Here is a 54,930-nt window from a genome sequence, read left to right on the forward strand (position 1 = left end):
GTGGCATAGGTGGCGATCCCCAACACCACCACGATCAGGATCGAGCGGATGTCCCCGTCGCCCGCACGCACAAGGGCGCCAAAGCCGCAATTCCCCGCCATCGCCATGCCGTAGCCGAACACCAGCCCGCCCGCGATGCTGGCCACAGGATTCCAGGCGATGCTGTGATACAGGCTGCGGCCGATGTCGATCAGGTCCCAGGCATCCGCCAGGGCGACGGACAGGACGGCGACGCCCAACGCCAGGCTCCAGATATGGATGCGGCGGAAATCGCCCTCGATCAGCGCCGTTTCAAGCGCGCCCAGCGTGCAGAAATCGCCCAGCCGCGCGCACAGGCCCAGAAGAACGCCGACGCCCAGTCCGACGCCTCCGGCCAGCAACCCCGCTGCGATGTCCGCTGTCATGGCCGCGCCCGTCAGGAACCCGGTCGATCGTCGTTGCCGAAGATCCGCGCATAGCAGATCAGCAATTCGCCGATGCGCGGATCCCTGAGCGAATAGAAGATCGTCTTGCCGTCCCGGCGCGCGGTGACCAGTCCCTCGATCCGCAGGCGCGCAAGCTGCTGGCTGACCGCCGACTGCCGGGCGTCCAGCATCCCTTCCAGTTCGCCGACGCTTCTGGGGCCTTGGGCCAGGTGGCACAGGATCAGCAGCCGCCCCTCGTGGCCAAGGGTTTTGAACGTGTTGGCGGCCTCCTCGATCGCGGCCGAACGCGCGGCGGAATCCGCCTGCGCGGCGGCCGGGGCCGGCATCGCGGCGTCGGCCCGGCCGAACAGCAATATTCCCAGGCCAAAGCGCGCGATGCCATCCGATCCGGTCATGAGTGTCCTTTCGTGCTGCGCGGCCTGTCCGGTCGATGGGCCATCAAATATTCACTTATTGCAATATAAGCATTGCTTCCGGGATCAAAGACCCTAGAGTGATCCGTGCGTGAGTCGCAAGAGTCCGGCTTTCGCGCCTTTGGGGGAGGGCAGATGCAGAATATCCTGATTCTCGCGGCCTTGGCGGCCAGCCTTGGCGTTGCGGCCATGGCCGAAACCGTGCCGAACGCCATATCCTGGGCCGAAGACGGATCGATCCCGGAATCGCTGACGGGCACGGCCGGAAACCCCGACGAGGGCAGGGTCGTCATGACGACGAACGCCTTGGGCAATTGCGTCGCCTGCCATGCCATCGCGGCGATGCCCGACGTCCCGTTCCAGGGCAACATCGCCCCGCAGCTTGACGGGGCCGCGGACCGCTGGACCGAGGCGCAACTGCGCGGGATCGTGGTCGATGCGAAGCGCACCTTCCCGGAATCCTTCATGCCCGGCATGTACAAGGTGGGACCGTTCATCCGGCCGGGCGTGGCCTACACGGCCAAGCCGCCCGAGAAGCCCGAAGACATCAGGCCGATCCTGTCGGCCCGGCAGGTCGAGGATGTCGTCGCCTATCTGATGACGCTCAGCGAATGAACCAGGGGCGCCCCGGATGGCGCCCCGATCGCGACAGGAAAAGGAAGAAGATCATGCTCATTTCACGACGCGGGGTGTTGGCGGCAAGTGCGGGACTGGCCGCGCTTGGACTGCTGCCCATTGCCGTGCGGGCTCAGGATGCGGCCGCGGCGCCGGCCATGACCGCAGACGACATGATCGCCGAATTCACAGGCGGCGCCGCTGTCGCCGACGGGGATGGCGTAACCCTGACCGCGCCCGAAATCGCCGAAAACGGCAACACCGTGCCCATTTCGGTCGATGCGCCCGGCGCGTCCGAAATCCTGGTGCTGGCCCTGGAAAACCCCACCCCCGGCGTGGCCAGGTTCACCTTCGGCCCGCTTGCCGCAAGCCAGGCGGCCGCGACGCGCATCCGCCTTGCCAAAACCCAGGATGTCGTCGCGATCGCCAAACTGGCGGATGGCAGCTTCGTGCGCACGGCGTCCAACGTGAAAGTCACCATCGGCGGTTGCGGCGGCTGATTCAGGCAAAGGGAACAGTACCATGGCAGAAAACGTCAAACCGCGCGTCCGCGTCCCCAAGACCGCATCCAGGGACGAGGTCATCACAATCAAGACGCTGATCTCGCATCCGATGGAATCGGGGCAGCGCAAGGACAAGGATGGCAATACCGTCCCGCGTTCGATCATCAACCGCTTCACGGCCGAATTCAACGGGCAGCTGGTGGTCGATACCAGGCTGGAGCCGGCGATCAGCACCAACCCCTATCTGGAATTCGACGCCAGGGTGCCGGAAACCGGGGAATTCAAGTTCACATGGTATGACGACGACGGCTCTGTCTACGAGAATGTCCAGAAGGTCGACGTGTCCTGAACATCAGGGCATCCAGCCAGTCCTGACCGCGACCATGCAGGATGGCGCGGCATGACATCGCCAAAGGGGGAAGACGGCATTATGAAGCGGCAACACAGGGCGACGGCCGTGGCGGCTGTTGCGGCGATGCTGGCCATGGGCGCGGCGCAGGCCGAGCCGGCCAAGGACGACGAACTGACCATCAACGGCGAGGAAACGCTGGCGACCCAGGCGCCTGCGCCCGATCACCTGCAAGGGGCCTTGGGCGACACGGTCTATTCGGGCTGGCTGTTCCGCGACCCCGACACGCGCGCCATGCAGAAGGACGACTTTGACAATCCGATGTTCCTGTTCGTGGATGCCGGGATCGAGGCCTGGAACACCCCCGACGGCACCGAGGGCAAGTCCTGCGCGGATTGCCACAACGCCATCGAGGACAGCATGAAGGGCCTGCGCGCCGCGCTGCCCAAGGTGACGGAAAAGGGCGAGTTGTGGTCGCTGGAAAACTTTGTCAACGACTGCCGCACCAACCGCATGGGCGCCGAGGCCTGGGGCTGGAACAGCCAGGAGATGAAGAACATGACCACGGCCATCGGGTTGCAGTCGCGCGGGATGCCTGTCGCCGTGGCCATCGACGGCGAGGCCGCGCCCTTCTGGGAAAAGGGCAAGGAGATGTACTACACCCGGTACGGCCAACTCGAGATGTCCTGCGCGAATTGCCACGAGGACAATTTCGGCAACTATATCCGGTCGGACCATCTCAGCCAGGGGCAGATCAACGGTTTTCCGCTGTACCGGCTGAAGGATCAGGGCGCGGTATCGACCCACCAGCGTTTCGTGGGCTGCATGCGCGATACGCGCGGCGTGCCGTTCGAGGCCGGCAGCCAGGAATTCCGCGAACTGGAACTGTATGTCGCCTCTCGCGGACTGGGGATGCCTGTGGAAACGCCAGCCGTCCGGCACTGAAGCGACCGCGCGCCCCGGCGGATCATTGCACCTAAAAATGTGCAAATATATGAATATGATGAGGTGATTGTGACGTCGCGCAGGGAATTTCTTCAGGCCGGTCTGGCCACATCGGCGATCCTTGCCGGGCTGGGCCTGTCGAACTGGTCGCGCGCCATGGCGCAGCAGTCCCTGACGCAGGACCAGTTGCTGCAATTTGACGATTTCGGCAACCTGACGCTGATCCATGTCACGGATTCCCATGCCCATCTGCGGCCGGTCTGGTTCCGCGAGCCCGACACCAACATCGGCGTCGGAGAGGCGGCGGGCCGCGTTCCGCATGTCGTGGGCGAAACCTTTCAGACGATGTTCGGCATCGCACCGGGCAGCCCCCAAGCCTATGCCCTGACCTATCCTGACTTCGAATCCCTTGCGCGCAGCTATGGCCGCATGGGCGGGTTCGACCGCATTGCCACGGTGGTCAAGGCGATCCGCGCCGCCCGTCCCGATTCCATCCTGCTGGACGGCGGCGACACCTGGCACGGCAGCTATACCAGCCTCAAGACCATGGGCGAGGACATGGTGCTCGTCCAGAACCTGCTGGGCGTCGAGGCGATGTCGAGCCATTGGGAATTCACCTTCGGCACCACCCGCGTCCGGGAACTGATCGAGAAGTGCAATTTCCCGTTCCTTGGCGCGAACATCTATGACGTGGAATGGGACGAACCCGCCTTCGAACCCTACAGGATCATCCAGAAGGGCGACCTGGCCGTCGGCGTGATCGGGCAGGCCTTCCCCTATCTGCCCATCGCCAACCCGAAATGGATGTTCCCCGAATACAGCTTCGGCATTCGTGAAGAACGGATGCAGGAAGTCGTCGATGATCTGCGCGGCCAGAACGTCGATCTGGTCGTCTGCCTGTCGCACAACGGCTTTGACGTCGATCACAAGATGGCCGGCCGGGTCAAGGGCATCGACGTGATCCTGTCGGGGCACACCCATGACGCGGTTCCCGAGCCGGTGCTGGTAGGCGAGACGATCATCATCGCGTCCGGCAGCCATGGGAAATTCGTCAGCCGCGTCGATCTGGACGTGCAGGGCGGCCGAATGGCGGGGTTCCGTCACAAGCTGATCCCGATCTTCTCGGACGTGATCCAGCCCGACCCCGAGATGGCGGCCCTGATCGACGATATCCGCGCGCCCTTCACGGCGGATCTGGAAGCCGTGATCGGCCAGACCGACCACCTGCTGTATCGCCGCGGCAATTTCAACGGCACCTGGGACGACCTGATCTGCCGCGCCATCCTGGAGGAACGCGACGCCGAGATCGCGCTGTCGCCCGGAGTCCGCTGGGGCGCCTCGGTCCTGCCGGGCGACATCACGCGAGAGGACATCCATTCCGTCACGTCCATGACCTATGGCCAGTGCTACCGCACGGAAATGACCGGCGAGACGCTGAAAACGGTCATGGAGGACGTGGCCGACAACATCTTCAATCCCGACCCCTATTACCAGCAGGGCGGCGACATGGTGCGCGTGGGCGGCCTTGCCTATGCCATAGATCCGACCGCCCCGATGGGCAGCCGCATCACGGACCTGCGGCTGATTGCCGACGACAGCGCGATCGACCCCTCCCGCAGCTATGTTGTCGGCGGCTGGGCCTCGATCAACGAAGGCACCGACGGGCCGCAGATCTGGGACGTGGTCGAGGATCACATCCGCACGACCGGCGGGGCAAGACAGGATGCGCCCGTTTCGAACATCACCGTCAAGGGACTATGAAGGAGGTGGCTCGCATGGACCACAGACCGGGAACAACCAGCCGCAGGGGCTTCATGCGCGCCGGTCTGGCCGCAAGCGTCGCCCTGCCCGCCGCCGCGTCGATGGCACGCGGGCAGGGCACGCCCGATCCGCTGATTACCGAGGTTCAGGACTGGGCGCGCTACAGCGGCGACGGCGTGGACGCCACGCCCTATGGCCTGCCCATCCAGTTCGAATCCGACGTGATCCGCCGCAACGTGTCATGGCTGACCGCGGACACGATCAGTTCGATCAACTTCACGCCGATCCACCAGCTGGACGGCACGATCACCCCGGCGGGCTGCGCCTTCGAACGCCATCATTCCGGCGCCATCGAACTGGCCAAGCCCGACTACCGGCTGATGGTCAACGGGCTGGTGGATCGCGAACTGGTCTTCACCTATGCGGATCTGGAACGGTTCCCGCGCCGCCAAGGCGTCTATTTCTGTGAATGCGCGGCCAATACCGGCATGGAATGGGCCGGCGCGCAATTGAACGGATCGCAGTTCACCCATGGCATGATCCACAACATGGAATATGTCGGGGTGCCGCTGAAAACCCTGCTGGCCGAGGCGGGCGTCAAGCCCGAGGGCCGGTGGATTTATGTCGAAGGCGCCGATGCTTCGTCGAACGGCCGTTCGATCCCGCTGGAAAAGGCTATGGACGACGTGATGGTCGCCTTCAAGGCCAATGGCGAGGCGCTGCGCAAGGAACACGGCTATCCCGCGCGCCTGGTCGTGCCCGGATGGGAAGGCAACCTGTGGGTCAAATGGCTGCGCCGCATCGAGGTGACGGCCGGTCCCGTCGAAAGCCGCGAGGAGACGTCGAAATACACCGACACGCTGGCCAACGGCGTTTCGCGCAAATGGACCTGGGTGATGGACGCGAAATCGGTCGTGACCGCGCCCAGTCCGCAGGTCGGCATCACGCACGGTCCCGGCCCGCTAGTCATCACCGGGCTGGCCTGGTCGGGCCGGGGGACGATCACGCGGGTCGATGTGTCGGTGGACGGCGGCAGGAACTGGACCACGGCGCGGCTGGCCCAGCCGGGCGTGCCGATGGCCATGACCCGGTTCTACCTGGACCACCTCTGGGACGGCGAGGAGATGCTGTTGCAATCGCGCGCCGTGGACGAGACGGGCTATGTGCAGCCCACCAAGAACGCGCTGCGCGAGATCCGGGGCGAGAACTCGATCTATCACAACAACGGCATCCAGACCTGGTGGATCAAGAAAGACGGAAGCGCGGAAAATGTCGAAGTTTCGTAACGCGGCCGCCCTGCTGATCGTCCTGGCTGCCGGATCCGCCGCGGCCGAAACGCAGACCGCCCGCGATTCCGCCTTTGCGGCAGGGCAGCCGCTGGGATTGGGCCGGGCCGCCCTGCCCGAAGAAATATCGGCCTGGAACCTGGATGTCAGCCCGGACGGCACCGGCCTGCCCGACGGGTCGGGCGACGTGATGACCGGAGAGGGAATCTATTTGGAACAATGCGCGGCCTGCCATGGCGACTTTGCCGAAGGGCTGGACAACTGGCCGTCGCTGTCGGGTGGGGAAGGCACGCTGGACCGCGACGACCCGGAAAAGACCATCGGCAGCTTCTGGCCGCATCTTTCGACGGTCTGGGATTACGTGCACCGATCCATGCCCTTTGGCAACGCGCAGGTTCTGACGGCCGACGACACCTATGCGATCACCGCGTATCTGCTGTATTCCAATGGCTTGGTCGAAGACGATTTCGTCCTGTCCAGGGACAATTTCGCCGAGGTCCGGCTGCCCAACGCCGACGGTTTCATCGAGGATGACCGGGCGGAAACCGAATACCCCGCCTTTTCGACCGAGCCGTGCATGGAAAGCTGCAAGGACAGCGTGGAAATAACCATGCATGCCTCGGTTCTTGACGTGACCCCCGGAAACGAAGGGGATGCGACGGGGGATGCCCCCGTCGAAGCCGCCCTCGACTGACAGTCGGGACCGACAACCCCCGGACCCCCAGGCGGTCCGGGCGCGTTCCAGGGCGGCGCGGGTCGCACCAGTCAGCCACAAGGCACGACGGACGATGAAGCCCTTCACTTGCCTTGTCCTGCCGGCGACCCTTGTCTGCGCCGAGCCGGGCGAGATGGTTTTTCGTGCCGACGGGCAAAGGCCACACCGTCGCACCCATCGCCGACAGGCTGCCCGAAGGCGTCGGGACGATCAAAGAGCAAGGTGAGTCCAGAATTCATGGTGACCGGGATCCAGCCCAGTCTTTCGCGGCGTCAAGTGCATGGCGCGTTTCGTCATGGGCCGCCTTTCGCGCAACCCCTGCGCAGGCCTGAATGCCCTTACCTGGACAGGCCGCGCAAGCCTGCCCGGTGCGCCGTCCGGGCGGCTTGGGGGGCCAGGGCCTGGATCGCGTGGTAATGCGACAGATGGACCTGGCCGGTCAGGTGATGCAGGAAATCGCTGCGTTCCAGGCGGTCCATGACGGGGCCTTTCACCTCGGACAGGTGCAGGGCGATCCCGGCGTCGGACAGGCGGTGCATCACCAGCTCCAGGCTTTCCAGCGCGCTGGCGTCGATGCTGTTGACGGCGGCGCAGTTCAGCACGACATGGCGCAGTTCCGGGCGGGCCGCGGCTTCTTGCTGGATCACGGTTTCGATGGCGCGGGCGTTGGCAAAGAACAGGCTTTCGTCGATGCGCAGGCCCAGCACCTCGGGCGTGCAGATGACGCGGTGGCGCCGGACATTGCGGAAGTGCTGGGTGCCGGGCACCTGGCCGATCACGGCGACATGCGGGCGCGAACTGGCCCACAGGTGCAGCAGGACGGAAACCGCGATGCCCGCGATGATCCCCGTCTCGACCCCCACGGCCAGCGTGGCGGCCAGGGTCACCGCCAGCGCGGAAAAGTCCGAACGGGAATATCTCCAGGTCCGCCGCAGGGCACCAAAGTCCGCCAGGCTGAGCACGGCGACGGTGATGGTGGCCGCCAGGACCGCGACGGGCAGGTGGAACAGCAAGGGCGTCAGGAATACCGAGGCGAGCGCGATGCCCAAGGCGGTCAGGGCGCCGGCTGCCGGGGTCTGGGCGCCCGCGTCGAAATTGACGACCGACCGGGCAAAGCCGCCCGTGACCGGATAGCCCGAGGAAAAGGCCGCGGCCAGGTTCGCCATGCCCAGGCCGATCAGTTCCTGGTCCGGGCTGATCGACTGGCGGCGCTTGGCGGCCAGCGTCTGCGCCACCGACACGGATTCCACGAACCCGATCAGCGCGATCAGAAAGGCCGATGGCAGCAGCGCCCGCCACAGCGCCGGATCGAACACCGGCCGCGACAGGGGCGGCAGCCCCTGCGGAACCTCGCCCACCACCGCCACCCCCGGATCGAGCAGGATAACCGCCGCGATCGACGCCGCGACCACGATCACCGGCCCGGTCCGCGCCAGCAGGGCGGCCGGGCGCGAGGCGATTCCCAGGCGGATCAGCAACGGTTTCAGAAAGCGGCGCGACCAGAACAGGAATGCGGTCGCCAGTGCCCCGATCGCCAGAGTCGGCCCGTGGATCCCGGACCGGTTTTCCAGCAGCGAGGCCAGCATCTCGGGCAGGGTGGCGCCCTCGGCCTTGATGCCCAGGATATGCTTTATCTGTCCCGTGGCGATCAGCAGGCTTGAGGCGGTGATGAACCCCGAGATCACCGGATGCGACAAAAGGTTCGCCACGAAGCCCAGGCGAAAGATCCCCATGGCGACCAGGATCAGCCCCGACAGGAACGCCAGGATCAGCGCCGCCGCGACGTATTCCGGGCTGCCGGGCGCCGCGACCCCGGACGCGGCCGTGGCGGTCAGCAGCGACACGACCGCCACGGGGCCGACCGACAGGGTGCGGCTGCTGCCCAGCAGCGCATAGGCCACCAGCGGCAGGATCGAGGCGTAAAGCCCGATCACGGGGGGCAGGCCGGCCAGCATCGCATAGGCCAGCGACTGCGGGATCAGCATGATCGTCACGATCACCGCCGCCACCCCGTCGCTGACCAGGGCGTGCCGGTCATAGGCGCGCCCCCAGTGCAGGATCGGCAGGATGCGGGCCAGCCTGTCCATGGCTCAGTCCTCGACCGGAAGGCCATGGGCCTTCCACGCCTCGAACCCGCCTTCGATCACGGCGGCCTCGTATCCCATGCGGCGCAGGGTGTCCGCCGCCAGGGCCGCCCTGGCGCCCGATGCGCACAGGACATGGACGCGCCCCGTGCCGCGCAGGCCGGTCAGCCGCGCCTCGGCTGTCTGCGCGGTCGCATCGGCGCGGCTTTCCACAAGGCCGCGCGGCACATGCAGGGCATCGGGCACGCGCCCATGGGTTTCAAGTTCGCCGGGTTCGCGCACGTCAAGGATCAGCACGTCCGATCCATGGCGCCGTGCCGCCCGTTCGGGCGGGACGGTGCCGACGCGGCCTTTGGCATCCGCCACCAGATCCCTCATCGTCCTGGCTTTCTTCCGCGGGGCGGCAAACCGGTTCACCGGAATCTTCAGATAGCTGTTGCCGTCCGATTCGGGGGCCGGCAGGCGTCCGCCGCGCAGGTTGATCTGCAAGGCCGCAAGGATCCGGTCGGGCAGGGGCAGGGTGGCGTCGCGGTCGTTGCGGATGCGGATCCAGTCCTCGCGCCGGGTGCCGTCCTTGACGTGCTTGTTGCCCGCGCGATGCTGGGCGACCGTCGCCTCCCACTGCGGCTCCTTGCGGCTGTCGGTGCCGTAATCGTGGCCGACGAACAGGCGCGTTCCACCGGGCAGCGCCAGGATCGCCTGGATCGAGTCCCACAGCTGTTCCGTATTCCCGCCCGGAAAATCGGCGCGCGATGTGCCCACGTCGGGCTGCATCAGCGTGTCATGGACAAAGGCCGCGTCCCCGCAGACACAGGTGATGGATCCCAGCGTGTGGCCCGGCGACAGCATCACCCGCGCCTCGAGATCGCCGATACGGAACGTCTCGCCATCGGCGAACAGGCGGTCGAAATCGCGCGCCGGATCAAAGGCGCCGGGCAGGTTATAGAGGTCCGCCCAGATCGCCGCGATCTCGTGGACCTTGTTGCCGATCGCCGCGGGCGCGCCGGTGCGTTCCGTCAGCCGCGCCGAGGCCATGACGTGATCGGCATGGGGATGGGTGTCCAGCACCCACTGGACGCTCAGCCCGTTGTCGCGGACCAGGTCCAGCACCTGATCCATGCTGCCCGTCGAGAAGCGTTGGTTCTTGGGATCGAGGTTCCAGACCACATCGATCAGCGCGGCCTGTTTGGTGGCCGGATCGGCGCAGACATACTGGATCGATCCGGTGTCGGGTTCATAGATGCCCCAGACATCCGGGCTGCCCGCCCCGGTGGACGGCGAATGGCGCACGACCCGTTCGTTCAGTTTCGATTCGCTCATGACGATGTTCCTTTGTCTTGCAGAAATGCGCCCGCCTTTATCCGGGCGCCCAGCCACAGCCCGGCCAGCATGGCGGGCAGAAAGATCAGCGTGCCCGGCGCCAGCAAGGGCAGGGCGGTCCAGGCCGGGCCGGGGCAAAAGCCGCCGATGCCCCAGCCGATCCCGAACAGCGCCGCCCCGGCCAGCAGCGGCCGGTCGATGGCGCGGTTCTTGGGGATGTCGAAGGATGGGTCCAGCACCGGCGCCTGCCTGCGCCACACCAGGCGGTAGCCCACGAAGGCGGTCAGCGTGGCTCCGCCCATCACGAAAGCCAGACTCGGATCCCAGGTGCCCGCCAGGTCCAGAAAGCCCAGCACCTTGGCCGGGTTGGCCATGCCCGAGATCACCAGACCCAGCCCGAAGACCAGGCCCGACAGAAAGCCCCAGAATAGACGCATCACGCACCCCCCAGGATATGGCGCAGCACGAAGACGGTGACGAATCCCGCCGCCATGAAGGTCGCGACCGCGGCCAACGACCGGCCCGATAGCCGCGCCAGCCCGCAGACCCCGTGCCCCGAGGTGCAGCCCGACCCGAGCGCGGTGCCCGTGCCCACCAGCAGGCCGGCGGCGGCCATGCCGGGCAGGTTGTCCGGCACCGTCTGCGCAACGGGGCCGCCCAGGGCCATTACCGCCAGCGGCGCCAGCATCAGCCCCGCCAGAAAGGCCCACCGCCAGTCGCGATCCCTTGGCGCGCCGGGCAGCGCCATGGCGCCCTGGGTGATGCCGGCAATCCCCGCGATGCGGCCGAACAGCGCCATGACCATCACCGCGCTCAGCCCGATCAGCACGCCGCCCAGCAGCGAAGCCCAAGGCGTGAATGGCGTCTGAATCCCGATTTCCATGATCCCTCTCCGACTTCGGATGGCAAGGCTTGCCCGGCCTGCCTGCGCGGCTTATATATTAAGCATGTCTAATTCAGTCAATTCTAATATAAAGAACCGCGACGATCCGCTGGCCCAGGCAGAGGCTGCCCTTGCCTTGCAGGACCGCGCCGATCATGTGGCGGGGCGGCTGGCGCTTGTCGCCAACGCCAAGCGTTTGCTGATCCTGTGCGAATTGACCAAGGGCGAACGGTCGGTCGGCGCCTTGCAGCAGGCCGTGGGCCTGGGCCAGTCCGCGCTGAGCCAGCACCTGGCGAGGCTGCGCGAGGCCGGGATGGTCGATACCCGCCGCGAAGGCCAGACCATCTTCTATCGCATCAGCGACCCCACCCTCGAGGTGCTTATGGCCGCGCTCTATGATGCCTTTTGCAGGGATTTGTGAAGGGGGGACGCGCCGGCCGCGGCGGGAATGCCCGATGCTGCATGCCCTGGCCGAACGCCCCGAACGGCGATCGAGACGGTCCGGGATCCTGGCCGAGGCATACCCGCCTGTCCGGGAACAGCGGCTGTTCGCGCCAGTTGTCGTGCCCATTCTGGTCGCTGCGGGGCGATCTGCTGGCGTCGCGGCCCACGACGCGAAGACACCGCTGGCTGGATGGCGCCCCCCGGCATCCGGCGCAGGGGCGGGCGGCGGGAAACGGGCGACGGCCATGACGGTCATGGGATGGCGGCCATCCGGCCGCTGTCAGAACCGTGAACGCGCCATCCGGTCCGTGCGCCGGTCTTGAGATTGACATGCCCGTCTGCCGCGCATGACATGCGAGGCAGACGCGCCGACCTTTCAGGGGATGACATATGCAACGCCGCACCTTTCTGATCGCCGGCACGGGAATGCTGGTCCTGCCCACCGTCGCGCTGGCGGAACGGATCAACCCCATGCCCGAGGAACTGAGGAAAGCCCTGGAACGCGATCCCACCGCCCCCGTCCTGGGCAATCCCGACGGTGACGTGACCCTGACCGAGTTCTTCGACTACAACTGTCCCTTCTGCCGCAAGATGGTCGGCCCGATCCACCGCCTGATCCTGTCCGACCCGAACCTGCGCGTGGTGTTTCGCGAATGGCCCGTGTTCGGTCCCGATTCCGAGGACGCCGCGCGGGTCTCGCTCGCCTCGCTCTCTCAGGGACGGTACTGGCAGACGCACCAGGCCATATTCTCGATCCGGGGCAAGGTCGATGCCGACTCGGCCAGGCTGGCCGCCGCCAAGGCCGGGCTTGACATGACGCGCCTGGAACAGGACATCCAGTCCGAGCGTGTGGAGCGCCACATCACCTACAGCTTTCTGCTGGCCGACCATATGGGCCTGGTGGGCACGCCCAGCTTTATCGCCGGAGACGAGGGCGCCTTTGGCGAATACAGCCTGGAGGATCTGCGCGGCCTGGTGCAGCGCGCGCGTGAATCGCTGGGGTGAGCCGTCGGCCGGCGCCTGCGGGTGACGGGGGCGATCCGACGCCGCCGGGCCGTGCCGTTCGGGGACGTATCCGTGTCTCAGGACGCAGCGGCGGGCAGGGACTGCGCGCCCCCGGCCAAGGGATGCGCGTCATCGCTTGTTCGGTGATCGGTGACGCAATGCGCATGATCGCTCAGCACCTCGATGACCCGGCAATCCGATATCGTGTCGCCAGCGCATTGCAGCACCATGCGTTCCAGTTCGGTCTTCAGCGACATCAGCCGCGCAAGGCGGCTTTCGACCTCGACAAGCTGCGCCTTTGCGATGGCATCGGCAGCGGCGCAGGATTGATCGGGATTGTCCGACAGGCTGAGCAGGTCGCGGATGGCCTCGAGCGAAAAGCCCAGCTCGCGGGAATGGCGGATGAATCGCAGCCGTTCCAGGGCCTTGCGGTCATAGAACCGCTGATTGCCGCGGCTTCGCGGGGGTTGCGGCAACAGGCCGATCTGTTCGTAATAGCGGATCGTCGGGGTCTTGACGCCGGTCGCCGCGCACAGTTTTCCGATCGAAAGCATGAAAACCCCCTTGAAGCTCTAGTTGCTAGAGCAATTAAGTTGCCGATTCGATGAATGCAAGCGGGCAGGGCCTGCGGAGGTTTCAAGATGACGGATCAAGCGGTGCGCAATCAGGAATGGACGGTCAGCGGCATGGACTGCGCGGCCTGCACGACCAAGGTGACGCATGCCGTCGAACGGTTGCCCGGCGTCAGCGAGGTGCGCGTGGCCCTGATAGCGGAACGGCTGAGCCTCAATCTCGAACCCCAGACGACCCGGCCCGAGGAGATCGAGGCCGTGGTGCGCAAGCTGGGCTTCGGGATCGTGCCCAGGGAACAGGCGGTTCAGCGCAAGAAGGCGTTCGCCCTGCCGGAAGGCGACGCGGCGGCGCCCGATCCGGTCCCCACGCCGTCATCGCCGCCCCGGCCCTCGATGAAGGGGGCCTGCGCGACGGGCTGCTGCCCCCCTGTTCCGGCGGATCACGATCACAGCCAGTGCGATGCAGCGCATGACCATGGCGATCCTGGCGATCATGGCGCGGCGGCCCATGCCCACGACAACCCCGCCGATCGCGGCAAACGCTGGTTCCAGACCGCCAAGGGCAGGCTGGTCATCCTGACCGGCCTGCTGCTGGCGATGGCCTGGATTTTCGAACTGGTGACCTCGGCCGAGGCGGGCTATTGGGCCTTTCTGGCGGCCTGCCTGATCGGCGTCGCGCCGGTCGCCAAGCGGGCCTTCGAAGCGGCGCGCATGGGCCAGCCCTTCACCATCGAAAGCCTGATGTCGATTGCGGCCGTCGGCGCCCTGTTCATCGGCGCGGCCGAAGAAGCGGCCCTTGTCGTCTTCCTGTTTGCCGTGGGCGAGGTTCTGGAAGGGGTGGCCGCCAACAAGGCGCGCGACGGCATCCGTGCCCTGGCCAATCTGGTGCCCAAGACCGCGCTTCTGGAACTGGACGGCCGCACCCGCGAGGTGCCCGCCGACAGCCTGGACATCGGCCAGATCGTCGTCGTGCGGCCCGGCGACCGCGTGCCCGCCGACGGCGACATCGTCGAGGGGCTGAGCGGCATCGACGAAAGCCCCGTGACCGGCGAAAGCGTGCCGCGCAGCAAGGGTCCGGGAGATCCGGTCTTCGCCGGGTCGATCAACACCGAAGCCGTGCTGCGCGTCAGCGTCACCAAGGAACCTTCGGACAACACCATCGCGCGCATCATCCGCCTGGTCGAGGAGGCCGAGGAGGCGCGTGCGCCGACCGAACGGTTCATCGACCGGTTCAGCCGGTGGTACATGCCGGCCATCGTCGCCGTGGCGGCGCTGGTCATCGTCGTGCCGCCGCTGGGCTTTGGCGCGGACTGGGATACCTGGGTGTATCGCGGGCTGGCGCTTTTGCTGATCGGCTGCCCCTGCGCCCTGGTCATCTCGGTTCCGGCGTCCATCGCGTCGGCCTTGTCCTCGGGGGCCAAGCGGGGGCTGCTCATGAAAGGCGGCGCCGTGATCGAAGGCGCGGCGAACGTCCGCCATATCGCGTTCGACAAGACCGGGACGCTGACCGTGGGCAAGCCGGTGGTCACGCGCGTCCTGCCCGCCGCAGGCGTGACCGAGGCCGGGCTGCTGGCCGTGGCGGCGGCGGTCGAGGCAGGGTCCAGCCACCCGCTGGCCCAGGCGATCCTGCGCAAGGCGCAGGAAGCGGGCGTCGAGCCGCTGCCGTCGCGCGACGCAAAGGCGTTGCCGGGGCAGGGGGTGCAGGCCCTTGTGGACGGAACGATGGCCTGGGTGGCGTCGCCGCGCTTTGCGTCGGACATGTCGGCCATCGACGGTCCCGCGATCGATCAGGCGACCGAGCTTGAAGCCCAGGGCATGACCGTGGTTGCCGTTTTCCGTGAAGGACAGCCGCTGGGCACCATTGCCATGCGCGACGAACCGCGCGCCGATGCCGCCGAGGCGATGCGGCAGCTGAAAGCCATGGGCGTATCGGCGGTCATGCTGACCGGCGACAACCCGCGCACGGCTCAGGCCATCGCGGGCAGCCTCGGGCTGGATCATCAGGCCGAAATGATGCCCGAAGACAAGCTGGTGGCGATCCGCAAGGCGGCGGAGGGCGGCGGCGTCATGATGATCGGCGACGGCATCAACGACGCCCCGGCCCTGAAGCAGGCCAATATCGGGGTCGCCATGGGGTCGGGAACCGATGTCGCGCTGGAAACGGCGGATGCGGCGATCCTGCGCGACCGCGTGACGGACGTGCCCGCGCTGATCCGCCTGGCCCGCGCCACCATGGGCAACATCCGCCAGAACGTCACGCTGGCCCTTGGGCTGAAGGCGGTGTTCCTTGTCACCTCGGTTCTGGGGATCACCGGATTGTGGATCGCGATCCTGGCCGATACCGGCGCCACGGTCCTGGTGACGCTGAACGCTCTCAGGCTTCTTGGCTATAACCCGGAACGGGAAAGCTGATGGGGTCAGGCGCGGGCTGGCCCGCGCTGGCGATCCTGGCCGCGTATCTGGCGCTGTTCTTCTGGGGGACGGCCGAAACGGGCCGCGTCAACGGGCGCAGCGCCTGGCTGATGGGGAAAAGCAAGGGCCGGGATCGGTGGGCGGCCCTGGCCTTTCGCGTGGCCTTCGTGTGCAGCCTTGCCGGTCCGCTGGTCTGGTCGAACTGGCCCGCCCTGGGCGACCTTGACCCGCTGTGGCGGGAACGCGGCGGGGCGGGGCGGCAACTCGTCGGCGCGTTCGTCGCAGCCCTGGGCGCCATGATCGCCTTTGCCGCGCAGATGTCGATGGGGGCATCCTGGCGGGTGGGCGTGATCGGATCCGACGCCGGGGCGCTGGTGACGGGCGGCTTGTTCCGCCTCAGCCGCAATCCGACCTTTGTCGGACAGCTTGTGCTGCTGGCGGGTGTGGCGCTGGCGATTCCCGCGCTGCCGACCCTGGCCGCGCCCCTGCTGTTTTTCGCCGCCGCCCGCGCCCAGATCCCGTCCGAGGAGGCCGTGCTGCGCAGCATCCACGGCCAGGCCTATGACGACTGGGCCGCGCGGGTGCCCCGCTGGTTCGGCCTGCGGCCGGGGGAATGAACCCGGCGCGACCGGAAAGGATCGTGCGCGCATCTGTTCCTGGCAACCCGGCGCGCTCCGACGGCCTTGGGGCCGCGGCGTCCGTTCGATGTTGATCGACAACACACGCCCGGCTTGACCGGCGGCGTCAAAGCCACCATTCTCAGTCGCAGATGAAATTCATTCGCAACTGAGGCGCTTTATGGAACAACCTTCTCTCGGCTGGCGCGCTGCCTCTCACGAGCCGTCGCTGTCCGATGTCTTCCGGTCGATTGCCGTGCCGCACGGGCGGTCGGGTCTGCGACGCTTTCTGGCCTTCGTGGGTCCGGGCTATCTGGTCGCCGTGGGATACATGGATCCGGGCAACTGGGCCACATCCCTGGCCGGAGGGGCCAAGTTCGGCTATACCCTGCTGTTCGTCGCCCTGCTGTCCAACATCATGGCGATCCTGTTGCAATCGCTGTGCGCGCGGCTGGCCATCGCGTCGGGACGCGACCTGGCGCAGGCCTGCCGTGACGCGTTTCCCCGCTGGGTGTCCCTGCCCCTGTGGGTCTTTGCCGAGGCGGCCATCATTGCCACGGACCTGGCCGAGGTGATCGGCACCGCCATCGGCCTGAACCTGCTGTTCGGCATCCCCCTGGAAATCGGCATCTTCATCACCGCGGCGGACGTGTTCCTGATCCTGTGGCTGCAAAATCGCGGCTTCCGCTATGTCGAAGCCTTTGTCATCGCCCTGCTGGCGGTGATCGCGGGATGCTTTCTGGTCCAGATCGCCATGGCCGATCCCGACTGGAACGCGGTGATCCGGGGCTTTGCCCCCTCGGTCGAAATCGCGACCAATCCCGAAATGCTCTACATCGCCCTGGGCATCATCGGGGCCACGGTCATGCCCCACAATCTGTACCTGCATTCGGGCATCGTGCAGACCCGTGCCTTCGGGGTGGATCCCGGACAAAAACGGCAGGCGCTGCGGCTTGCGACCTGGGATTCGACGATCGCGCTGATGTTCGCGCTGTGCGTCAACGCCTCGATCCTGATCCTGGCCGCCGCCACCTTCTACAGCACCGGCAACACCGAGATCGTCGAGATCGACCAGGCGCACGCGCTGCTGTCGCCCCTGTTGGGCGGCGCCATCGCGCCCACCCTGTTCGGGATCGCGCTTTTGTGCTGCGGCCTGAACGCCACCATCACCGCCACCATGTCCGGTCAGATCGTGATGGAGGGGTTCATCCGCTGGCGCATCAGCCCGGTGCTGCGGCGGCTGATAACACGGGTGTTCGCCATCGTGCCCGCCATGGCGGTGATCCTGCTGTGGGGCAGCGAGGGCACGGGCCAGCTGCTGATCCTCAGCCAGGTCATCCTGAGCTTCCAGCTGCCGTTCGCCATCGTGCCGCTGGTGATGTTCACCGCAAGCCGCCGGAAGATGGGGGATCTGGTGGCGCCGCGATGGCTGACGCTGGCCTGCGCGGTGATCGCGGTCACGATCATCGGGTTGAACGCGAACCTTCTCTACAGCGTCCTGATTGCCTGACAAAGCCGTGAGCGGCCACGGTTTTGCTTGAACCTCAAGCTGCTAGAGGTGCTAGGGCAGGCGGGGACGAAACAGCATGAACGGTGATCGATGACGCTGCACCCTTTCGCAAAGGCGACCGGCCGTCTGGATGCCGGCCGGTCCCTTGCCGCCGCCGTGGCCAGGGCGCGCCTGCCGGGAAAGACCTTGCGCCTGCGGGTTCGGGGGGATTCCGCCCATGCCTGACCGCGCGTCGCCGCCGTCCGACGCCCCGATCCTTGCCGCCTTTCTGATCGCCTTGGGCGCCACGCTGGGCGCGCTGTTCATCGGCGAGGTGATGGGGCAGATGCCCTGCGTGCTGTGCTGGTATCAGCGGATCGCCATGTTCCCGCTGGTGCCGATCCTGGCCATCGGCCTGTGGCGCCAGGACGCGGCCGTCCGGTTCTATGCGCTGCCCCTGGTGCTGGCGGGCCTTGCGGTGGCCGTGTGGCATTCGGGGCTTTACGCCGGTCTGATCCCCGAAGGCGTCACCCCCTGCACGGAAAACGGTCCGTCCTGTTCGGACCGGACCCAGATGGCTGTCCTGGGCCTGCCCATCCCCTATCTTTCGCTGGGTGCCTTCGGGGCAACAGCTTTGTGTCTGATTTTCATGAAAGGAAAGCGACCATGAACCGAAGAACCGTCGTGGTGGGCGCCCTTGCCGTGGGCGCGGGCACGTTCGCCGCCGGATCCTGGTACGTCGCCCGCAGGCAAGAGGCCGAACAGGCCGCGGCCGTGCGCGAAACCCTGCAAGCCCAGCCCGACGCGCTTGTCCGGCCGCATTCGCCGATCCTGGGGCCGGCCGATGCGCCGGTGTCCGTGGTCGAATTCTTCGACCCGTCCTGCGAGGCCTGCCGGGCATTCCATCCCGTCATCAACGAGCTGCGCCGCCAGTATCCCGACCAGCTGCGCGTTGTGCTGCGCTATACGCCGTTCCACGAAGGATCGGACGAAGCCGTGCGCATCCTGGAGGTGGCCCGCCGCCAGAACCTGTTCGAGCCGGTGCTGGATGTCCTGTTCGACCAGCAGCCCGCCTGGGCGCTTCACGGTCAGCCGAACATGGATCTGGCCTGGAACGCGGCCGGAGAGGCCGGGCTTGATCTGTCGCGCGCCGAATCCGAGCGCCTTCATCCTGAGATCACCGGGATCCTGAATCAGGACATGGCCGATGTCCAGGCCATGCAGATCACGGGAACGCCGACCTTTTTCGTCAACGGAGAGCGGCTGACCGAACTGAGCATCCAGAACCTGCGCACGGCGGTTTCCGATGCGGTCGCCGGGCTTGGATAAGGCACGATACCGATGAGCTTGCGAACGATCCGCCTGATCCTGTGGGGGCTGGTTCTGGCGGCAGCGGCGGCCCTGGCGGTCCAGCAGTGGACGATGCGGGAAACGGCCGTGGATTCGTTTCGGCCCGACTTCGCCCTTCAGGACGGAAAGGGCCAGACCTATACCATGGCCGATTTCAAGGGACGGTTCGCCCTGGTCTTCTTCGGCTTTACCAACTGCCCCGACGTCTGCCCGACCACCATGTCCGAAGTCGCCCAGGTGATGGACGATCTGGGCGCCAGGGCGGACCAGGTGCAGCCGCTGTTCATCTCGATCGATCCCGAACGGGATCGCAGGCAGGGCCTGGGCGAATACGTGGCGGCCTTTCACCCGGCCATCCTGGGCCTGGCCGGCGACGATGCGGCCACGCGGGACGCCGCCAGCAGCTTCAAGATCCATTTCAGCCGCGAAGACGATCCGGCGGCCCCGGACGGCTACACTATGTCGCACAGTCCCGGATTGTATCTGGTCGGTCCGGATGGTGAATGGCTGCGACAGTTCGCCTATGAAACGCCCGCCGCCGAGATTCTGGCGGATATCGAGAAAAGGATATGACCATGAAGGCCTTCGCGCTTGCATTTGGATATGCGATGGTGCTGCCCACGCTGGCCCTGGCCGAATGCCCCGGCGTGACGGCGGGCGAACTGACCGTCTCCAAGGCCTGGTCGCGCGTGACCATCGGCACGCAGCGTCCGGCGGTCTTTTATGTCGAAATCCGCAACGACGGGCAGACCGACGATCGGCTGATCGGAATCGAGACGTCGGCCGCGGGAATGCCGATGCTGCACCAGACGGTCATCAAGGACGGCGTGGCCTCGATGCCGCATGCCGCAGCGGTCGAAATCCCGGCAGGGCAGACCGTTTCCCTGGCGCCGGGCGGCTATCACGGAATGCTGATGGATCTGACCAGGCCGCTTGTCGAGGGCGAGAGCTTTCCCGTCACGCTGACCTTTGAACAGGCGGGCGCGGTCGAGATCGAAACCCGGATCCTGCCCATCCGCGCGCAAGAGGCGCAATGCGACGCCGAACGCTGATCCTGGGCGGTGCGGGCCTGGCGGGTGCGTTCGGCTTTACCCTGGGTCTTGGCGCCTGGCGCAGCGGCGACCTGCAAGGGTCGGCCCCGGACGCGACGGCCGCGAACAGCCGGGCCGACCTGTCCCGGATGGCCTGGCGGCTGATCGACGACCGGGGCGCGCCGGTTGGACCGCAGGATTGGCTGGGGCGGGCCAGCATGGTCTTTTTCGGGTTCACCTGGTGCCCGGACGTTTGTCCCACCACGCTGATGGACATCGCCGACTGGCTGGAAGGGCTGGGACCGGATGCGGACCGGATCGGGATCGCCATGATTACCGTCGATCCCCAGCGCGACAGTCCCGCGGTTCTGGCCGAATACCTGTCGAATTTCGATCCGCGCATTCGCGGCCTGACCGGAACGCCGGATGCGGTCGCCACGGCCGCCGCCGCGTTCGGCGTCACCTATGCCCGCGTGCCGCAGTCCGACGGCGACTATACCATGAACCACACCTCGGGCGTGTTCGTCTTTCAGCCCTCGGGCGAACTGGCGAGCGTCATCGATTTCCACGAGGAGCGCCGTTTCGCGGTGCCCAAGATCCGGAGAGCCATCGGATGAAGAAGAACGCCGTGCTGATCGCGCTTGCCCTTCTGGCCGCACCTGTGCCCCTGGGGGCGCAGGACGCCCCCGGCGCCATTCATGTGGTCGAGGGACAGGGCTGCGAATGCTGCGCCAAATGGACGGAATATCTGCAAGAGCAAGGGTTCGAGGTGACGTCCGAAGAACGCTTTGGCATGCTGCTGATCCAGCACAAGATCGCGCAGGGCGTTCCGGCCCGGCTGTATTCCTGCCATACCGCGCAGATCGACGGTTATTTCCTGGAAGGCCATGTGCCCGCCGAGGATATCCGCCGGCTTCTGGACGAACGGCCGGACGCCGCCGGCCTGGCGGTGGCCGGAATGCCCTATGGCAGCCCCGGCATGGGCCCGCAAGCCAGCCGCGAAGCCTATGAGGTGCTGCTGGTGCGCAAGGACGGCAGCAGCGAGGTGTTCACCCGTTATCCCGCCGGCGACGGCGTCTAGATCAATTCCATCCCTGACGGAGCCTTTCTGAATGGCCAGTTTGAACCGGCGTCATTTTTCCCTGGCAGGCCTTGCGGCCCTGGCGGCCTGTGGCGCCCCGACGCCGCCAAAGCCGGACTTCAAGGTCTATTCCGGCCCCCCCGTCACGCAGGTCGTCGTGCAGAAAGGCCAACGGCGGATGTATCTTCTGAACGGGACGACGGTGCTCAAATCCTATGATTTCGGCCTGGGCTTCCAGCCGGTCGGCCACAAGCAGTTCGAAGGGGACGGCAAGACCCCCGAAGGGCTGTATTTCATCGACCGCTTCAATCCGCGCAGCCGGTATCACCTGTCCGTCGGCGTCTCCTATCCGAACGAACGCGATATTGCCTTTGCCCAGCAGTTCGGCCGCGATCCCGGCGGTGATATCATGATCCATGGCCGTGGTCCTGAAGGCAACCGCCTGGTGCGCCAGAAACGGGACTGGACGGCCGGGTGCATCACCGTCAGCGACGACGAGGTCGAGGACATCTATGCCATGCTGAAACCCGGCGTCCCGATCATGATCTATGCGTGACGGCCCGGCCGGGATCCGCCGGACGCCACCTGCCGCATCGTGGTTCATCGCCGCACGGCCTTGACGGATCACCGATCCGGCTCGTGTCGGCGGGGTATCGGGTTCTAGACGCCGGAGTTCGGTCCCGTCGATACGGGTTGCCCCCGCGTGTGGATCGTCCGCATGACGGATCGAATCACAGCGGTCCGTGCCGTATCCGCAAGGCCGAGACCTGCCCCCCTGTCCGGCGCGGCCCTGGCCGGTCGGGTCGATGTTGTATTCCGAAGGCAGCACGACCGTGACCAGGATCGCCGCCGCCACGCCAGCGGCGATGACGGCGGGCGCCGGCACAAGGGCCGGCACGACTGGAATCATCATCGGTCGGGTCACGGCCCCGTGCTCGGGCATCCGTTCCGCCCTCGGTCCCCTGCGGCCTTCGGACGGATCCGCATGGCGCTTGCCTTATCCCCCCAGGGGGGATATGACGCCCTTTGTGTCACATGCCCCCCATCATGCAAGCCATCCCGGCCTGATTCAGCGGCTGAAACGCGCCGAGGGTCATCTGCGCCACGTGATCGCCATGATCGAGGGGCAGCAGCCTTGTCTGGAGATCGCCCGGCAGCTGGCTGCGGTCGAAAGCGCCGTGACCGCGGCCAAGCGGGCGCTGATCCACGATCACATCGATCACTGCCTTGTCCACCAGACGGGCGACGCCCTGGCCGAGACGAAGGCCCTGAGCCGACTGTTATAGGGATCCACCATGCTGGCCATTCTGGCGAACCGCACCTATCGCCATCTGTTTGCCGCACAGGTGATCGCGCTGCTGGGCACCGGTCTGATGACGGTCGCGCTGGGGCTGCTGGCCTATGACCTTGCGGGGGCGAACGCGGGGGCGGTGCTGGGCACCGCCTTGGCGATCAAGATGATCGCCTATGTCGGCGTGGCGCCGGTGGCGCAGGCCTTCACCGACCGGCTGCCGCGCCGGTCGCTGCTGGTCGGGCTGGATCTGGTGCGGGGGGCGGTGGCACTGTGCCTGCCTTTCGTGACCGAGATCTGGCAGATCTACCTGCTGATCTTCGGGTTGCAGGCGGCGTCGGCGGCCTTTACCCCGACCTTTCAGGCGACCATCCCGGACATTCTGCCGGACGAGAACGACTATACCCGCGCCCTGTCTTTGTCGCGGCTGGCCTATGATCTGGAAAGCCTCGTCTCTCCCATGCTGGCCGCGGCGCTTCTGAGCGTCATCGGCTTTCACAGCCTGTTCGCGGGAACGGTGGTCGGATTCCTGGCGTCGGCGGCGCTGGTTCTCAGCGTGCGCCTGCCGGTGCCGCGGGCCGGGCCGTGGCGCGGGATCTGGGATCGCACGACGCGGGGGATGCGCCTTTATCTGGCCACCCCCCGCCTGCGCGGCCTGCTGGCCATCAACCTTGCGGTGGCGGCGGCAGGGTCGATGGTGATCGTGAACACCGTGGTGCTGGTCAAGACGAGCTTCGGCCTGGCCGAGCCGCAGGTGGCCCTGGCCCTGGCCGCCTTTGGCGCGGGTTCGATGGTCGCGGCGCTGGCGTTGCCACGGGTGCTGGACAAGGTTCCCGACCGTCCCGTCATGATCGCGGGCGCGGGCCTGCTGGTCGTCGGCACGGCCGCCGGGATCGCGCTTGGCAGCTATGGAACGCTGCTGGCGCTATGGCTGGCCCTGGGCTTTGGCTATTCGATCGCGCAGACGCCTTCGGGCCGGCTGCTGCGCCGGTCCGCCCATCCCGAGGACCGGCCCGCGATCTTTGCCGCGCAGTTCGCCCTGTCGCATGCCTGCTGGCTGATCTGCTATCCTCTGGCGGGGTATCTGGGCGCGACGATCGGCATGAAGGGCGCTTTCGCCGCCATGGCGGGCATCGGCCTGATCGGGCTTGGCCTTGCGGCGCGGGTGTGGCCCGCGGGCGATCCGACCGACATCGGCCACGACCATGCGGGCCTGCCGCCGGATCATCCGCATCTGGCGGCCTTTGGCGCGAACGGCGGGCATCGCCATGCCGTCGTGATCGACGACCTGCACCACCATTGGCCCGGCGCCCGCCGTCATTAGCCGCATCCGTCCCCTGCGCGGCGTCCGCGCCGGGCGGTCGCATGGCAATGTCACCGAAACGTGCTTGGCATCCGGCGTTTTTTTGACGGCCGCGCGCGTTTCTGCGTCAACGATGTCACCGCACGGATTCCACGCCATGACCGCCACGACCGACCGCCCGCCACGGCTTTTGTCCATAGCCACGGCGGTGCCGCCCGAGGTACTGGTCCAGCAGGACATCCTGGACGAAGCCCGCAGCCTGTTGCAGGAACGGTTTTCCCAGTTCGACCGGCTTGCCCCGGCCTTTCTGAACGCAGGCATCGATACGCGCCATTCCGTCGTCCCCCTTGACTGGTTCCGCCATCCGCACGGATGGGGCGACCGCACCGCCGCCTATGCGGCAGGGGCCACCGCGTTGTTCCGCGACGCCGCCGGCACGGCGCTGGACCGGGCGGGGCTGCACGCGGGACAGGTCGATGTGGTGGTGACGGTATCGTCGACGGGCATCGTCACCCCCACGCTCGAGGCGCTTGCGGCCAAGGCCATGGGTTTCAGACCGGACGTGATGCGGGTTCCCGTGTTCGGTCTTGGCTGCGCGGGCGGCGTGTCCGGCCTGGCCATCGCGCGCGATCTGGCCGTCGCCCGGCCCGGCGCCGTCGTTCTGCTGGTCGCCGTCGAAACATGCACGGTGTTGTTCCGGCTTGACCGCTTGACCAAGGCCGACATCATCGCCACCGCGCTGTTCGGGGATGGCGCGGCTGCGGTCGTGATGCGCGCGGGCAGGGGCGAGGATGCCGGACCCGAACTGGGCCGGGGCCGTCAGCACATGTGGCCCGACACCCTGGGCATCATGGGCTGGACGGTCGAGGAAACCGGCCTGGGCGTCGTGTTCGACCGTTCGATTCCCGCCTTTGCCGAAACCGAACTGCGCGCGGCGATGGACGCCGTGGCGCCGGACGGCAGGGTGGACCGCCATGTCTGCCATCCGGGCGGCGCCAAGGTCGTCGCGGCCCTGGAAACCACCCTGGATCTGGCCGAAGGATCGCTGGACATCGAACGGCGGATCCTGGCCCGCTATGGCAACATGTCCGCGCCCACAGTGCTGTTCGTGCTGGAGGCCGCGTTGCGGTCGGGTCTGCGCGGCCGTCTGATGACGCTGGCCCTGGGGCCGGGCTTTACCCTGTCCGCGCTGCCGGTCCAGGTGCGCTGAATGGCCGAGCTTTACCCCGCATCCCTGGCCTTTATCGTCTTTCTGCTGTTGCAGCGCGGGGCGGAACTGATTCTGGCCCGGCGCAACACGCGCAGGCTGCTGGCGCGCGGCGCCGTCGAACACGGTGCGGGTCATTATCCGCTGATCGTGGCAATGCACGCGGCCTGGCTGCTGGCGATCTGCGTGTGGGGCTGGAACAATCCGGTCCACTGGGGCTGGCTGGCAGCCTTTGCGCTGTTGCAGGCAATCCGTGTCTGGGTGCTGGCAAGCCTGGGTTCCCGCTGGACGACGCGGATCATCGTGCTGGACGAACCCCTGGTTATGCGCGGGCCTTATCGCTGGATCGCCCATCCGAACTATGCGGTCGTGGTCGCGGAAATCCTGGTCGCGCCGATGGTGCTGGGCCTGTGGCCGGTGGCGGCGGCCTTTACCGTCCTGAACGCCCTCGTGCTGAAAATCCGCATCGATGCCGAATCGCGGGCCCTGCAGGGACTGCGGCAACCGCGCCCCGGCGCGGCGCGCGGATGACCGCCGCCGGCTGCGCCCCCGCCGGAATCACGCCCTGTCCGGCGACGGCCGACGGAACCGCGCCGCCATGGCCTCGGTCTGGCGGGCCAGGATCGTGGCATCAACCCCCACGGCGGTAAAGATCGTTCCCAAGTCGATGCAGCGGGCCGCAAAGACCGGATCGGTCGTCAGGATGCCTGCCGGCTTGCCGCAGGCCTGGATCCGGGCGATGGCGCCTTCGACCGCCGCGACCACCTCGGGATGGCCCAGCAGGCCCGCATGGCCAAGGCTGGCGGCAAGATCGGCGGGACCGATAAAGACCCCGTCCACGCCGGGGGTAGAGGCGATTTCCTCGAGCCGGTCGAGCGCCTCGCGGGTTTCGACCTGCACCAGCAGGCAGATCTCGTCGGCGGCACGGGCCGCGTAATCGGCCACGCGGCCGAACCGGGTCGCCCGCGTCGCGCCCGACACGCCGCGGATTCCGTCAGGAGGATAGCGGGTGGCCGCGACGGCCGCGCGCGCCTCGGCGGCAGAATTGACCATCGGGATCAGCAGGCTTTGCGCGCCGATGTCCAGCAGGCGCTTGACCAGCACCGGGTCGTTTGCCGCCGGACGCACCACCGCCGAGACCGGATAGGGCGCGACCGCCTGCAACTGCGCCAACACCGTCAGCGGGTCCGACGGGCTGTGTTCCGTGTCGAACAGCAGCCAGTCATACCCCGACCCGGCGACGCATTCCGCCGCATAGCCGCCGGGCAGGCTGCACCACAGGCCGATCTGGCCCCGCCCCTGGGCCAGGGCCTTCTTGAACAGGTTGACGGGAAGATCCATGGCCTGCATTCCCTAGACGATGCGGACGCCAATGGCGCCAAGGGGGCCGTAATCGGCCTGGATGACGTCGCCCGCCGCGATGTCCACCGCGCGGGTGAACGATCCGCCCAGCACGACATCGCCCTTGGCCAGGCCTCCGCCGACGGCCGCCAGCGTGTTGACCAGCCAGGCGATCCCGGCGGCCGGATGGCCCATGACGGCAGCGGCAAGGCCCGTATCCTCGATGACGCCGTTCTGGGACAGGATCGCGCCGATCCACCGCAGGTCCACATCGAACGGCCGAACGGGCCGGCCGCCCATGACAATGGCGCCGAACGCCGCGTTGTCGGCGATGGTGTCGGTTATGGCGCGGGGCACATGTGTGCGATAGTCGATGATTTCCAGCGCAGGCAGGACGAATTCGGTCGCCCGAAGCACGTCATGGACCTGCGTGCCGCTGCCGCGCAGGTCGCTGCCCATGACAAAGGCCAACTCCACCTCCAGCCGGGGCTTGATGAAGCGGTCGAACGGGATCCGGGCGCCGTCGTGGTAAAGCGCGTCGTCCAGGATCCGCCCGTAATCCGGTTCGGTCATGTTCGAGGCGATCTGCATGGCGCGGCTGGTCAGGCCGATCTTGTGTCCGATGGCCTTGGCGCCCGCCGCGATGCGCGCCGCCGCCCACAGATCCTGGATGGCATAGGCGTCGTGCAGATCCATGCCCGGCCACTGCCTGGATGGCTGGACCATGGGTGTCCTGGACCGTTCCGCGGCCAGGATCGCCTGCGCCGCCGTGCGTCGTTCGTCGTCGGTCAGCATCGTGGCCTCATTTTATCGGGGCCTGGGGCAACGTGGCCGCGCCCTGCTCCAGAACATAGGTGTAATCCAGCGAATACCAGGGCACCGCGCGATCCGGGTCATCGGGATCGGGGTCGTGGTGGATCACGAAATCGCCCGTCAGGGCTTGGGTCACGCCGAACTGGGCGTCGCTGTCGATCCAGGGGCAGGACGGATCGAAGACCTGAGAGATCAGGGTCTTGTAGCCTTCCTTGAAGATCAGAGCGTGCAGATGGGCGGGGCGAAAGGGGTGACGGCCTTGCGCCCGCAGCAGACAGCCCACGACGCCGTCCGTCGGGATGGGATAGCCGACCATCTTGACGGTGGTGAACCAGAACCGGCCGTCCGCATCCGTGGTGAACTTGCCGCGCAGGTTCATGTCGGCCTGGTCGGGATCCTGGTTTTCGTAAAGGCCCACGGGGGACGCGTGCCAGACATCGACCTCGGCCCCGGCGATGGGACGCCCCGCGCGGTCCACGACGCGGCCGTGAACGATCAGCGGCGTGCCGGGGGTGTCGGACCGGATGATGCTGCCGCCGTTTTCGACGCGCGGGCTGTTCATTCGCCAGAACGGTCCCAGCAGCGACTGCGCGGTTTCGGTCTGCCCGCCATCGCCGTTGTTCTGAAGACAGACGAGGCTTGACACGCCCAGCGACCCGGCCATCAGCACGAATTCGTTGTGGCGGTCCGTTGCCAGCGCGCCGATTCTGTTCAGGATGGCGGTGGCGGCGCGGAATTCGTCCTCGGTCAGCTTCGTGTCGCGGACAAAGCCGTGCAGATGCCTGACCAGCGACACCATGATCTCTCGCAGGCGGGGATCGCCGGTCTGTTCCATGACCTGAAGGACGGCTGGCGTCACGTCCGACGCCGTTCGGATGGCCATGCTTTCCTCCCTCTGCCACGAACATTAATCATCGATTATAATACCATCGTCAAGCGCAGAATATCTTGCGTTTCCCCGTGCCTTGCGCTTGCACGCCCCATAATTCATCTTTCGCTGCCAGGAATAATCGTTTATTTTTGACGTGCCGAAATTTGGGGTGCTGCCGTGATGTCCGACCGCCACGTCCAGCCGGGCGATGAAGGCAAGAACACCATGTCCAGCCAGATCCTGCTGCGGTTGCGCGAAAGGATCGTGTCGGGCGACCTGGCGGCGGGCAGCAAGATCAATCTGGATCAGGTTCGCGCAGGGCTTCAGGTCAGCCTCAGCCCCCTGAGAGAGGCGCTGGCAAGGCTGACCGCCGACGGGCTGGTGCTGTTCGAGGACAATCGCGGCTATCGCGTCGCCCCCGTCTCGGCCACCGACTTCGAGGAGATCGTCCTTTTGCGCGACCGGTTCGAAACCCATGCGCTGCGGGAATCCATGGCGAACGGTGATCTGTCCTGGGAGGGAGAGGTCATTCGCGCGCTGCACCGGCTGAACCGCAGCGAACGCGATGCAAACTGCCCCGACACCCTGGCCCTGTGGGAGGCGGCGCATCGCGAGTTCCACCTGGCCCTGATCGCGGGCTGCGGGATGCCGGTGCTGCTGCGCTTCTGCGCGACGCTGCTGACCCTGCACGACCGGTACCGCCGCACCTTTCTGCGCCGCACGTCGGGCGACCGGAACGTGGTTCTGGAACACAGCGAGATTGCGCAGGCCGCCGTCGCGCGCGATGCCGATTATGCCTGCGACCGGCTGCGCGACCACCTGGCCCGCACCTCGGGCAACCTGCGCGATTACCTGCGGCAGGGCGGTCCGGGCAAATGAGACCTGTCGGACTGGCTCATTTCTCGGCCATCGAGCTTGGTCCCGCCGAACTGGTTTCGGCGGCGGCGCGGGCGGGGTTCGCCGCGGTTGGCCTGCGGCTGTTTCCTGCCTTTCCCGGTGCGCCCTGTTACGCCGTTCCGCAGGGCAGCCGGGCCGCGCGCGACCTGCGGCGGCGGCTGGACGATACCGGACTGGCCGTTCATGACATCGAATTCGTCGTCATCGACGCCGATTTCCGCCCGCAGACGCTGTTGCCGGTTCTGGAGGACGCAGCCGCCCTGGGCGCGCGACGGCTGAGCGTGTGCGGCCAGGACGGCGACCGTGCGCGTCTGATCGACAGCTTCGCGGCCTTGTGCGCCCTTGCGGACCGAATCGGCATGGGGGTCGATCTGGAAAACATGGGCTGGCGGCCCATCCGTGCGCTGTCCGACAGCCTGGCGGTGGTTCGGGCGGCGGGGGCGTCGAACGGCGGTGTGCTGGCCGATGCGCTGCATCTGTTCCGGAACGGGGCGACGGCCGATGATCTTGCCGCCGTTTCCCCGCCGTGCCTGCGTCATGCGCAGCTTTGCGATGCGCGCGGCCCTTCGCCTCTGACCGACGCCTTGCGCATGGCCGAGGCGCGCGGCGGCCGTCTGCCGCCGGGGCAGGGGGAATTGCCGCTGTCGGCGATGCTGACGGCGCTGCCCCCGGACGCGCATCTGTCGGTCGAGGTGCCGATGAACGGCGGCCAGGATGTCGATGCCCATCTGGCTTGCCTGATGCGGGGCGCACGGTCCGTGCTGCTGCCTGCCTGAGGCACGGGCCGATCCGACACGGCCGGCCCGCCGGTCCCGGCGCGCGGGTCGATTGACAAAAATTGCCCGGAATCGTTGCGGCGAAGACGGTCCGAAACTGCCCGGACGGCGTTGACAGGGATGATGGAATGGTTTCGCCCAGAACCCTATATCCTGCTGCTGACCGGGACGGGTTTCCTGATCGCCCTTGTGGCCTGGCTGCCGCTGGCGCTCAAGAGGCTCCCGCTGTCGCTGCCCATCGTCTGCATCGGGCTGGGGGCGGCGCTGTTTTCGTTGCCGCAGGTGACGCTGGTGCCATCGCCGCTGGCCTATCCCGAAATCGCCGAACGGTTCACGGAATTCGTGGTCATCATCGCGCTGATGGGCGCGGGCCTGAAGCTGGATCGGGTGTTCGGAATGCGCCGGTGGCAGGTGACGTGGCGCCTGATCCTGGTCACGCTTCCGCTTGGGATCGCGGCCATCGCGGTGCTTTTCGGCGGCGTGATGGGGCTGCCCTGGATGGCGGCGTTGCTGCTGGGCGCGGTGCTGGCGCCCACCGATCCGGTGCTGGCCGCCGATGTGCAGGTCGGCCCCCCGAAGACCGGCGAGGAGGACGAAGTGCGCTTTGCCCTGACATCCGAGGCCGGGATGAACGACGGCGCCGCCTTTCCCTTCGTCAACCTGGTCATCGTCCTGGCGATGGCGGCCAGCACCGGTGAGCCTTGGGCCGCCAAATGGCTGACCTATCATGTGCTGTGGGAAATCGGCGCGGGGGTCGCCGGGGGCTGGCTGGTGGGACGCGCCTTCGGCTGGGTGACGTTCCGCATCCCGGCGGAAACCAAGCTGGCCCAGACCGGCGACGGTTTGATCGCCCTGGCGGCCACCTTCGTGTCCTATGGCCTGACCGAGATCATCCAGTCCTATGGGTTTCTGTCGGTGTTCGTGACGGCCCTGACCTTTCGCCACGCCCACCGCAATCACGATTTCCACCGGGAAATGCACGACGTGGCCGAACAGGTCGAACGTCTGGCGATGATGGTGCTGCTGGTGCTGTTCGGCGGCGCGCTGGCGGACGGGCTGCTGGCGCCGCTTGCCTGGACGGATCTTGTCGCGGCGCTGGTGATCCTGCTGGTGATCCGGCCGGTCACGGGTCTGATCGGCCTTGCCGGGCTTCGCGCCGGCTGGCACGAAAAGCTGGTGATCGCCTTTTTCGGCATCCGGGGCGTGGGATCGTTCTATTACCTAGCCTACGCGCTCAATCACATGACCGTCCAGGGGGCCGAGCGTTTGTGGGCGATCGTCGGGCTGGTCGTGGCCATCTCGATCCTCATGCACGGGCTGACCGTGACGCCCGTGATGCGCCGCCTCGACCGCAGGCAGGGCCGCGATCCCGATGCAGACGACATCCCGCCGCCGGGCTTGCAGGGACCGGGGGGATGAGGGATCGCCGCAAGGACGACCGCCCCCGCCTTTGGCCCCGCCCGCCGAGATAGGCCCTAAAGCGCGAACGTCCCGTCGTCGGCGGGACCCGCGCCGTCCAGCGTCACGCGGTCCCGCGTCACCTCGATCCGCCGCGTGCGGCCCGCCAGCGTCACCGTGGCGGTGAACCCCGGCCAGTCGGCTGGCAGGGCGGGATCGATGCGCAGCCGGTCGCCGTTTTCGGGAACGATGCCCAGGATCCCCTCGACCGCCGCGCGATACAGCCAGCCCGCGCTGCCCGTGTACCACGTCCAGCCGCCGCGTCCGGCCTTGGCCCCCTCGGCATAGACATCGGCGGCCACGACATAGGGTTCGACGCGATAGCGGTCGGCATCGGCGCGGTTTTCCGCATGAGAGATCGGATTGAGCAGGTCGAACAGCCGGTGCGCGTCCGTCCCGCGCCCCATCCGGCCCAGGGCATAGACCATCCAGGACGCCGCGTGGGTGTACTGGCCGCCGTTTTCGCGCACGCCGGGGGGATAGGCCTTGATATAGCCCGGCTCCTTGTCGGTCTTCTCGAACGGCGGGGTGAACAGTTTCAGCGCCTGCGCGTCATCGTCGACCAGCCACGTCAGGGCCGAATCCACCGCCCGGCCGACCCGGTCAGGCCGTCCCGCGCCCGAGATCGCGGCCCAGCTTTGCGCGATGGAATCGATGCGGCATTCCTCTGAACCCGCGGAACCCAAGGGGGTGCCGTCGTCGTAATAGCCCCGGCGATACCAGGCGCCGTCCCAGCCCGCCCTGTCCAAGGCCTGCGCCACCGCGTCGCGATGCGCCTGCCAAGCGGCGGCGCGGGCGTTGTCGCCCCGCGCCTGCGCCAAGGGGGCGAACACGTCGAGGGTGGCGCACAGGAACCAGCCCAGCCAGACGCTTTCGCCGCGACCGTCCTCGCCCACACGGTTCATGCCGTCGTTCCAGTCGCCGCCCCCGATCAGCGGCAGCCCGTGCGCGCCGGTCCGTGCCACCGCAAGGTCCAGCGCGCGGGCGCAATGTTCGTAAAGGGGCGCGACCTCGGAAGATCGTTCGGGCGTCAGGAAGTTGTCATGCTGTCCCGGTTCAAGCGCCGGACCGTGGATGAAGGGCACGGGTTCGTCCAGAACCCCGCGATCGCCGGTCAGGCGGACATAGCGTTCGGTGATGTGGCCCAGCCAGACCACGTCGTCCGAGATGGTGGTCCGCACCCCTGCGCCGCTGGCGGGCAGCCACCAGTGCTGCACGTCGCCTTCGGGGAACTGGCGCGCGGCGGCGTTGAGGATCTGGCGGCGGCACAGGTCCGGGTCGTGCAGGATCAGCGCCGAGGTGTCCTGCAACTGGTCGCGGAACCCGAACGCGCCCGAGGCCTGGTAAAAGGCCGACCGCGCCCGGATCCGGCAGGCCAGCGCCTGATAGGGCAGCCAGGTGTTCACCATCAGATCCAGCTTCGGATCCGGCGTCTGCACCCGAAGCGTGTCCAGGAACCCGCCCCATTCCGCCGCCGCTCCGTCCAGGGCCCGCGTCACCTCGGCGCTGTCGGTCACGCGGCGCAGCAGGTCGGGCAGTTCGGCATCGGGCGCGTCGGCCAGGGCAAAGACCACCTCGGCCGTTTCGCCGGGGGCCAGGGCCAGGCTTGTCCGCAGCGCCAGACAGGGATCGCCGCCGGTATCGGTCGAACTGCCGGGCCAGGCACCCGCCAGGGCCTCGGGGCGGCGCAGGTCGCCCTGGCCCAGCACCGCCGCGCGCGATGCCAGATGCCCCGTCGCCGGCCTGTCACAGGCCAGACCCGCGGCGCGGCCGGGAAATTCGACCGACCAAGGGTTGCGGGCGGTGAGGGCGTTGCCATCGGCGCAGGCGCGGATCATCGGGGCGGTCCGGCCCCGGTCGTTGCCCAGAACCAGTTCCGCATAGGCCAGGCAATCCAGATCCAGCCGGTCGTCCCCCGTGTTCGTCACCCGCATCCGGGTCAGCTTGGCAGGGCCGTCGGCCGCCAGAACCTGCACGGCGTCAAGGTTCACCCAACCGCTCCAGGACCGGAAGCGGCTGAAGCCCAGCCCGTGCCGCGTCTCGTGGATGGCGCCCGGATCGGCGCAGACCGCCGCGAAGGGCGACGCCAGACGCCCCGTTCGGCGGCAGCGGATCAGAACCGCTTCGCCGGGGCGGTCTTCCACCGCGTCGTTGGACCAGGGGGTGATCTGATAATCCCGAGAGTTCACGGCCCAGGTAAAGCCCCCGCCTTCGCCCGAGACATGAAACCCGAAGCCGTCGCGGGCAATGACGTTGATCCAGGGATGGGGCGTGGATTCGCCGTGGCGCAGGCGGATGACGTATTCCCGCCCGTCGGCGGAAAAACCGCCATAACCGTTGAAATGGCGCAAGTCCTCGGCCGGAAAATCCGGCAGGGGGGGCTGCGCCACGCCGGAGGGGGCGGGCAGGGCCAGCGCGGCCGGCGCCTGCGGCGCGGCGGGCGCGGTCTCGATCCGCGCCAGTTGTTCGGACAGCTTGCCGTTGCGGCTGTGCAGCACGACGCGCGCCACCGCCAGCAGTGCCCGCAGGGTCGCCGGGGCCATCTGGTCCTGCCGCAGGACAAAGACATGGCGCGCGGCGGGATCGGGATGTCCGGCCCGGACAAAGGTTTCGCACAGCGCGTTCAGCGCGTTCTGCAAATCCTGGATATAGCTGGACGCGCGGTCGTTCAGGATCACCAGATCGGCCTGCACCCCGTGATGGCGGAAATAATCCTGCATCCGCAGCGCCTTGCGCACGATGGGCAGGTCGGTTTCGGTGTCGATCCGCAGCACCATGATCGGCAGGTCGCCGGAAATCCCCAGCCCCCACAGGCCCGACTGCGGGCCGACCGCCTCCCGGATATCGGGATCCTGCACGCCCATACGGCCGTCGGGCCAGATCAGCTGCGCGGCATAGGCGCGAAACACCGCCGCCTCGTCCAGGGAACTGTCCATGTGGCGCAGTTGCACCTGCGACCGGGTCCAGGCCAGCTGGCTTTCATGGTCATAGGTGGCGCGGTCGGCATAATGGTTCAGCGCGGTATCCAGCGACGCCCGGTCATCCGCCACGATGGTCCAGAAGGTCAGCGTGGCGTTCTTGCCGGGCGCGATGCGGACCCGGCGGCGCAGGGCGACGATGGGATCCAGGGTGAAGCCCTGGCCGCCTTCCAGGCGTGCGCCCGAATCCATCGCCGCGGGCCGGGAAATGTCGCGCCCGCGCCCGACAAAGGCGCGGCGATCGGTCTCGGCGCCCAGGGGGGTGCCGCCGACCGCAAGATGGGCCAGATGCAGCGCGGGTTCGGTTCCGCGCCGATTGCGCCGCGCGGTGATGGTGCTGGCGTCGCGGGAAATTGCGGTGTGGACGAACATCTTGGAAAAGGCCGGATGCGCCAGATCGGCCTGCGGCCGGTCCAGGACGATTTCGCCAAAGGACGTGACCTCGATCACCCTGGGGCGGGTGGAACGGTTGCGCAGCGTCAGGCGCATTCCCTCGGCTTGCGCCTCGGATGCGACGATCATGTCCAGATGGCTTTCGATGCCATAGGCGGTTTTCAGGAATTCGGCCTTGTGGTCGGAAAAGATCGCGCGGGCCTCCTCGAACGGGGCGGATTTCGGGGCGGTCGTCGCCGACCACCAGTCCTGCGTTTCCGCGTCGCGCAAGAACAGGAACAGGCCGTCGCGGTCCAGCGTCGGATCGGGGCGCCAGCGCGTCACGGCACGGTCGCCCAGCCGCGACCAGCCGGTGCCGGTCGCCGTGACCATGCGGGTATAGCGGCCGTTGGACAGCACGCTGATCGCACGTTTCGCCTGGCCCGGATTTTCCACCACGGTCTGCGGTGCGGGGGCCAGTTCGGCGTCGCTGCCCGACAGTCCGCGGCCGGGCGCCGAACGCGTGATCGGCACGATTTCCCGAGGGGCTTTTTCCTGCAACAACAGTTCGGCGGCGCGGATCACCGGATCGTCGTGGAAACGGTCGCGGTGGATGCCTTCCAGCACGGCATTGGCAATGGCGACGATGGTCATGCCCTGGTGGTGGGCCATGACATTTCGGACCACGGCCATATCCGCGCCGTCGGGCAGGCGGGCGGGCGTGAAATCGATGGCGTCAAAGAAACCGTGCCGCCCCAGGGCGCCGATCGCCTCCATCCGGTCAAGATTGGCGACCGCCGCGCGCGGACGGATCTGGCTGGCAAGCGCGGTCGCATAGGGCGCGACGACAAGGTCGTCGGTCCCCGACCGTTTCAGCGCCAGCGCGGGAACGCCGAAGGCGTAATACTGATAGTTCATATCGCGGTCGCGTGCGTTGAAGGCGCTTTCGGACACGCCCCAGGGAACGCCCCGCGCGCGGCCATGGGCGATCTGCACGTCCACCGCCGCCGCGCAGGATTGCGCCAGCAGGCTGCCCTGCCGTTCATGCATGACCAGGGGCGGCATCAGGTATTCGAACATCGACCCCGACCAGGACAACAGCGCGCCGCGCGTCCCCAGTGCCGCCACCGGACGGCCCAGGCGGAACCAGTGTTCGTTGGGCGCATCGCCCTTGGCAATGGCGAACAGGCTGGACAGCCGCGCCTCGGACGCCAGAAGGTCATAGCAGCTTTCGTCAAGCTGGCCGGTATCGGCGCGATAGCCGATCGACAGCAGCCGCCGCTGCGGATTCATCAGAAAGCCGAAATCCATCCCGAAGGCCAGGGCGCGGGCACGTTCGGACAGCGCGGCGATGCGTTCCTGGACCTTGGGCGCGTTTCCAGGCGGGCGGATCGCGGCCTCGCAGACGCGTTGCAGGGCCTCGGCCCACCACAGCAGGTCGCTGCCGTCGCCATCGATCTCGGCGACATAGGCCTCGGCGAACTGGAGAATGTCGCTGGCGATCACCGCCAGGTTCAGGCCGCGCACGGCGGCCAGCTGCGGTTCTGCTAGGATTTTGGCATAGCTTTGGGCAAAACCCTCGATCCGTTCCTGGACGCGGCGCCGCAACGGGCGCAGCGCGCGGCGGTCGTCGGGGACCGCCTGCAACTGGCGGCCCAGAACGTCCAGCACGTCGCCGATGCCCTGCGGGTTGGTCGGCACATGGACGATGGCCCCGTGCGCCCAGCCCCGCAGCGCGGCGGCCAGCGCCACCAGGTGTCCGGCCAGATTGCCGCTGTCCACCGACGACACGTAATGGGGTTGCAGCACCGACAGATCGCGCGTGTCGTACCAGTTGAACAGATGCCCGTTCAGCTTGTCCATCCGTTCCAGGGTGGCCAGCGTGGCCTCGATCCGGTCCAGGGTTTCGGGCAGGCCGATCCAGCCAAAGTCGCGCGCCGACAGCGTGGCCAGCAGATACAGGCCGACATTGGACGGCGACGTGCGTTCCGCCACCTTGGGCACGGGCGAGTCCTGGAAATTGTCGGGCGGCAGGTGATGGGTTTCGGCGCCGACGAACTCCTCGAAAAAGCGCCAGGTGATGCGGGCCGTGCGGCGCAGGGCGGCGGCGTCCGCGGGCGCGATGTCCAGCCGGTCCTGAGTTTCCAGCGTGCGGCTGGTTTCCCAGGCGACCAGGGGCGCGCCGCCCCAGATCAGCGCCATCAGCGCGGCAAGGGGCAGGTTCGCGGGGTTGACCAGCGCGACCAGCAGCAACGCCACGACTGCGACCGCCGGGGCCGCCGCCATCTGCCGCAGGTAATCGGCGCGGCTGGTCGTACCGCCGGCCGCCACCTCGGAATTGCTGCGCCATTCCAGCAGGTGCCGCCGGCTGACCCGCATCCGGTGCAGGGTCCGGCCGATCGCGTCCAGGGCCAGGGCCGCCTGATGGGGCATGAAGCACAGGCGCAGCAGGATGGCGGACAAGGCCTCTCCGGCCTCGGCCAGCAGCACCCGCAGGTGCCGGCGTGGCGACACCGATGGATGCCCCGGCACCAGACCGGAATAAAAGCCGATCGCCGGACCCAGAAACAGGGCCAGAACCAGCAGCGCCTGCCACCGCAGCGCCGCGCCGGGCGCCAGCGCCAGCCATCCCGCGACCGAGGCGAGGATCCAGGCGGCGGGCAGCAGGGACCGGCGCAGGTTGTCGATCATCCTGAACCGGGCCAGCCCGTCCAGCCCGTTGCCCCGCGCCGTCACGAAGGGCAGCAGCTGCCAGTCGCCCCGGATCCACCGGTGCTGGCGCGCGGCATCGACATGATAGCGAACGGGGAAATCCTCGATCACCTGCACGTCCGTGACCAGGGCCGCGCGGGCCAGCGCGCCTTCGAAAAGGTCATGGGACAGGACGGTGTTTTCGGGAATGCGCCCTTCGGTCGCGCGCGCAAAGGCATCCACGTCGTAAAGGCCCTTGCCGGTGAAACTGCCCTGGCCGAACATGTCCTGATACAGGTCGGACACGGTGAAGACATACGGATCCAGCCCCCGGTTGGCCGAAAAGATCCGCTGAAAGACCGACGCCTCGTCCCCCGCCGTCAGGGACGGCGTGACGCGCGGTTGCAGGATCGCATGGCCCGCCACGACCCGCCCGTCCGCATCCGCGACCGGACGGTTGACCGGATGCGCCAGCTTGCCCGCCAGCGCCGCCACCGTGCCGCGCAGCAGCCGCGTGTCGCTGTCCAGCGTCAGCACGAAACGCACGCCGGCCGGGGGGCGCGGTCCGGTGTCCAGAAAGGACGTGTCCGCATCGCCCCGCAGCAGGGCGTTCAGTTCGGCCAGCTTGCCCCGCTTGCGTTCCCACCCCATCCAGACCCCTTCCTGCGGGTTGTGGATGCGGTGACGGTGCAGCAGATAGAACCGGCGGCTCGTGACCGCGTATCGGGCGGCCAGCGCCTCGATCCCATCGCGCGCGTGGGCCAGCAGCAGGGCATCGTCGGGGCGAGTTTCGGCGCCGTGATCGGCCCAGTCCGACAGCAGCGCGAAATCGACCGCCCCCGAAGGGTTGGCCAGATAATGCAGTTCCAGGGTCCGCAGCAGCTCGTCCATGTCGTCCCGAGAGGACAGCAGGCAGGGGATCACCACCAAGGTGCGGGCGGTTTCCGGCACGCCGGCGGAAAAGTCATAGGCGGGCAGGCGGCGGGGCGGGAACAGCCGCGACGCGGCGATCTGGATGACAGCCAACGCCGCCTCGGACGCGGGAAACAGGGCCAGGACAAACAACAGCGCGGCCACCCAGGCCGGCGCATCAAGGCCCTGCACCATCAGCACGGCAAGGGCCGCCGTCAGCGCGGCGACCGGCCCGGCCAGCATCGGCCACCCCGCGCGCCGGACGCCGCGGCGCAGCCGTTCGGTCGGGGTCGGGCGATAGCCGATCCGCGATTCAAGATCCGCCAGCCCCTCGGCCATCAGGACGCGCCCCGGATCGGCGCCGTCCGAATCGGCCAGCGCGGCGCGGGCGACCTCGACCTCGGTCAGCTCGGATCGGCGGGCCAGCCGCTCGATCTGTTCGCGGTACGCGTTGCGGGTAGGGTCGTCCAGGGCGGCATAGTCGGGGGCGCGGCGCAGTTCGCGATCCACCGCGGAAACGGTTTCGAACCATTTCAACCAGTCGATCTCGTCGATCAGGCGCAGGCTGCGGATGATGTTGCCGACGGTGACATTGCCGCTGGATTGGCGCGCATGTTCGGCGGCCAGCACGGAATCGGGGTTCTGTCCGGCCTCGGCCAGCCGCGCCTCCAGCCAGTCAAGCGCCGCGGTCGCCGCGCCCGACCCGTCGCGCAGGCGATACAGCAGCTGGGCGGCAAAGGTCGCGTCGCGGGCCGAAGCCGCTTCGGGCGCCAGGGCGGCCGCGGCCTGGGCGGCGGTGCCCGCCATCAGGCGGTCGGCCAGGGCGTTGGCCGCCGCCCGCTTGCGGCGGCCGTCCTCGATCCGGTCGGAGAGGCGGCGCAGGTTTTCCAGAAGCACGAAGCGCAGCAGCGACGGGACGGCCCAGACCTCTCCGATGGTCAGGTCCAGATGCCGCTGCATCCCGCCGACGGTCTGGCTCAGCCCGTCCAGGGTGACGGCGGAATTGGTCAAGGCCACATGGGTCCAGGCCAGCGCAAGCACCCGAGGCACCCGTTCACCCCCGGCAAGCCGCAGCGACGGCAGGTTGCGATAGACCCGTGGCGCCATATCGCGGCGCAGGTGGCGAAAGGTTTCGTCCACGACATGATGGTTGTCCAGCAGCCATTCGGCCGCCGGGGTGACGGCGACCTTGTCGCGGACTTCGTTCAGGATCGACAGATAGGTGGCCCGCACTGCGGCGCGGTTGTCGTTCAGCCGGTCGGGAAAGGCAAACGGGTGCCAGGCGGGCAGGGCGGGGGCGGGCGCCGCGCCCAGATCGGATCCGGCTTGGGCCGGGCTGCGGTCCAGCCATGTCTCGTGCCGGATCGGTCGGGGCAGTTCGGCCCAGCGCCGTGTGTCGGGGCGGTCGCCTGCCCGGTCATCGGGCAGGGCGTCGCCGGACAGGAAGGGACGGCGGAAACGGAGTGGGCTGAATGTCACGAGATGCCGCCGTCAGGGAAGGGAAAGGCTGATGATGGGCGAACGAACAGGCGCCGCCGCGGTTCCGCGCCCTTTCTGCGTTGCGGCGAAATGCCCCTTTGTTTCTGTCCGTGTTGCCGCGAGGTCGCCAGGTCTGGCGCCGCCGGGCAAAGGGGCCACGCCGCCGCAACGGGGCCGGATCGCGGTTCGGATCAGCGTTCGGTCGCCATGCCCATCTTTTCCGCTCTCAGCAGCAGCATCCTGACCGTCGAGGGATACCAGGTGCCGTTGCCGCGCGGCGTCCGTTCGCGCATCTGTGCCAGACGCTTGGCAATGCCCGCCAGGGTCAGGTCGGGATCGGCCTGGCGCATCCCGGCGACAATGGCCATCAGCCGGTCGTCGGGGGTGCGGCGGGGCGCGCGTTCCAGCACCGCCGCAGGCAGCAGGCCGTCGCGGACATAGCGTCTGGCGGCACGCTTTAGCCGTTCGGCCGACCAGGCCTGCCCGGTCCGGGCGCTTGTCAGCCGGGCCAAGTCGTCCCAGGTCATCGCCGGGCGGTGGCGGCGCACCAGGGGCAGCCAGGCCGCGGCCGAGGATTCGAGCTTGCGGACATAGCTTTCGTCGCGGGCGGCGCGCAAGGCGCGCAGGGCGTCGCGGTCGCCCCGGCGCAGCGCCGGATTGCCGCCGATCCGGCCCTGGGCGCGGGCGGACCGCAGCCCCGCCTTTGTGCGTTCGCGGATCAGCGCGCGTTCCAGTTCCGCCACGGCGCCCATCACCTGCAACGAAAAGGTGCCCTGCGGCGTGGTGGTATCGATCGGATCGTTCAGCGACCGGAAATGCGCGCCCTGCGCGCCCAGCGTTTCGACCACCTGCAACAGATGGGCCAGCGACCGCGCCAGCCGGTCCAGGCGGACCACGACCAGCGTGTCTCCGGGCCGGATCGCCGCCAGCAGCCGCCGCAGCGCCGGCCGCGCGCGGTCCCCGCCCGAGGCATGTTCCTCGTGGATCACGTCGCACCCGGCCTCGCGCAGTTCGGCCCGTTGCGGATCCAGCGTCTGGTCGCCCGTCGAAACGCGGGCATAGCCGATCAGAGCCAAGACGATGCCTTTGCGGTCGGTGTCCCCGCCGTGGCATACACCAACACGGAACAGAAAGGAAACGGCTGTCGCGGACAGGCGGCGCCTGCACGGCGGACCGCTGACCATCTTTTGACCGATGCCCCATTGACGACGGTTTTCGTCGTGGCATCTGTTGGCGCCATGGAACGTCGGACTCGTCGGCATCTTTCATGGTTCGTCATCGTGATGGCGATGCTGCTTTTGGCCGGGGCGACCGTGGTCCGCGCCGGCGCCATGACGCATTGCGGCGATCCCCCGGCGTCCGCCGCATCCCATCCGCATGACGCCGTGGCGCCGCCGCCCGACGCCCAGGCCGCGACGACCGTTCCCTGCATGTCGCACAGTTGCTGCGCGCCGAACGCTGTTCGCGCCTGGGAACCCGCGCAGGGAACCGTCCATCCCGCCCGATACGCGGTCGGCATGGGCGATCCGCGGCCGTCGCGCTGTTCCGGCGGCGTGTACCGTCCCCCGCGACCCAGCGGTTTCGCGCCGTTTGCCCGGCACCTGCAAACCACTGCATAGTCAAGGAAAATGACATGATGATGACCAAAGCCACCATTGTCCTGCTGGCCACGCTTGCCGGCACCTCTGCATTCGCGCAGGGGATGGATCATGCGACCCACGCCGCCTCGGGGTCCACAGAGGATAACATGTCCGTGATGGATTCCATGATGGAATCGATGAACGGTATGGAAATGTCCGGCGACCCGGATGCCGACTTTTTGCTGATGATGATTCCCCATCATCAGTCGGCCATCGACATGGCCAAGATCGAGCTTGAGCAGGGCGACGATCCCGAAACCCGCAAGATGGCGCAAGAGATCATCGACGCGCAGGAACAGGAAATCGCCGAGATGAAGACGATGCTGGAAAGGCTGGGGGTCGACGCCCCGGAATGACTGGAAAAGGGCCCGCCACGCGGGCCCTTTGCCTTGGTTCAGGCCGCATCGTCCGCCAGCGCGCCCTGGCCGGGGGCCTTGCGTTCCGCACGCGGATCAGGTCTAATACTCAAGATTTATTGAGGTCTTGATTCGATGAATGAGCTTCAGGCGCTTGGTGCCTTCGCTGCCTTGTCCCAAGAGACACGATTGCGCGTGGTGCGGCTGCTGGTGCAGGCCGGTCCGGGCGGGATGGCCGCCGGGGCCATCGGCGCGGCACTCGGCGGCGCGACGACTTCGCGGCTGTCCTTTCATCTGACCCATCTCGAACATGCCGGGCTGATCCAGTCACGACGGGAAGGGCGCTACATCATCTACAGCGCCGTCTATTCCGCCTTGGCCAGCCTGGTCGGCTTTCTCTTGAAGGATTGCTGTCAGGGTCATCCCGAGATCTGCGCCCCTGCTGTCGAGGCGCTGACCTGCGGTTGCGACCTCGCCCTGACCGAAAGCGCCTGACCATGGACATCGTCATCTATCACAACCCGGACTGCGGCACGTCGCGCAACACGCTGGCGATGATCCGACATGCGGGGATCGAGCCGCATGTGGTCGAATACCTGAAATCCCCGCCCTCGCGCGCCATGCTGAACGATCTGATCGCGCGCATGGGCATCACGCCGCGCGATCTGCTGCGGCAGAAGGGGACGCCCTATGCTGCCCTGGGGCTGGACGAGATGTCCCTGACGGGCGAGGCCCTGATCGACGCGATGCTGGCCCACCCGATCCTGATGAACCGCCCGATCGTGGTCAGCCCCAAGGGGGTGCGGCTCTGCCGCCCGTCCGAGGCCGTGCTGGACCTTCTGCCGCCGCAACGCGCCGCCTTCGCCAAAGAGGATGGCCAGCCCGTCCTGGACGACCGCGGCAACCGCATTCCTTCCGCCTGACTTCGGAGAAAGCCCATGACCCCGTCCCGCCCGGCCAGCCGGCTTTCGTTTCTTGATCGGTACCTGACGGTCTGGATCTTTGCCGCCATGGCGTTGGGAATCGCGCTGGGCACGATCTTCACCGGCCTGCCGGACGCCCTGGACGCGATGTCGGTCGGCACGACCAACATCCCCATCGCCATCGGCCTGATTCTGATGATGTATCCGCCCTTGGCGAAGGTCCGGTACGAGGAACTGCACCAGGTCTTTGCCGACAAGCGCGTGCTGGCGTTGTCGCTGGTGCAGAACTGGCTGATCGGGCCGGTTCTGATGTTCGCGCTGGCGGTGATCTTTCTGCGCGACCAGCCCGAATACATGACGGGCCTGATCCTGATCGGGCTGGCGCGCTGCATCGCCATGGTGCTCGTCTGGAACCAGCTGGCGCGGGGCGACAACCAGTATGTCGCCGGGCTGGTGGCGTTCAACTCGATCTTCCAGATCCTGTTCTTCTCGACCTATGCCTGGCTGTTCCTGACGGTGCTGCCGCGGCTGTTCGGGCTGGAAGGCAGCGTGGTCGAGGTCGGTTTCCGAACCGTGACCGAGGCCGTGCTGATCTATCTGGGCCTGCCGTTCCTGGCAGGCTATCTGACGCGCCGCATCCTGATCGGCCGCCATGGCGAGGCGTGGTACCGCGATGTCTTCCTGCCCCGGATCGGACCCGTCACGCTGGCCGCGCTGCTGTTCACCATCGTGGCGATGTTCGGATTGAAGGGCGACGACGTGGTGCGCCTGCCGCTGGATGCCGCGCGGATCGCGGTTCCGCTGATCCTGTATTTTGCCATCCAGTTCGTGGTCAGCTTCGCCATGGGCCGCTGGATCGCGCGGGATTATCCGCGCACCACCGCCATTGCCTTCACGGCCGCGGGCAACAACTTCGAACTGGCCATCGCCGTCGCCATCGCGGCTTACGGCCTGGCGTCCCCGGTCGCGTTCGCGGCCGTGATCGGCCCCTTGGTCGAGGTGCCGGTGCTGATCCTGCTGGTCAACGTCGCCCTTCGCCTGGGTTCGCGCTGGTTCCCCGAACATCCTGTGCTGCAAGAGGCCCGCATATGATCCCCGATCTGCCGAACCTGTCGCCCGGCGCGGTCCGCCCCCTGGACCTGCCCCCGGTTCCGCGCGCGACCCATCCGCCCCGCATCCTGCTGCTGTACGGTTCCCTGCGCGAACGATCCTACAGCCGCTTCGCCACGCTGGAGGCCGAGCGCCTGCTGCGCCATTTCGGCTGCGAGACCCGTATCTTCCATGCCGGTGGCCTGCCGCTGCCCGACGATGCCGGGACGTCGCATCCCAAGGTTCAGGAACTGCGCGATCTGTGCCTGTGGTCCGAAGGCCAGGTCTGGACCAGCCCCGAACGCCACGGCGCGATGACCGGCGTGATGAAGTCCCAGATCGACTGGATCCCGCTGTCCATGGGGGCGATCCGGCCGACCCAGGGCCGCACCCTGGCCGTGATGCAGGTGTCCGGCGGATCGCAGTCCTTCAACGCCGTAAACCAGATGCGCATCCTGGGGCGCTGGATGCGCATGATTACCATTCCGAACCAGTCGTCGGTCGCCAAGGCCTATGACGAGTTTGACGAGGCCGGCCGGATGCGACCGTCGCCCTATTACGACCGGATCGTGGACGTGATGGAGGAGCTGGTCAGGTTCACCCTGCTGACCCGCGACCTGTCCGATGTCCTGACCGACCGCTATAGCGAACGAAAGGAAACGGCGGCCAGGCTGGAAGCGCGGGTGAGCCTGAAAGCCGCGACCTGACGGACCGGGCCTGACCGGCACTTTCGCTGCCGGATGCGCTGTTCAGGCCAGATGTGTCCTGAACCAGTCCAGCGTCCGGTCCCAGGCCAGCCGTGCCGCCGCCTCGTCGTAACGCGGGGTGGAATCGTTGTGGAAACCGTGGTTGGTGCCGGGATAGATGTGGGCCTCGTAGGTCTTGCCGTGCTGTTTCAGCGCGGCCTCGTAGGCGGGCCAGCCGGCGTTCACGTTCTCGTCCGTTTCGGCGAAATGCAGCAGCAGGGGGGCCGTGATCCGGGGCACATCCTCGACCGGGGCCTGGCGGCCATAGAACGGCACGGCGGCGGCCAGTTCGGGAAAGGCCACCGCCGCCGCGTTCGACACGCCGCCGCCATAGCAGAACCCGGTGATGCCGACCTTGCCGGTGGTCATGGCGCCGGTCCGCAGGAATTCGACGGCGGCGAAGAAATCGTTCATCAGTTTTTCGGGATCGACCCGGCGCTGCAATTCGCGCCCCTGTTCGTCGTTGCCCGGATAGCCCCCCACCGAGATCAGCCCGTCGGGCGCCAGCGCCACGAAGCCCGCCTTGGCGACGCGCCGGGCCACATCCTCGATATAGGGATTAAGGCCGCGATTTTCGTGGACCACCACCACGCCGCCGACGGGCGCGTCATTGGCCACGCCGTCGGTCGCGGGGCGGACCCGATAGGCCCGCACGTCCCCGTGACCCTCGGGCGAGGGGTAGGTGATGTATTCGGCCAGAATGCCGGGGTCGGTAAAGGCGATCTGCTGGGCCAGGGCGTAATCGGGACCAAGCGTCCTGAGCAAGGCAAGCGCCGTCATTCCGCCCACGGCATAGGACGCGGCGCGGTCCAGGAATTCACGCTTGGTGATCCGGCCATGGGCATAGAAGTCATAGAGTTCCAGCAATTCGGGCGGAAAGTCCCGCGCGGTCAGTCGAGCCATTGTTGATCCCCCTTTGTGCAGCGGCACAAGGGGATTGTAGAGGAAAACGGTCTGAACGGGGATCACAGGTCGGACAGCCGCCGGACATTCCCTTTCAGCACAGCTTCATCCAGAGGACGCCGGAAAACACCAGAACGGTCGCCCCCAGGGCCGCGTAGGACGCCAGCAGGGCGCTGTTTGACAGGGGCGATGCGTGCCGGCGCGCCAGGACGATGGGCCAGACCCCCGCGACGACACCCAGGCCAAGCGCGGCGATCAGCACAAGGCGCAGGCGGGCGGGGTCAATGCCGATCGCGCAGCCGGTCGCCTGCGCGCCATAGATCAGCAGAAAGAACCCCGACCACAGGACGAAACCCAGGATGATGCGGACGATCTGGATCATGCGGCGGCCGACGACAGCAGGCGGAGCACAATGGGAAAGGCCATCGACATGGCGCCCACGATGGCGGCATAGCGTTGCCATTGGGCCGAGATGTCCTGTTCGGCACGGGGGCGCTTCACGGCCCAGGCGGCGATGACCAGCCCGATTGCCGCATGAAGCGCCGCATAGGCCGCGACGGCGGCCAGCGATGCCGGGGCCGCGTGGTCGGTCGCGCCCTCGATCCGCCACAGCGCCGCCGCCGATCCCGCCAGGATCAGGCCCTGGGCGATCACCGCGGCGATCCCGTGTGGGCGCAGCAGGGCGATCGCCGCGCCCACGGCGACGGGCAGAATCGTCCGGACGCTGTCCTCGGGCCAGCCGGGGGGCGGCCAGCCCGGCGCGGAAATGGCCAGGAATCCGGCGCCGAACAGCAGCGACGCAAAGGCCGTCGCGTCGCCCGCGATCACAAAGCGCATGGCCCACAGGGATGGGGCGGCGCCGGACGCGCTCTGATTGGGCAGGCGGATCCCCCGCCCCGCATCCAGCACCTGCGCCGGGGGGGTCGAACGGGTCCACCGCAGGAACAGCACCACCACAACAAGGGCCAGCGGCGGCACCAGCAGATAGGTCTTGGCCAGCAGGGACAGATAGATGCCGCCGGTCGCAACCGCCGTCCACAACGGCAGAAAGGTCGATGCGGGCAGCACGACGATCTGCTGCGGGGCGCCGGTCAGGGGATCGACGCCCAGCGTTTCCAACTGGCCGCGCGGGACGGCCAGCAGCCCCTGGCCCGCCGCGATTCGCCGCCCGTCGGGGGCGTCCTCCAGCACCGGAATGGCGGCAAAGGCATAGGACGGCGGTGGCATCGGCGTGGCCCATTCCAGCGTCCCCGCGCCCCAGGGGTCGCGCCGCGCACGCTTGCCGAACATCACCAGCAGGATCAGATCCAGGGCCAGCAGCGCGAATCCGATGGTCGTCACGAACCCGCCCATCGAGGAGATGAAGTTCAGCACTTCCCACGCCGGGTCGTCATAGGAGTAGAGCCGGCGCGTCATGCCCAGAAGGCCGGTCAGGTGCATTCCCAGAAAGGTCAGGTTGAATCCGCCGAACACCGTCCAGAACGCTGCGTGGGACAGATGCTGGACTGGCTGGCGGCCGCACATGTGGGGCAGCCAGTAATAGGCGGCGGCCATCATCGGAAAGATGAACCCGCCGACCAGAACGTAATGCAGGTGGGCCACGACGAACTGCGTGTCGTGAACCTGGCTGTTGAACGGCACCATGGCCAGCATCACGCCCGACAGCCCGCCGAAGACGAAGACGAACATGAAGCCTCCGACATGCAGCATCGGGATGGAAAACCGCGGCCTTCCCGCCGCCATGGTAGCGAACCAGGCGAAGATCTGCACCGCCGTGGGCACCGCGACCAGCGCGCTGGCGATGGAAAAGAACGACAGGGACAGATGCGGGATGCCGGTGGTGTACATGTGGTGCACCCACAGCCCGAAGGACAGAAAGCCCATCGTCACGATGGCCGCGACCACCGCGCGAAAGCCGACCAGCCGGTGCGACGAAAACACCGGAATGATCGTGGACAGCACGCCCGCCGCGGGCAGGAAGATGATATAGACCTCGGGGTGGCCGAACAGCCAGAACAGGTGCTGCCACAGCAGCGGATCCCCGCCCCGCGTCGGATCAAAGAACGGCAGGCCCAGGGCGCGTTCGGTTTCCAGCAGCACCGATCCCAGGATCAGCGGCGGAAAGCCCACCAGCATCATGCCCGCGACGACCAGCATGTACCAGGCGAAGATCGGCATCCGGTCCAGCGACATGCCCCCCGCGCGCAGCAGCAGGATGGACACCAGAAATTCGACCGCCGCCGACATGGCCGAAATCTCGACGAAGCTGATGCCCAGAAGCCAGACATCGGCGCTGATGCCGGGGGTATAGGTGGACGACGACAAGGGCGTGTACATGAACCACCCGCCGTCCGGTGCGGCCCCCATCAGCAACGCCACGATCAGGATCGAGCCGCCGAACAGATAGCACCAATAGCCGTATGCCGACATGCGGGGGAACGCCAGGTCGCGTGCGCCCAGCATCTTGGGCAGCAGATACATGGCCAGCCCCTCGAAAAAGGGGATGGCGAACAGGAACATCATGATGGTGCCGTGCATGGTGAAGACCTGGGCATAGGTGCCCGGTTCCATGAAGGCGCTGTCGCGGGTGGCAAGCTGGGTGCGGATCAGCATGGCCAGCAATCCGCCGATGGCGAAAAAGACCAGCGACGTGACCATGAAGCGGCGGCCGACGACGGTGTGGTTGACCGCCGACAGACGCCCCCAGCCGCGCGGCGTTTTCCAGATGCGGTCCAGTTCCTTGTGGCGGCGGATCGGGGTCATGGCGTTTCCTGCGGCCAGTCGGCGTGGGCGGTGGCGGAAAAGGTCATCCCGGCATGGCCCAAGCCGCAATATTCGGAACAGACGCCGCCATAAACCCCCGGTTCGTCGGCGCGCAGGACGATGCGGTTCACATGGCCGGGGATGGCATCGATCTTGCCGCCAAGGCGCGGAATCCAGAAGCTGTGGATCACGTCGCGGCTGGTCACGACGATCTCGACGTCGCGGCCGGCGGGCAGGTGCAGCTGGCCGATGCTGTCGGCCATGGCGGTGCCGGGGTAACGGAAACGCCATTCCCACATCCGCGCCTCGGCCTCGATCCGCAGGGGCGCGCTGCGGCGGGCGGCGGCGTCGCCCCACCACAGGGCGGCGGCGGTCAGCGCGATCACCACCGGCAACGGAAAGGCCAGCCCGCCCCCGACAAGCCACCATCGCGCGGGAACCGACCGGCCGGCGTCGGGCCGCAGCCACAGCCACAGGAACAGCGTCACCATGGCGGCAAGGATCACGGCGGCGCCCCAGAACATCCACCACCACAGGGTCGCGATTCCCTGCGCCGCCGGGCCCGCCGGGTCCAGCACCGACAACTGCCCGTCGCAGCCTGCCAGAAACGGGAACCCCAGTAGCCCCAACCGCCTTGAACAGGGAACGGAGGCCCCATGACCCAGCAATCCCCGGACGCCAAGGCAGACAGCGCGGCCCAGGTCGAGGACGACCACGAGGACGCCAATCCGGTCATTGCCGAGGTTCAGGCCAAGCCCACCGAATCCGCCGTGGCCGTGGCCGGGCACCCGCTTCATGCGATGACCGTGCATTTTCCCATCGCGCTGGTGTTCTGCACCCTGGGCATCGACGTGATCTATTGGTGGACGGGCGACGCCTTCTGGGTCCGGGCCGGTCTGTGGTCGTCGGGCGGGGCGTTCTTCGCGGGGGTCGGCGCCGCGCTGATCGGGACGGTCGAACTGCTGGCGGTGTCGGGCATCCGCAGCCGGGCGGCCAGCTGGACCCACGCCATCGCCGCGATGACGCTGGTGGCGCTGATGGGCGCGAACTGGCTGTTGCGCGTGGTCGATTCCGATGCGGTCCTGCCGCATGGTCTGGCGCTGTCGGTCCTGGCGGGCATCATCACCGGCATCGCGGGCTGGCATGGCGGCAAGCTGATCTTCGATCACGGCATCGGCCTCATGGTGTCGCCCAAGGATTGAACGGGCGCAGCAGGCCGGACAGCGCGCCGGGCCGGAACATGTCGGCCGCCTGCGGGATGACCGGCTTGGCCAGCACCAGCCACAGGATCGCGGCGATCAGAAAGGCCGTCGCCGCCGTCACCGCCACGAACCGCCATGCGGGATAGACGCCATCCTCGCGAAACAGCCTGACCACCACCAGCCCGGTCAGGACATGGACAAAGGCCAATGCCGCGACAAAGGCCATCTTGGCTGCGAACCAGGGCTGCACCGCCGTCTGCACGAAGATCAGGGCCGTCCCCGAGGCGATCCCGACGAATGCCATGGGCGAGACCAGCGCGATATAGGAAAACCGCACCATCCGCTGCAAGCGGTGCAGGTCGTCATCGTGGCGCACATGCCGACGCTGGACATACAGGGCGGGAAGGCTCAGCAGCCCCGCGCTCCAGACCGCGATGGCGGCGATATGCAGGGCCTTCAGGATTTCGGTCATGCGCCTGCGGTCCGGGCGGGGTCCAGCATGGCCCAGACGCGCCACGCGGCAAAGCCGACATAGGGCAGGGCCGCGGGTATCCACATGACCAGACCGGCCAGCTGCTGATCCTCCAGCGCGGTCAGCCCGAACGGGGCGGTGGTCAGCAGGTGGGGCGCGAACAGCGGACGGGTGGCAAAGGTCAGCAGCGCCCCCAGCATCCCCATGTGCAGCAGGGTGCCCAGCGACAACGTGACCGCATGGCCGACCCGGTCGGCGCCGACCATCGCGGCCCACAGCCAGGCGGCGCTGGCGATCAGCGAAATCTCCATCGCCCAGTACAGGGCATTCGACCCCAGAGCGGCGTCATAGGGTTGGGGCATGTGCCAGAACCATATGGCGCCCAGATGGACCAGAAAGGCGGCGCCGCCTCCGCCTGCGCGCCATCCGGTTCCCCAGACCAACAGCGGCGCGGCGACCGCGACCATCAGGATGTGATGAAGCACCCGCACCGAAAACAGTGCGCTGGACAGGGCGCACAGGGGCGAAACGAAGGCCAGCGCCAGAACCGCGATGCCTGCCAGCCATGGTCCCCACCGCGGCATGGCGACCGTCGCCGCCGCGCCGATCGCCAGCGCGGCGATCAGCCAGGGATCCAGGTTCCAGGCCGTCCACAGGCCGCCCGGTATCGGCGCCGCACCGCAATAGGGAAGGGTCGATCCGTCCATGAATGTCCTTTTACACGCAATGCCCGTGCGTGCGCCATGGTTCCCGTGCCTGCGCCCCGAAGGGCCGACGCCGGCGCGCGGCCCGGTCCGCTGCTTGTCACAGATCGCGCAGATCGCCTGCGGCCACCACGTCCCCCGTCGGCAGTCCGGTCGGCGAACCGCCCGCGGGTTCCAGGCTGATCGCAAGCCGGGCACCGGGTCGGATCGCGGCGCGCAGCGGCTGGTCCAGCGTCAGGCGCGCGGACGGTGCACCCGCCGGGATCACCCCCAGCGACACGGGGGGGCGACCCGCCTCGATGACCCACAGTTCGAAATCGCGACCGGCGGCGGGCGTTCCCGATACATGCGACAGGCCGACCGCGCCGCCGTCGCGATCATAGACGGCCATGTAATGCACGCCGCTTGTCGGATCGGCCAGGGCGGCCACCAGCCGCGCGGGATCCGGCCGCAGCCAGGGGAGGGCAAGAGCAAGCAGCAGAACCGCCGTCGCGATCCCGGCCAGCCCCCGCCACAGCGCCAGGCTGCCCCAGATTGCCGCCGACCGCCGCGCGGGCAAGCCGAACAGCCGGGCATCCAGAGCCTGCTTGACGGACGGGGCCGGGTCGGCCATGCCGAAGTCGCCGGACAGCGGCAGCAGGCGGTCATGCCAGTCGGCCACCCGCGCGGCAAAGCGCGCATCCGTTTCGGTACGGCGTTCCAGCACCGCATGATCGGCAAAGGGCAACACCCCCAGCACGAATTCGGCGGCCAGGATGTCGTCCTCGTCTTCGGCCCCGGCGGTTTCCACGACGCTCATCGGTCCAGACACTCTCTCAGGCGCATCAGGCTGCGGCGCAGCCAGGTGCGCATCGTATTCAGCGGCACGTCGTGGCGCCGCGCCAGGTCGGCATAGCTGTCGCCGTCAAGATAGGCGCCACGGACCGCCGCGGCCCGGTCGCCGTCCAGTTCGCCCAGGCATCCGTCCAAACGGCGCCGTTCGCCCGCCTGGATCGCCCGGACCTCGGGACCGGGGCCGGGATCGCGCATCCCGAGGGCCGCGTCGTCAAGGTTCCCCGCCGTCTCTCGGCGGCGGCGCAGGCGGTCGATCGCCTGGTTCCGGGCGATCGCGATCAGCCAGGACATCGGGCTTTGCCCCGTCACCGAAAACCGATCCGCCTTGAGCCAGACTTTCACGAACACTTCCTGCACGGCCTCCTCGGCCTCGGGGCGGTTGCCAAGGACACGAAGGCAGACGCCGAACAGTTTCGCCGAGGTCGCGCGATACAGCCGGTCGAAGGCCCGCCGGTCGCGCAGCGAGACCCCGAGGATCAGGCCGGAAATGTCGTCCTTGTCGTGGCCTTCGGGCATCCGCGCTCCGGTCTGTGCTGATCGTCGGCAGAATGCACGACGGGCAACGCAACGCAAGCGCCGCCGACCGTCGTCCGGGGCATGTTTCAGACTGGCCGGACCGCGTTTTGGAAATCGATCGGAAACCTTGCGCAACCACGGGGCGTTCGGTCAGACAAAACTCACGCGGATGCAGACCCGGTCGACCGCGCCAACAAAAGGAAACGCCGTGGCTGCCATTCCCGTGCACAGGCCCTTGCAGCCTATCCATCCGCTTCATGCGCTGTTTCTGGCGTTCCTGTTTCCGCTGTTCCTGGGAACCCTGGCCAGCGACATCGCCTATTGGCGCAGCTATCAGGTCCAGTGGATCAATTTTTCGCAATGGATGAACGCCGGGGGGCTGCTGATGGGGGCCTTTGCGGTGCTGTGGGCGATGATCGCCGCATTCCGGGGGCGGGGAACGGGAAACAAGCGGCCGCTCGTGTATCTTGTGCTGCTGCTTGCCGCATGGGCGGTCGGTTTCCTGAACGCGCTGGTTCATGCCAAGGATGCCTGGGCCACCATGCCGCAGGGTCTGTGGCTGTCGGCGCTGGCGGCCGTGCTGGCCCTGGCTGCGACCTGGATCGGCCATGGCGGTCTTCTGAACGACGAACGCCACGACTGGCAGAGGGTGTGATGCGTATTTTCCTGATGATCGGGTGGGTTGCGGCCCTTCCCCTGGCCGCGGCGGCACAGACGGCCGCGCCCGTCGGCACCGAGGTCGCGATGCCCGAACCACGCCGCGGCCTGCTGCCCGACATGACCATTCCCCGGCCCGCGCAATGGGGCGACGATCTGCCCACTGTTCCCGAAGGCTATACGATCACGGCGATCGCCACCGACCTGATGATCCCGCGCCAGACGCTTGTGCTGCCGAACGGCGATATCCTTGTGGCCGAGGGCAAGGGGCAGGGCGCCCCCGCCCTGCGCCCCAAGGACATTATCGCGGGGTTCATCAAGGGCCTTGGCAAAAGCCCCGTCAAGGGCGGCAATCGCCTGACCCTGCTGCGCGACGGCGATGGCGACGGCACCTATGAAACGCAGGGCGTCTTTGCCAGCGGCCTGAATTCACCCTATGGCTTGGCCCTGATCGGCGATGCAATCTTCGTGGCCAACCAGGACGCGGTGGTCCGATTTGATTATGCCGAGGGCCAGACCGAGGCTGGCGGGCCGCCCGTCACGCTGACGCGGCTGCCCGCCGTCATCAACCACCACTGGACCAAGGCGATGACCGCCAGCGCCGATGGGCGTTTCCTGTATGTGGGCATTGGATCGAACAGCAACATCACCGAACGCGGCATGGACGCCGAGGAGGACCGCGCGATGGTCTGGCAGATCGACGCGCAGACCGGCGCGCATCGCCAATATGCCACCGGGCTGCGCAATCCGACCGCGCTGACGATTCAGCCTGGCACCGGGCAGCTATGGGCCGTGGTCAACGAACGCGACGAGATCGGGCCGGATCTGGTTCCCGATTATCTGACCGCGGTGCAGGACGGCGGATTTTATGGCTGGCCTTACAGCTATTGGGGGCAGACCGTCGATCCGCGCGCCCAGCCGCAGGATCCCGAAAAGGTCGCGGCGGCGATCGTGCCGGATTATGCCCTGGGCGCCCATGTCGCGGCCCTTGGGGTGGCGTTTTCCGACCCCGTTATGGGCGGTGCTTTCGCCGAGGGCGCCTTTGTTGGCCAGCATGGCAGCTGGAACCGGAACGAGCCGGTCGGCTACAAGGTCAGCTTCGTGCCCTTCCGGAACGGACGGCCGTCGGGCGATCCGGTGGATTTCGCGTCCGGCTTTCTGCTGGACGACGACACGGTGCGCGGCCGGCCCGTGGGCGTGACGCTGGATCCGCGCGGCGCCCTGATCGTGGCCGACGACGTGGCCAACACGATCTGGAGGATCGCCCCCAGCCAGCCCTGATCGGGCGGGGGGCGCAGGGCAAGCGGGAAAAGCCTGCCGATCGGCGCGGGACCATAGGTCATCGGGGACGGGCCGTCTGTCCTGTTCGTCTCACTCGTGGACAAGATGGCTGTCCGCGGGGGACCAGGACAAGTGGAACGACCGGCCCATCGCCACCGACAGATCCGCAAGGTCTTCGTGGGATTTCTGGACGCGGATCTCTTGGCCCCGCGGCGTTTCGAAATACAGGGTGGCGGTGGCGCCGGTGAACTCCTCGCCGATCATCCGCGCCTCGACGGCATTCACGCCGGGCGCAGGCCGCTGTTCGTGAACCTGCATCCGGGTGTCCAGCACGGTCAGGCTTGCGGCCTGCCCCGCGGCGCCGTGCTGGCCGTCCAGCAGAAAGGTTCCGCTGTCCGTGGCGATGGCCGCACGGCCCTGCGCGTCCGCCTGGAGGGTGCCCGGAAAGATGTTCGAGGATCCCAGGAAATCGGCGACGAACCGCGTTCGCGGCGTGCGATAGATTTCCTGCGGCGTGCCGATCTGTTCGATGCGTCCCCGGCTCATGATGACCACGCGGTCGGCCATCGAAAACGCCTCGGACTGGCTGTGGGTGACATAGACGAACGTGATGCCGGTCTCGCGCTGCAATTGCTTCAGCACCGACTGCATCCGCACCTTCAGCGCCGCGTCCAGGGCGGACAGCGGCTCGTCCAGCAACAGGATCTGCGGCTCTACCACCAGCGACCGAGCCAGGGCCACGCGCTGCCGCTGGCCGCCCGACAACTGGCTGATGTTGCGATCCGCGAATTCCGCGATCTGCATCCGGTCCAGCCATTGTTCGGCGCGGGCGCGGCGTTCGGCCCGGCCCATGCCCCGCATCTTCAGCGCGAATTCCACATTCTCGATCACCGACAGGAACGGGAACAGGGCCAGGCTTTGCCAGACCATCGGCGTGTCGCGCGACCAGCTGGGAAGGTCGTTGATGGGTTTGCCCGACAGGCGGATGATGCCTTCGCTGGGCGCCTCCAACCCCGCCAGCATCCGCAGCGTGGTGGTCTTGCCGCAGCCCGACGATCCCATCAGGGCTAGGAACTCGCCCTGCCGGATGTCCAGATCCATCTTCTGCACGGCGGTATAGGTTCCGAACCGCTTGGCGACGCCTTCAAAGGATAC

The 54,930-nt window shown here is 67.5% G+C and carries 57 protein-coding genes and 1 pseudogene (2 of these 58 cut by a window edge); 36 read left to right on the top strand and 22 right to left on the bottom strand.

From position 1 onward, the window contains the following. Together CHB77_RS02360 and CHB77_RS02365 are read right to left on the bottom strand one after the other, a co-directional pair. Positions 1–404 carry the beginning of a YeeE/YedE family protein gene (locus CHB77_RS02360; RefSeq protein ID WP_089386555.1) on the bottom strand. 643 nt of this gene lie to the left of the window's left edge, so 404 of the gene's 1,047 nt are visible here — the first part of the coding sequence; the start codon lies at positions 402–404; its stop codon lies beyond the left edge, outside the window. A gap of 11 nt (positions 405–415) precedes the next feature. Continuing rightward, the gene (locus tag CHB77_RS02365) at positions 416–820 is read right to left on the bottom strand and encodes an ArsR/SmtB family transcription factor (protein WP_423212860.1); all 405 of its coding nucleotides are present in this window, start codon (positions 818–820) and stop codon (positions 416–418) included. A gap of 153 nt (positions 821–973) precedes the next feature. Between CHB77_RS02365 and soxX the strand changes: the two genes are divergently transcribed. The 7 genes from soxX (at position 974) to CHB77_RS02400 (ending at position 6,991) form a co-directional block, all read left to right on the top strand. Then, positions 974–1,453, top strand: a complete 480-nt coding sequence (soxX, locus tag CHB77_RS02370; RefSeq protein ID WP_089386556.1) for a sulfur oxidation c-type cytochrome SoxX — start codon at positions 974–976, stop codon at positions 1,451–1,453. Between the two features lie 53 nt (positions 1,454–1,506). Continuing rightward, positions 1,507–1,953, top strand: a complete 447-nt coding sequence (soxY, locus tag CHB77_RS02375) for a thiosulfate oxidation carrier protein SoxY (RefSeq protein ID WP_089386557.1) — start codon at positions 1,507–1,509, stop codon at positions 1,951–1,953. Between the two features lie 22 nt (positions 1,954–1,975). Beyond that, positions 1,976–2,305, top strand: coding sequence for a thiosulfate oxidation carrier complex protein SoxZ (soxZ, locus tag CHB77_RS02380; RefSeq protein ID WP_089386558.1), 330 nt, complete (start codon positions 1,976–1,978; stop codon positions 2,303–2,305). Positions 2,306–2,386: 81 nt separating this feature from the next. Then, positions 2,387–3,250, top strand: a complete 864-nt coding sequence (gene soxA / locus CHB77_RS02385) for a sulfur oxidation c-type cytochrome SoxA (RefSeq protein ID WP_089386559.1) — start codon at positions 2,387–2,389, stop codon at positions 3,248–3,250. A gap of 69 nt (positions 3,251–3,319) precedes the next feature. Then, positions 3,320–5,011, top strand: a complete 1,692-nt coding sequence (gene soxB / locus CHB77_RS02390) for a thiosulfohydrolase SoxB (RefSeq protein WP_089386714.1) — start codon at positions 3,320–3,322, stop codon at positions 5,009–5,011. Positions 5,012–5,025: 14 nt separating this feature from the next. Continuing rightward, the gene (gene soxC / locus CHB77_RS02395) at positions 5,026–6,297 is read left to right on the top strand and encodes a sulfite dehydrogenase (RefSeq protein ID WP_089386560.1); all 1,272 of its coding nucleotides are present in this window, start codon (positions 5,026–5,028) and stop codon (positions 6,295–6,297) included. Beyond that, complete coding sequence (locus CHB77_RS02400; protein WP_089386561.1) at positions 6,281–6,991, top strand: c-type cytochrome; 711 nt, start codon at positions 6,281–6,283, stop codon at positions 6,989–6,991. Before soxC ends, CHB77_RS02400 begins: the two co-directional genes overlap by 17 nt. A gap of 359 nt (positions 6,992–7,350) precedes the next feature. Here CHB77_RS02400 and CHB77_RS02405 read toward each other — a convergent pair whose 3' ends face one another. From CHB77_RS02405 to CHB77_RS02420, 5 genes and pseudogenes are all read right to left on the bottom strand, one after another. Beyond that, positions 7,351–9,099, bottom strand: a complete 1,749-nt coding sequence (locus tag CHB77_RS02405) for a SulP family inorganic anion transporter (protein ID WP_089386562.1) — start codon at positions 9,097–9,099, stop codon at positions 7,351–7,353. A 3-nt stretch (positions 9,100–9,102) separates the two neighbouring features. Continuing rightward, positions 9,103–9,474, bottom strand: coding sequence for a rhodanese-like domain-containing protein (locus CHB77_RS18580; protein WP_242626507.1), 372 nt, complete (start codon positions 9,472–9,474; stop codon positions 9,103–9,105). 27 nt (positions 9,475–9,501) lie between these two features. Further along, positions 9,502–10,416 (bottom strand): annotated as a pseudogene (locus CHB77_RS02410) (MBL fold metallo-hydrolase); the annotation flags it as partial. Next, positions 10,413–10,853 (bottom strand): DUF6691 family protein, encoded by a 441-nt coding sequence (locus CHB77_RS02415; protein ID WP_089386564.1) that lies wholly within the window; start codon positions 10,851–10,853, stop codon positions 10,413–10,415. The pseudogene CHB77_RS02410 and the gene CHB77_RS02415, both read right to left, overlap by 4 nt. After that, positions 10,853–11,299 (bottom strand): YeeE/YedE family protein, encoded by a 447-nt coding sequence (locus CHB77_RS02420; RefSeq protein WP_089386565.1) that lies wholly within the window; start codon positions 11,297–11,299, stop codon positions 10,853–10,855. The genes CHB77_RS02415 and CHB77_RS02420 overlap by 1 nt, the downstream gene beginning before the upstream one ends. A 64-nt stretch (positions 11,300–11,363) precedes the next feature. Here CHB77_RS02420 and CHB77_RS02425 point away from each other — a divergent pair, with 64 nt between their 5' ends. Beyond that, entirely contained in the window at positions 11,364–11,720 is a 357-nt protein-coding gene (locus CHB77_RS02425) for an ArsR/SmtB family transcription factor (RefSeq protein ID WP_089386566.1), read from the top strand. 413 nt (positions 11,721–12,133) lie between these two features. Further along, complete coding sequence (locus CHB77_RS02435) at positions 12,134–12,748, top strand: DsbA family protein (RefSeq protein WP_089386568.1); 615 nt, start codon at positions 12,134–12,136, stop codon at positions 12,746–12,748. A gap of 77 nt (positions 12,749–12,825) precedes the next feature. Here the strand turns inward: CHB77_RS02435 and CHB77_RS02440 are convergent, their stop codons facing one another. After that, entirely contained in the window at positions 12,826–13,302 is a 477-nt protein-coding gene (locus CHB77_RS02440) for a MerR family transcriptional regulator (RefSeq protein ID WP_089386569.1), read from the bottom strand. An 87-nt stretch (positions 13,303–13,389) separates the two neighbouring features. Here CHB77_RS02440 and CHB77_RS02445 point away from each other — a divergent pair, with 87 nt between their 5' ends. From CHB77_RS02445 to CHB77_RS02510, 15 genes are all read left to right on the top strand, one after another. Next, positions 13,390–15,732: a heavy metal translocating P-type ATPase gene (locus tag CHB77_RS02445; protein ID WP_089386570.1), complete on the top strand. Its 2,343-nt coding sequence runs from the start codon at positions 13,390–13,392 to the stop codon at positions 15,730–15,732. Next, complete coding sequence (locus CHB77_RS02450; protein ID WP_089386571.1) at positions 15,732–16,349, top strand: methyltransferase family protein; 618 nt, start codon at positions 15,732–15,734, stop codon at positions 16,347–16,349. Before CHB77_RS02445 ends, CHB77_RS02450 begins: the two co-directional genes overlap by 1 nt. A gap of 181 nt (positions 16,350–16,530) precedes the next feature. After that, a complete protein-coding gene (locus tag CHB77_RS02455) occupies positions 16,531–17,859 on the top strand; it encodes an Nramp family divalent metal transporter (protein ID WP_089386572.1) in 1,329 nt (442 codons plus the stop codon). Positions 17,860–17,949: 90 nt separating this feature from the next. Continuing rightward, complete coding sequence (locus tag CHB77_RS18760; protein WP_278185001.1) at positions 17,950–18,084, top strand: hypothetical protein; 135 nt, start codon at positions 17,950–17,952, stop codon at positions 18,082–18,084. Further along, positions 18,077–18,508 (top strand): disulfide bond formation protein B, encoded by a 432-nt coding sequence (locus tag CHB77_RS02460; protein WP_089386573.1) that lies wholly within the window; start codon positions 18,077–18,079, stop codon positions 18,506–18,508. The genes CHB77_RS18760 and CHB77_RS02460 overlap by 8 nt, the downstream gene beginning before the upstream one ends. Next, a complete protein-coding gene (locus CHB77_RS02465) occupies positions 18,505–19,167 on the top strand; it encodes a DsbA family protein (protein ID WP_089386574.1) in 663 nt (220 codons plus the stop codon). Before CHB77_RS02460 ends, CHB77_RS02465 begins: the two co-directional genes overlap by 4 nt. A gap of 12 nt (positions 19,168–19,179) precedes the next feature. Continuing rightward, complete coding sequence (locus tag CHB77_RS02470; RefSeq protein WP_089386575.1) at positions 19,180–19,761, top strand: SCO family protein; 582 nt, start codon at positions 19,180–19,182, stop codon at positions 19,759–19,761. A gap of 2 nt (positions 19,762–19,763) precedes the next feature. Further along, positions 19,764–20,240, top strand: coding sequence for a copper chaperone PCu(A)C (locus CHB77_RS02475; RefSeq protein ID WP_089386576.1), 477 nt, complete (start codon positions 19,764–19,766; stop codon positions 20,238–20,240). Beyond that, a complete protein-coding gene (locus CHB77_RS02480; RefSeq protein ID WP_089386577.1) occupies positions 20,222–20,836 on the top strand; it encodes an SCO family protein in 615 nt (204 codons plus the stop codon). The genes CHB77_RS02475 and CHB77_RS02480 overlap by 19 nt, the downstream gene beginning before the upstream one ends. Then, the gene (locus CHB77_RS02485) at positions 20,833–21,300 is read left to right on the top strand and encodes a DUF411 domain-containing protein (protein WP_089386578.1); all 468 of its coding nucleotides are present in this window, start codon (positions 20,833–20,835) and stop codon (positions 21,298–21,300) included. The genes CHB77_RS02480 and CHB77_RS02485 overlap by 4 nt, the downstream gene beginning before the upstream one ends. Positions 21,301–21,331: 31 nt before the next feature. Then, the gene (locus CHB77_RS02490) at positions 21,332–21,856 is read left to right on the top strand and encodes a L,D-transpeptidase family protein (RefSeq protein WP_089386579.1); all 525 of its coding nucleotides are present in this window, start codon (positions 21,332–21,334) and stop codon (positions 21,854–21,856) included. Positions 21,857–22,316: 460 nt separating this feature from the next. Next, a complete protein-coding gene (locus CHB77_RS02495) occupies positions 22,317–22,586 on the top strand; it encodes a metal-sensing transcriptional repressor (protein ID WP_089386580.1) in 270 nt (89 codons plus the stop codon). A gap of 9 nt (positions 22,587–22,595) precedes the next feature. Next, a complete protein-coding gene (locus CHB77_RS02500; protein WP_089386581.1) occupies positions 22,596–23,915 on the top strand; it encodes an MFS transporter in 1,320 nt (439 codons plus the stop codon). 136 nt (positions 23,916–24,051) lie between these two features. After that, positions 24,052–25,104, top strand: a complete 1,053-nt coding sequence (locus CHB77_RS02505) for a type III polyketide synthase (protein WP_089386582.1) — start codon at positions 24,052–24,054, stop codon at positions 25,102–25,104. Next, on the top strand, positions 25,105–25,632 hold the full coding sequence (locus CHB77_RS02510) for an isoprenylcysteine carboxyl methyltransferase family protein (protein WP_089386583.1): 528 nt from the start codon (positions 25,105–25,107) through the stop codon (positions 25,630–25,632). 27 nt (positions 25,633–25,659) lie between these two features. On the opposite strand, the gene CHB77_RS02515 is transcribed toward CHB77_RS02510, so the two are convergent. From CHB77_RS02515 to CHB77_RS02525, 3 genes are read right to left on the bottom strand one after another with little or no spacing between them, the layout of a single operon-like run. Then, positions 25,660–26,442, bottom strand: a complete 783-nt coding sequence (locus tag CHB77_RS02515; RefSeq protein ID WP_089386715.1) for an aldolase/citrate lyase family protein — start codon at positions 26,440–26,442, stop codon at positions 25,660–25,662. A 12-nt stretch (positions 26,443–26,454) separates the two neighbouring features. Next, on the bottom strand, positions 26,455–27,237 hold the full coding sequence (locus tag CHB77_RS02520) for a fumarylacetoacetate hydrolase family protein (protein ID WP_089386584.1): 783 nt from the start codon (positions 27,235–27,237) through the stop codon (positions 26,455–26,457). A gap of 7 nt (positions 27,238–27,244) precedes the next feature. Then, positions 27,245–28,138 (bottom strand): dioxygenase family protein, encoded by an 894-nt coding sequence (locus CHB77_RS02525; protein WP_089386585.1) that lies wholly within the window; start codon positions 28,136–28,138, stop codon positions 27,245–27,247. Positions 28,139–28,306: 168 nt separating this feature from the next. Here CHB77_RS02525 and CHB77_RS02530 point away from each other — a divergent pair, with 168 nt between their 5' ends. The 3 genes from CHB77_RS02530 to CHB77_RS02540 all read left to right on the top strand — a co-directional run bounded on the left by CHB77_RS02530 (position 28,307) and on the right by CHB77_RS02540 (position 31,218). Further along, entirely contained in the window at positions 28,307–29,005 is a 699-nt protein-coding gene (locus CHB77_RS02530; RefSeq protein WP_089386586.1) for a GntR family transcriptional regulator, read from the top strand. Next, positions 29,002–29,799 carry a sugar phosphate isomerase/epimerase family protein gene (locus CHB77_RS02535; RefSeq protein ID WP_089386587.1) on the top strand — a complete coding sequence of 266 codons (798 nt, stop codon included), beginning with the start codon at positions 29,002–29,004 and terminating at the stop codon, positions 29,797–29,799. The genes CHB77_RS02530 and CHB77_RS02535 overlap by 4 nt, the downstream gene beginning before the upstream one ends. Before the next feature lie 120 nt (positions 29,800–29,919). After that, positions 29,920–31,218 (top strand): cation:proton antiporter, encoded by a 1,299-nt coding sequence (locus CHB77_RS02540; protein ID WP_207303005.1) that lies wholly within the window; start codon positions 29,920–29,922, stop codon positions 31,216–31,218. A 56-nt stretch (positions 31,219–31,274) separates the two neighbouring features. Here CHB77_RS02540 and CHB77_RS02545 read toward each other — a convergent pair whose 3' ends face one another. Both CHB77_RS02545 and CHB77_RS02550 read right to left on the bottom strand, forming a co-directional pair. Then, positions 31,275–39,689 (bottom strand): glycoside hydrolase family 94 protein, encoded by an 8,415-nt coding sequence (locus tag CHB77_RS02545; protein WP_089386588.1) that lies wholly within the window; start codon positions 39,687–39,689, stop codon positions 31,275–31,277. Between the two features lie 191 nt (positions 39,690–39,880). Next, positions 39,881–40,765, bottom strand: coding sequence for a recombinase family protein (locus tag CHB77_RS02550; RefSeq protein ID WP_089386717.1), 885 nt, complete (start codon positions 40,763–40,765; stop codon positions 39,881–39,883). A gap of 207 nt (positions 40,766–40,972) precedes the next feature. Here CHB77_RS02550 and CHB77_RS02555 point away from each other — a divergent pair, with 207 nt between their 5' ends. The 6 genes from CHB77_RS02555 (at position 40,973) to arsH (ending at position 44,404) form a co-directional block, all read left to right on the top strand. After that, the gene (locus CHB77_RS02555) at positions 40,973–41,308 is read left to right on the top strand and encodes a hypothetical protein (protein WP_089386589.1); all 336 of its coding nucleotides are present in this window, start codon (positions 40,973–40,975) and stop codon (positions 41,306–41,308) included. 14 nt (positions 41,309–41,322) lie between these two features. Next, the gene (gene copM / locus CHB77_RS02560; protein WP_242626486.1) at positions 41,323–41,685 is read left to right on the top strand and encodes a CopM family metallochaperone; all 363 of its coding nucleotides are present in this window, start codon (positions 41,323–41,325) and stop codon (positions 41,683–41,685) included. Positions 41,686–41,820: 135 nt separating this feature from the next. Then, positions 41,821–42,180 (top strand): ArsR/SmtB family transcription factor, encoded by a 360-nt coding sequence (locus CHB77_RS02565; protein ID WP_089386590.1) that lies wholly within the window; start codon positions 41,821–41,823, stop codon positions 42,178–42,180. A 2-nt stretch (positions 42,181–42,182) separates the two neighbouring features. Next, complete coding sequence (gene arsC / locus CHB77_RS02570) at positions 42,183–42,608, top strand: arsenate reductase (glutaredoxin) (RefSeq protein WP_089386591.1); 426 nt, start codon at positions 42,183–42,185, stop codon at positions 42,606–42,608. Between the two features lie 15 nt (positions 42,609–42,623). Continuing rightward, on the top strand, positions 42,624–43,700 hold the full coding sequence (gene arsB / locus CHB77_RS02575) for an ACR3 family arsenite efflux transporter (RefSeq protein ID WP_089386592.1): 1,077 nt from the start codon (positions 42,624–42,626) through the stop codon (positions 43,698–43,700). Further along, positions 43,697–44,404: an arsenical resistance protein ArsH gene (gene arsH / locus CHB77_RS02580; protein ID WP_089386593.1), complete on the top strand. Its 708-nt coding sequence runs from the start codon at positions 43,697–43,699 to the stop codon at positions 44,402–44,404. The genes arsB and arsH overlap by 4 nt, the downstream gene beginning before the upstream one ends. Positions 44,405–44,446: 42 nt before the next feature. Here the strand turns inward: arsH and yghX are convergent, their stop codons facing one another. From yghX to CHB77_RS02600, 4 genes are all read right to left on the bottom strand, one after another. Then, a complete protein-coding gene (gene yghX, locus CHB77_RS02585) occupies positions 44,447–45,346 on the bottom strand; it encodes a YghX family hydrolase (RefSeq protein WP_089386594.1) in 900 nt (299 codons plus the stop codon). 94 nt (positions 45,347–45,440) lie between these two features. Continuing rightward, positions 45,441–45,728, bottom strand: coding sequence for a hypothetical protein (locus tag CHB77_RS02590; RefSeq protein WP_089386595.1), 288 nt, complete (start codon positions 45,726–45,728; stop codon positions 45,441–45,443). Beyond that, positions 45,725–48,109: a cytochrome c oxidase subunit I gene (gene ctaD, locus CHB77_RS02595; RefSeq protein WP_089386596.1), complete on the bottom strand. Its 2,385-nt coding sequence runs from the start codon at positions 48,107–48,109 to the stop codon at positions 45,725–45,727. Before ctaD ends, CHB77_RS02590 begins: the two co-directional genes overlap by 4 nt. After that, positions 48,106–48,738: a cytochrome c oxidase subunit II gene (locus tag CHB77_RS02600; RefSeq protein ID WP_176430295.1), complete on the bottom strand. Its 633-nt coding sequence runs from the start codon at positions 48,736–48,738 to the stop codon at positions 48,106–48,108. The genes ctaD and CHB77_RS02600 overlap by 4 nt, the downstream gene beginning before the upstream one ends. A gap of 27 nt (positions 48,739–48,765) precedes the next feature. Here CHB77_RS02600 and CHB77_RS02605 point away from each other — a divergent pair, with 27 nt between their 5' ends. After that, complete coding sequence (locus tag CHB77_RS02605) at positions 48,766–49,311, top strand: DUF2231 domain-containing protein (protein ID WP_089386597.1); 546 nt, start codon at positions 48,766–48,768, stop codon at positions 49,309–49,311. Here CHB77_RS02605 and CHB77_RS02610 read toward each other — a convergent pair. From CHB77_RS02610 to CHB77_RS02625, 4 genes are all read right to left on the bottom strand, one after another. Next, a complete protein-coding gene (locus tag CHB77_RS02610; RefSeq protein WP_089386598.1) occupies positions 49,289–49,783 on the bottom strand; it encodes a CopD family protein in 495 nt (164 codons plus the stop codon). The genes CHB77_RS02605 and CHB77_RS02610 overlap by 23 nt on opposite strands. Further along, positions 49,780–50,490, bottom strand: a complete 711-nt coding sequence (locus tag CHB77_RS02615; RefSeq protein WP_089386599.1) for a cytochrome c oxidase assembly protein — start codon at positions 50,488–50,490, stop codon at positions 49,780–49,782. The genes CHB77_RS02610 and CHB77_RS02615 overlap by 4 nt, the downstream gene beginning before the upstream one ends. Positions 50,491–50,587: 97 nt before the next feature. Beyond that, entirely contained in the window at positions 50,588–51,286 is a 699-nt protein-coding gene (locus CHB77_RS02620) for an anti-sigma factor (RefSeq protein WP_089386600.1), read from the bottom strand. Then, on the bottom strand, positions 51,283–51,837 hold the full coding sequence (locus tag CHB77_RS02625) for a sigma-70 family RNA polymerase sigma factor (protein ID WP_089386601.1): 555 nt from the start codon (positions 51,835–51,837) through the stop codon (positions 51,283–51,285). Before CHB77_RS02625 ends, CHB77_RS02620 begins: the two co-directional genes overlap by 4 nt. A 208-nt stretch (positions 51,838–52,045) precedes the next feature. Here CHB77_RS02625 and CHB77_RS02630 point away from each other — a divergent pair, with 208 nt between their 5' ends. Then, positions 52,046–52,492 (top strand): DUF2231 domain-containing protein, encoded by a 447-nt coding sequence (locus tag CHB77_RS02630; RefSeq protein ID WP_089386602.1) that lies wholly within the window; start codon positions 52,046–52,048, stop codon positions 52,490–52,492. Beyond that, a complete protein-coding gene (locus CHB77_RS02635) occupies positions 52,492–53,775 on the top strand; it encodes a PQQ-dependent sugar dehydrogenase (RefSeq protein ID WP_089386603.1) in 1,284 nt (427 codons plus the stop codon). The genes CHB77_RS02630 and CHB77_RS02635 overlap by 1 nt, the downstream gene beginning before the upstream one ends. A gap of 90 nt (positions 53,776–53,865) precedes the next feature. On the opposite strand, the gene CHB77_RS02640 is transcribed toward CHB77_RS02635, so the two are convergent. Then, positions 53,866–54,930: the 3' portion of an ABC transporter ATP-binding protein gene (locus CHB77_RS02640; protein ID WP_089386604.1), read on the bottom strand. 18 nt of this gene lie beyond the right edge of the window; 1,065 of the gene's 1,083 nt are visible here — the last part of the coding sequence; the start codon falls outside the window, past its right edge — the gene reads right to left on this strand; its stop codon occupies positions 53,866–53,868.

This window comes from Paracoccus sediminis, assembly GCF_900188295.1.
GTDB lineage: Bacteria > Pseudomonadota > Alphaproteobacteria > Rhodobacterales > Rhodobacteraceae > Paracoccus > Paracoccus sediminis.

What these genes read in the sequence shown, in the direction of transcription:
- CHB77_RS02505 (WP_089386582.1), top strand. Translation starts at nt 24,052, where the DNA reads ATGACCGCCACGACCGACCGCCCGCCACGGCTTTTGTCCATAGCCACG.
- CHB77_RS02485 (WP_089386578.1), top strand. Translation starts at nt 20,833, where the DNA reads ATGAAGAAGAACGCCGTGCTGATCGCGCTTGCCCTTCTGGCCGCACCT.
- CHB77_RS18580 (WP_242626507.1), bottom strand. Translation starts at nt 9,474, where the DNA reads ATGAGGGATCTGGTGGCGGATGCCAAAGGCCGCGTCGGCACCGTCCCG.
- CHB77_RS02415 (WP_089386564.1), bottom strand. Translation starts at nt 10,853, where the DNA reads ATGCGTCTATTCTGGGGCTTTCTGTCGGGCCTGGTCTTCGGGCTGGGT.
- CHB77_RS02610 (WP_089386598.1), bottom strand. Translation starts at nt 49,783, where the DNA reads ATGACCGAAATCCTGAAGGCCCTGCATATCGCCGCCATCGCGGTCTGG.
- arsC (WP_089386591.1), top strand. Translation starts at nt 42,183, where the DNA reads ATGGACATCGTCATCTATCACAACCCGGACTGCGGCACGTCGCGCAAC.
- copM (WP_242626486.1), top strand. Translation starts at nt 41,323, where the DNA reads ATGATGATGACCAAAGCCACCATTGTCCTGCTGGCCACGCTTGCCGGC.
- CHB77_RS02455 (WP_089386572.1), top strand. Translation starts at nt 16,531, where the DNA reads ATGGAACAACCTTCTCTCGGCTGGCGCGCTGCCTCTCACGAGCCGTCG.
- arsH (WP_089386593.1), top strand. Translation starts at nt 43,697, where the DNA reads ATGATCCCCGATCTGCCGAACCTGTCGCCCGGCGCGGTCCGCCCCCTG.
- CHB77_RS02530 (WP_089386586.1), top strand. Translation starts at nt 28,307, where the DNA reads ATGTCCGACCGCCACGTCCAGCCGGGCGATGAAGGCAAGAACACCATG.
- CHB77_RS02440 (WP_089386569.1), bottom strand. Translation starts at nt 13,302, where the DNA reads ATGCTTTCGATCGGAAAACTGTGCGCGGCGACCGGCGTCAAGACCCCG.
- CHB77_RS02625 (WP_089386601.1), bottom strand. Translation starts at nt 51,837, where the DNA reads ATGCCCGAAGGCCACGACAAGGACGACATTTCCGGCCTGATCCTCGGG.
- arsB (WP_089386592.1), top strand. Translation starts at nt 42,624, where the DNA reads ATGACCCCGTCCCGCCCGGCCAGCCGGCTTTCGTTTCTTGATCGGTAC.
- CHB77_RS02510 (WP_089386583.1), top strand. Translation starts at nt 25,105, where the DNA reads ATGGCCGAGCTTTACCCCGCATCCCTGGCCTTTATCGTCTTTCTGCTG.
- CHB77_RS02420 (WP_089386565.1), bottom strand. Translation starts at nt 11,299, where the DNA reads ATGGAAATCGGGATTCAGACGCCATTCACGCCTTGGGCTTCGCTGCTG.
- soxA (WP_089386559.1), top strand. Translation starts at nt 2,387, where the DNA reads ATGAAGCGGCAACACAGGGCGACGGCCGTGGCGGCTGTTGCGGCGATG.
- CHB77_RS02465 (WP_089386574.1), top strand. Translation starts at nt 18,505, where the DNA reads ATGAACCGAAGAACCGTCGTGGTGGGCGCCCTTGCCGTGGGCGCGGGC.
- CHB77_RS02365 (WP_423212860.1), bottom strand. Translation starts at nt 820, where the DNA reads ATGACCGGATCGGATGGCATCGCGCGCTTTGGCCTGGGAATATTGCTG.
- CHB77_RS02590 (WP_089386595.1), bottom strand. Translation starts at nt 45,728, where the DNA reads ATGATCCAGATCGTCCGCATCATCCTGGGTTTCGTCCTGTGGTCGGGG.
- CHB77_RS02495 (WP_089386580.1), top strand. Translation starts at nt 22,317, where the DNA reads ATGACGCCCTTTGTGTCACATGCCCCCCATCATGCAAGCCATCCCGGC.
- CHB77_RS02475 (WP_089386576.1), top strand. Translation starts at nt 19,764, where the DNA reads ATGAAGGCCTTCGCGCTTGCATTTGGATATGCGATGGTGCTGCCCACG.
- CHB77_RS02500 (WP_089386581.1), top strand. Translation starts at nt 22,596, where the DNA reads ATGCTGGCCATTCTGGCGAACCGCACCTATCGCCATCTGTTTGCCGCA.
- CHB77_RS02535 (WP_089386587.1), top strand. Translation starts at nt 29,002, where the DNA reads ATGAGACCTGTCGGACTGGCTCATTTCTCGGCCATCGAGCTTGGTCCC.
- CHB77_RS02605 (WP_089386597.1), top strand. Translation starts at nt 48,766, where the DNA reads ATGACCCAGCAATCCCCGGACGCCAAGGCAGACAGCGCGGCCCAGGTC.
- yghX (WP_089386594.1), bottom strand. Translation starts at nt 45,346, where the DNA reads ATGGCTCGACTGACCGCGCGGGACTTTCCGCCCGAATTGCTGGAACTC.
- CHB77_RS02450 (WP_089386571.1), top strand. Translation starts at nt 15,732, where the DNA reads ATGGGGTCAGGCGCGGGCTGGCCCGCGCTGGCGATCCTGGCCGCGTAT.
- CHB77_RS02445 (WP_089386570.1), top strand. Translation starts at nt 13,390, where the DNA reads ATGACGGATCAAGCGGTGCGCAATCAGGAATGGACGGTCAGCGGCATG.
- CHB77_RS02480 (WP_089386577.1), top strand. Translation starts at nt 20,222, where the DNA reads ATGCGACGCCGAACGCTGATCCTGGGCGGTGCGGGCCTGGCGGGTGCG.
- ctaD (WP_089386596.1), bottom strand. Translation starts at nt 48,109, where the DNA reads ATGACCCCGATCCGCCGCCACAAGGAACTGGACCGCATCTGGAAAACG.
- soxC (WP_089386560.1), top strand. Translation starts at nt 5,026, where the DNA reads ATGGACCACAGACCGGGAACAACCAGCCGCAGGGGCTTCATGCGCGCC.
- CHB77_RS02490 (WP_089386579.1), top strand. Translation starts at nt 21,332, where the DNA reads ATGGCCAGTTTGAACCGGCGTCATTTTTCCCTGGCAGGCCTTGCGGCC.
- CHB77_RS02400 (WP_089386561.1), top strand. Translation starts at nt 6,281, where the DNA reads ATGTCGAAGTTTCGTAACGCGGCCGCCCTGCTGATCGTCCTGGCTGCC.
- soxY (WP_089386557.1), top strand. Translation starts at nt 1,507, where the DNA reads ATGCTCATTTCACGACGCGGGGTGTTGGCGGCAAGTGCGGGACTGGCC.
- CHB77_RS02555 (WP_089386589.1), top strand. Translation starts at nt 40,973, where the DNA reads ATGGCGATGCTGCTTTTGGCCGGGGCGACCGTGGTCCGCGCCGGCGCC.
- CHB77_RS02470 (WP_089386575.1), top strand. Translation starts at nt 19,180, where the DNA reads ATGAGCTTGCGAACGATCCGCCTGATCCTGTGGGGGCTGGTTCTGGCG.
- CHB77_RS02435 (WP_089386568.1), top strand. Translation starts at nt 12,134, where the DNA reads ATGCAACGCCGCACCTTTCTGATCGCCGGCACGGGAATGCTGGTCCTG.
- CHB77_RS02565 (WP_089386590.1), top strand. Translation starts at nt 41,821, where the DNA reads ATGAATGAGCTTCAGGCGCTTGGTGCCTTCGCTGCCTTGTCCCAAGAG.
- CHB77_RS02405 (WP_089386562.1), bottom strand. Translation starts at nt 9,099, where the DNA reads ATGGACAGGCTGGCCCGCATCCTGCCGATCCTGCACTGGGGGCGCGCC.
- CHB77_RS02635 (WP_089386603.1), top strand. Translation starts at nt 52,492, where the DNA reads ATGCGTATTTTCCTGATGATCGGGTGGGTTGCGGCCCTTCCCCTGGCC.
- CHB77_RS02525 (WP_089386585.1), bottom strand. Translation starts at nt 28,138, where the DNA reads ATGGCCATCCGAACGGCGTCGGACGTGACGCCAGCCGTCCTTCAGGTC.
- CHB77_RS02515 (WP_089386715.1), bottom strand. Translation starts at nt 26,442, where the DNA reads ATGGATCTTCCCGTCAACCTGTTCAAGAAGGCCCTGGCCCAGGGGCGG.
- CHB77_RS02615 (WP_089386599.1), bottom strand. Translation starts at nt 50,490, where the DNA reads ATGGACGGATCGACCCTTCCCTATTGCGGTGCGGCGCCGATACCGGGC.
- CHB77_RS02620 (WP_089386600.1), bottom strand. Translation starts at nt 51,286, where the DNA reads ATGAGCGTCGTGGAAACCGCCGGGGCCGAAGACGAGGACGACATCCTG.
- soxZ (WP_089386558.1), top strand. Translation starts at nt 1,976, where the DNA reads ATGGCAGAAAACGTCAAACCGCGCGTCCGCGTCCCCAAGACCGCATCC.
- CHB77_RS02425 (WP_089386566.1), top strand. Translation starts at nt 11,364, where the DNA reads ATGTCTAATTCAGTCAATTCTAATATAAAGAACCGCGACGATCCGCTG.
- CHB77_RS18760 (WP_278185001.1), top strand. Translation starts at nt 17,950, where the DNA reads ATGACGCTGCACCCTTTCGCAAAGGCGACCGGCCGTCTGGATGCCGGC.
- CHB77_RS02520 (WP_089386584.1), bottom strand. Translation starts at nt 27,237, where the DNA reads ATGCTGACCGACGACGAACGACGCACGGCGGCGCAGGCGATCCTGGCC.
- soxX (WP_089386556.1), top strand. Translation starts at nt 974, where the DNA reads ATGCAGAATATCCTGATTCTCGCGGCCTTGGCGGCCAGCCTTGGCGTT.
- CHB77_RS02460 (WP_089386573.1), top strand. Translation starts at nt 18,077, where the DNA reads ATGCCTGACCGCGCGTCGCCGCCGTCCGACGCCCCGATCCTTGCCGCC.
- CHB77_RS02540 (WP_207303005.1), top strand. Translation starts at nt 29,920, where the DNA reads ATGATGGAATGGTTTCGCCCAGAACCCTATATCCTGCTGCTGACCGGG.